Consider the following 51,629-nt stretch of genomic DNA (forward strand, 5'->3'; position numbering starts at 1 on the left):
TGGGTTGGTTGCGCAGATATCGGCGACAGTTAAACAGACTAGATATTCTAGGTACTCTTCATCGCGAACTTGTTTGGCAAACTCGGTGATCACTTCAGGGTCGTAGATATCGCGACGCTGAGCTGTGACTGACATTAGAAGGTGATTGCGCACCAACCAAGCGACGAGTTTGGCTTCTGGTTTAGATAAGCCATGTTCGATACAGAAGTTATACGCTTCACCTTCACCAATCACAGAGTGATCACCACCGCGGCCTTTACCAATATCATGGAAAATAGCCGCTATGATCAACAGCTCTTTCTTTTGAATTCTCGGATAAACTTCGCAGCAGATTGGATGCTTATCGTGGTTTTTAGCGTAACTAAAGGTGTTGATATGTTTAAGTAAGCGAACGCTGTGCTCATCGACCGTGTAAACATGGAAAAGGTCAAATTGCATCTGGCCAACTATCTGGCTCCACTGCGGTAAATACGCTGCCAATACGCCAAGCTTATGCATTAGGCTAAACGCTTTGTGCAGTGCATTTGGGTGGCGACAGAGCTCTAAAAACTTCTCTCTAGCTTCAGGGATCGTGTGAAGGAATTTGTTCAATCGACGCCTTGCAGTACGAAGTTGACGCATGGTTGGCGGAGCTACGCCTTCGATACTGGAATCGTTGGCAATGTGCAGAAACATATCCAAAATGGTTTCTGGACGTGCTTGGAATAGGGCGGGTTTGCGCGCTTCAATGAGATGACCACGGCGCTGGAAATCTTCACTCAAGATCTCTGGCTCTGCTTCAACCCCATTTTCTAATATCGCTTGATCAAACAGTTTGAGTAGCATTTTGTTGAGTTCAGCGACACGGCGTAGGGTTCGGTAGAACTCTTTCATCATCATTTCTACGCCGCGGTTACCTTCACCAGAGAAGCCAAGGCTTTCTGCTACCTGCGCTTGATGAGCAAAGGTAAGGCGGTTGTCGTAGCGCTTTAATTCAATGTGGAGGGCAAAACGAACTCGCCACAAAAAGTCTTGGCATTCGACCAGTTCACGGTACTCTGCATCGGTAAGAAAACCGTAACGGCTCATTTCTAGCAGTGAAGTAGCGCCAAAATGGCGACGAGCAATCCAGCTTAGGGTGTGAATATCACGCAGGCCACCCGGTGTCGATTTGATATCCGGTTCTAAGTTGTAAGTCGTGTCGTGGTAGCGCGCATGGCGAGCACGTTGTTCTTGAATTTTTGCTTTGTAGAAGATTTCACTTGGCCAGAATGATTCTGAATGAATGACCATCTTTAACTGGTGGAAAGTATCTTCGCAGCCGCAAAGTAGGCGAGATTCTTGAAGATTTGTGGCAACCGTTAAATCTTCCCTTCCAATCGTCGCACACTCTTCAACGCTACGAACGGCATGACCAACCTCTAAACGCAAATCCCAGAGTAGGGTGATAAATTCACTTACTTTGCTAGCGAGTGACTCAGGCAATGTTTTGCGCGAGATTACCAAAATATCGATATCGGAAAGAGGGTGAAGCTCACCACGGCCATAACCGCCAACGGCGACCAGGCTAATGTTTGGTAGGTTAGAAAAGCCAAAATGTTGCCACAGTCGATTGAGCAGCAAATCAATATACTCCGCGCGACCGAGTACTAAGTCAGTCACTGGATGATGATTGAGAAATTCACTTTTCTGATACTGAGCGAACTTTTCTAACTGTTGTTTTAGTTCACTTATCGAGATTTGCTGATCTTCAAACGTCAGCGGGGATTGAAAGGGCATACAGCGAGTCCATGCAAAGTTGTCCTGAGGACCAATCTATCAGACTTAAGGGGATAAAAAAATATCCCCGAAAATCGGGGATATTTGAAGTGATTGTATTGATTATGCGTTGTTCATCATTCGAGGAATGGTGTCATCGCTGCGAAGAGTGAGAACCTCACAGCCTGTGCTGGTTACCAAAATCGTGTGCTCATATTGAGCCGATTTCTTCGCATCACCGGTGTACACCGTCCAATCGTCTTCTGCATCAACCGTTACACCGAATTTACCTGCGTTAATCATTGGTTCGATGGTAAAACACATGCCTTCTTTGAGTACGCGTCGGTCACTGTTTTTGTAGTGAACGATTTGTGGCTCTTCATGGAACTCGTTACCGATACCGTGACCACAGAAATCTTTTACAATTGAGAACTTGTTACGTGGGTTCTTTTTATTGTTTTCTTTGATGTATTTCTCGATAGCTGTACCGATATCACCAACTGTTGCACCTGGCTTCACTTTACGCATGCCAACATACAGAGCTTCTTGTGTCACCATGCATAGACGCTTATCCGCTGGTGATACATCGCCGACAAAGAACATTTTCGACGTGTCACCGTGGTAGCCGTCTGGGCGAACGCTTAGGTCGACCCCCTCTTCGTTTGGAATGATGACGGTAATATCTACGTTGATGATATCGCCATTTTTCAATACAGCAGGCTTCAGTTGGCCATTGCTGCCGACTTCATCTACGCTTGCCGGAATGCCGTGACAAACAATGTGATTAATCGAGGTACAAATTGATTTAGGGAAACCGTGGTAATCAAGTGGAGCTGAGTAAGCACCTTTCTCAATCCCATAATCGTGACAGATCTGGTTCAGTTGATCTGTGGTAACACCCTCTTTAATGTGGGGTTCGATCATCTCCAGGATTTCAGCGGCCAACGCGCCCGCTATGCGCATACGTTCGATTTCTTCAGCTGTTTTGATCTTGATTGACATCGGCTTTCTCTTACTTACTTCGGTAGCACCCTCTGGTGCGAATGGGCGCATTCTAACAGGAAGATGTCAGAATGTGTAATGGTGCCAAATCCCTATTACATATAGGGTTGTATGATTTAGACGCTGTTCGAGGATTTTTTCTCCTATTGCAAAACAGTTTTTTTACTAGCCATATAGGGCAAAAATATGGTATAAAGCGCGCCGGAAATGTGGTCAGTTCTCTTCGTTTCTCAATGATGAAGCGGCGAAGCTGGTCAGTTCCACATAAACTTTTATCTTTAAATCACACACATTCCGACACATATTCCGGGGTGCTGGGCAGAAGCCTAGTCGGAGTTATGGGGAATGTGGAGGCCTAACCCCATAGAGGATTATAAAATGGCAACTGTATCAATGCGCGATATGCTTAAAGCTGGTGTTCACTTCGGTCACCAAACTCGTTACTGGAACCCAAAAATGAAGCCATTCATCTTTGGTGCTCGTAACAAAGTACATATCATCAACCTAGAAAAAACTGTACCAATGTTCAACGAAGCTCTAGCTGAACTAGCTAAAGTTGGCGAGAAGAAAGGTAAAGTACTTTTCGTAGGTACTAAGCGCGCTGCATCTGAAGCTGTTAAAGAAGCTGCAATCGCAAGCAACCAGTACTACGTAAACAACCGCTGGTTAGGCGGCATGCTTACTAACTACAAAACTGTTCGTCAGTCAATCAAACGTCTAAAAGAGCTAGAAGCTCAATCTCAAGACGGTACTTTTGACAAACTAACTAAGAAAGAAGCTCTAATGCGTACTCGTGAAATGGAGAAGCTAGAGAAGTCTCTTGGTGGTATCAAGAACATGGGCGGCCTACCAGACGCTCTATTCGTAATCGATGCTGATCACGAACACATTGCGATTAAAGAAGCAAACAACCTAGGTATTCCAGTTTACGCTGTGGTAGATACTAACTCTAACCCAGACGGCGTTGACTACATCATCCCAGGTAACGACGATGCGATCCGTGCGGTACAGCTTTACCTAAACGCTGCTGCAACTTCAGTAACTGAAGGTCGTAACAAAGACGTAGCTGTTGCTGCTGAAAAAGATGGTTTCGTAGAAGCTGAATAATAGCGGCTCCGAGTCACACTTAGTCTATGTGCAACTTAGTTGTCGCATAAACTGAGTTATAGTTATCAGCAGGGGCCGAAAATGTAGGCCCCTGTTTTTTACCTTATTTCGAATCAACCGAGGAATAGAGAATGGCAACTGTAACTGCTGCTCTAGTTAAAGAACTTCGCGAGCGCACTGGCGCTGGCATGATGGAATGTAAGAAAGCGCTTGTAGAAGCAAACGCTGATATCGAACTAGCAATTGAAAACATGCGTAAATCTGGCGCAGCGAAAGCAGCTAAAAAAGCTGGTAACGTTGCTGCTGAAGGCGCGATCATCATCAAAGAAGAAAACGGCGTAGCTGTTCTTCTTGAAGTTAACTGCCAAACTGACTTCGTTGCTAAAGACGGTAACTTCACTGCATTCGCAGAAAAAGTAGCGCTTGACGCTCTAGCTTCTAAAGCTACTGCTGAAGAGCTAGTTGCTAAGTTCGAAGAAGAGCGTGTTGCTCTAGTTGCTAAGATCGGCGAAAACATCAACATCCGTCGCGTTGCTTACGTTGAAGGCGCAGCAATCGCTTCTTACCGTCACGGTGAGAAAATCGGTGTAGTTGTTGCTGGTGAAGGCGACGCAGAAACTCTTAAGCACGTTGCTATGCACGTTGCTGCTTCTAAGCCTGAGTTCGTTAACCCAGAAGACGTACCAGCTGACGTAGTTGCTAAAGAGAAAGAAGTTCAAGTTGAAATCGCTATGAACGAAGGCAAGCCTCAAGAAATCGCTGAGAAAATGGTTATCGGCCGCATGAAGAAATTCACGGGCGAAATCTCTCTAACAGGTCAAGCGTTCATCATGGAACCTAAGAAATCTGTTGGCGAAATTCTTAAAGAGCGTGGCGCTTCTGTTTCTACTTTCGTTCGCCTAGAAGTTGGTGAAGGTATCGAGAAAGCTCAAGAAATGAGCTTCGCTGAAGAAGTAGCAGCTGCTCAAAAAGGTTAATCCTTAGAGACGCGTACAAAGTTTAGACCGTAGCCAAGGCTGCGGTCTTTTTATGACTACCAGTTAAACGTTTAACCGTGATGAATGAAGATTGAATAGTCTTTATTCATGACTGTTAATCAATAACTCTCTTTTGGAAGGTAAACTCCATGACAACGAACCCTAAACCAGCGTATCAACGTATTCTGTTAAAACTGAGTGGTGAAGCACTTCAAGGCGAAGATGGTTTCGGCATTGACCCAGCGGTTCTTGACCGTATGGCGCAAGAAGTAAAAGAGCTGGTTGAACTTGGCGTTCAAGTTGGTGTGGTTATCGGTGGTGGTAACCTTTTCCGTGGTGCTGGCCTTGCAGAAGCAGGTATGAACCGCGTTGTTGGTGACCACATGGGTATGCTAGCAACAGTAATGAATGGCCTTGCAATGCGTGATGCACTTCACCGCGCTTACGTAAACGCTCGCGTAATGTCTGCAATTCCACTGAAAGGTGTGTGTGACGATTACAATTGGGCCGATGCAATCCGCGAACTTCGTCAAGGTCGCGTTGTTATCTTCTCAGCAGGTACAGGTAACCCATTCTTCACAACAGATTCTGCTGCATGTCTACGTGGTATCGAGATCGAAGCTGACGTAGTTCTAAAAGCAACAAAAGTAGACGGTGTATTTACGGCTGACCCAGTAGCAAACCCAGACGCAGAGCTGTATGATAAGCTTTCATTCAACTCAGTTCTTGAAAAAGAGCTGAAAGTGATGGATTTGGCAGCATTTACATTGGCTCGTGACCACAAAATGCCAATTCGCGTATTCAACATGAATAAGCCAGGAGCACTTCGTCGCGTGGTAATGGGTGAAGCAGAAGGCACGCTAATCAGCGACGCAGAGTAACTCCAATCACCGTAGTGTAATGGAAAATTATGCTACGGTATTGCCTTTTGAAGACTCCAACTTAGGCTTTCTTCGAGAAAGATTTACACATTAAGGTGATATTGTGATTAACGAAATCAAACAAGACGCTCAAGAGCGCATGGAAAAAAGCGTAGAAGCGCTAAAAAACAACCTTTCTAAAGTTCGTACAGGTCGTGCGCACCCAAGCCTACTATCTGGTATTTCTGTTGAGTACTACGGTGCACCAACACCTCTAAACCAGGTAGCGAACGTTGTGGCTGAAGATGCTCGTACACTAGCAATCACAGTATTTGATAAAGAGCTGACTCAGAAAGTTGAAAAAGCGATCATGATGTCTGACCTAGGCCTAAACCCTATGTCTGCAGGTACAATCATTCGCGTTCCACTTCCTCCGCTAACGGAAGAGCGTCGTAAAGACCTAGTGAAAATTGTACGTGGTGAAGCTGAAGGTGCTCGTGTTGCTGTACGTAACATCCGTCGTGACGCAAATGGCGATCTAAAAGGTTTGCTAAAAGACAAAGAAATTTCTGAAGATGAAGACCACAAAGGTCAAGATGAAATTCAAAAGCTAACTGACGCGGCTGTTAAACAGATCGACGAAGTGTTAGCAGCGAAAGAAAAAGAGTTGATGGAAGTCTAATTCTCCAGAATCTCTAATCTTAAAGAGCGCTGTGCTCGCAGCACAGCGTTTTTTTATGCTACTCTCTGTCCTTTGCTGTTTACCTATCAATTTCTTATATGCAAAACTCACATCTCTCTCCAGAAGTTCTTCCTCAACATATCGCAATTATCATGGATGGCAATGGCCGTTGGGCGAAAGCACAGGGTAAGCCTCGTGTATTTGGCCATAAAAATGGTGTTGCAGCGGTTCGTAAAACGATTTCTACTTCTGCGAAACTTGGTATTAAAGCGATTACCCTGTTTGCGTTTAGCAGTGAAAACTGGCGTCGACCTGAAGAAGAGGTGGGTGTGTTGATGGAGCTATTTATTACCGTTCTATCGACGGAAATTAAAAAGTTGCACAAAAATAACCTACGATTACGAGTTATTGGCGATACTTCGCGATTCAATAGTCGGTTACGTAAGAAGATTGCTCAAGCTGAAGAGTTAACAGCAGGTAATACCGGTACAGTGGTTAACATTGCGGCCAATTACGGTGGTAAGTGGGACATTACTGAGGCGACGAAAGCGATCGCTTCAAAAGTAGCAGCAGGTGAATTAAACGCTGAAGAGATTGACGAAGCGTTGATCACTCAGCATTTGACTATGTCAGATCTACCTGAAGTAGATCTTATGATTCGAACTAGTGGAGAGTGTCGAATCAGTAACTTCATGCTTTGGCAAATGGCGTACGCAGAGATGTACTTTACGCCAATTTTCTGGCCAGAGTTTGATGAAAATAGCTTAATTGAAGCAGTGACTTGGTTTGTTAACCGCGAAAGAAGGTTTGGTTGTACCGGTGAACAAATCAAGGCATTGATGGAAAGCGAATAAAGGATTCAAGTTTGAAACAAAGAATAATAACAGCGCTCATCCTTGCTCCATTGGTGATCTTGGGTATTTTTGAGCTATCTTTGCCATTATTCTCTCTTGCTATCGGCGCAGTGATGCTGATTGGCTTTTGGGAGTGGACTCAATTTGTTGAGGCTAAATCTCGCTATGTCGCTCTTATCCCAGCTTTGGTTGTCAGTGCGCTCAGTCTTATGGTTATCCCTTTTGATGCAGACAGCCTAAATCAAGTCACACAGCCGCATTACCTCATGTTAGCGGCAGGCTGTATTTGGTGGATAGTATCCAGCTTGTTGGCGATTACATACCCTAAATCGGCCAGCTTATGGCAAAACTCGGCTCTTCTACGCCACGCTTTTGGTATTTTAACTTTGTTACCTTTCTTCTGGAGTGTGTTACTTCTGCGTGCCGAAGGGATCGAAACAGACGCATACCATGGTTCAAAACTCGTGCTTTATGTGTGCTTTATTGTCTGGGCGGCAGACAGTGGTGCTTACTTTACAGGTAAAAGCATGGGTAAACGCAAAATGGCGCCTCATGTGAGCCCAAACAAGACCATCGAAGGTTTGATTGGTGGGATTGTTACAGCAATTCTTGTTGGATGGGGTACGGCGACTTGGTTCGATATTGAATTTACCAGCCCATTAGTGATGATTTCGATTACACTGATTACAGTTGTTATCTCAGTTTTGGGTGATCTGGTAGAAAGCATGTTTAAGCGTGTTTCGGGTATCAAAGACAGCAGTAATATTATCCCAGGTCACGGCGGTGTTCTTGATCGTATTGATAGTTTGACTGCTGCATTCCCTGTTTTTGCATTTCTTTACTTCATTTTCTAGGCAAGCTTCGGCTTGCCTAAGTCACAACTCGGTTTCTTGCTATGCGTAAGCTAACAATATTAGGTGCAACTGGCTCTATCGGTGCAAGCACGTTTAAAGTCATCGAACAAAACCCTGAACAGTTTTCTGTTGTTGCACTAGCAGCGGGCGGTAACGTAGAGAAAATGCGTGACCTGTGCGTGAAATGGCAACCTAAGTACGCAGTGATGGCGTCAGATTCAGCCGCAATACAGCTGAAGAAGCAACTTGCTGAACTTAAGGTGGCAACGGAAGTGCTCGCGGGTATTGATGCTATGTGTCAGGTTTCGTCAACAGATGAAGTCGATACCGTCATGGCTGCGATTGTTGGAGCGGCAGGCTTGCTGCCAACGATGGCTGCGGTGAAAGCCGGTAAGCGAGTGCTACTTGCGAATAAAGAAGCGTTAGTGATGTCTGGTCAGCTGTTTATCGATGCAGTCAAAGAGTCTGGCGCAGAGCTCATGCCTGTAGATAGCGAACACAACGCAATCTTCCAATGTTTGCCAAGCGATATTCAAACTAACCTTGGCCGTTGTGATTTAAATCAGCACGGAATTTCGAATATCCTGTTGACTGGGTCTGGCGGTCCATTCCGCTACAGCGACATCGATTCGCTAAGTTCAGTAACACCAGAGCAAGCGATCGCTCACCCAAACTGGTCGATGGGCCCTAAAATCTCCGTTGACTCTGCGACCATGATGAATAAAGGTCTGGAGTATATCGAGGCAAAATGGCTTTTCAATACTCAACGCGATCAGCTTAAAGTGTTGATTCATCCTCAATCGGTGATTCACTCTATGGTCCAATACAAAGATGGCTCTGTCTTGGCACAAATGGGTGAACCTGACATGGCTACTCCGATTGCACTAACACTTTCTTATCCTGAGCGAGTTTCTGCTGGTGTTGCTCCATTGGACTTCACTAAAGTGGGTGAGTTGACTTTCCTTAAGCCAGATTACAATCGCTACCCATGTCTTAAATTGGCCATTGATGCTTGTTATGAAGGCCAGCACGCCACAACGGCATTAAATGCGGCTAACGAGATTGCTGTGGCGGCTTTTCTGAATCGTCAGCTGTCATTCACCGATATTGCGGTGATTAATCAATCAGTTCTGACGAAAGTGTGTGCTGATACCTCTCAGTCGCACTGTAGCGACTTGGAAAGCCTTCTCGAGCTAGATAGAATGGCTAGAGATTTAGCAACGAAATGGGTTAGTGAGCGTAAGTTATGACGGGTATTTTGTGGAACTTTGCGTCTTTTATCATTGCGCTAGGCATTTTGGTTGCAGTTCATGAGTTTGGTCACTTCTGGGTTGCACGTCGTTGTGGCGTAAGAGTCGAGAAGTTTTCCATTGGCTTTGGTAAGTCAATTTGGAGCAAAGTAGGGAAAGATGGTACTGAGTACAGCATCTCAGTTATTCCTCTAGGTGGCTACGTTAAAATGCTCGATGGGCGAGTTGATGATGTGTCTGAAGCCGACCAAGAATTCGCGTTTGATAAAAAGCCGCTTTGGAAACGCAGTGCAATTGTCGCTGCAGGTCCTGTATTTAACTTTCTATTTGCGATAGTCGCGTATTGGCTTGTCTTCATGATCGGTGTTCCTGCTGTCAAACCTGTGGTTGGCCAAGTTACGCCTTACTCAATTGCTGCAGAAGCGGGTCTCGAATCGGGAATGGAACTTAAATCTGTTTCTGGCGTCAAAACCGCAGATTGGGAATCGGTGAATATGGGGCTCATTTCCCACATCGGTGATGAACGTCTTACAATGACGGTTGCTCCTGCTGATGGTGTAGGTATTGAGCAAACAATCACGTTTGACCTAACCAAATGGAACTTTGACCCTGAACAGCAGTCTGCTATGTCAGCGTTAGGTTTTGTTCCATTTACGCCAGAAATCTCAACGACATTAATCAATATTACAGAGGGCAGTGCAGGTGAGCGTGCTGGCCTAAAAGAGGGTGATACATTAGTTACTATCGACAACAAACCCATTGAGGTTTGGCAACAAGTAGTCGATGCAATTCAGAAGCACCCTAACGCACCGTTAGCTCTAGAAGTGCTACGAGATGGTGAAAAGATAACGTTGACGATTGTGCCAGATAGCCGAGAAATGAAAGGCAAAGGTGAAGTCGGATTTGCGGGAATCGCTCCAGAGGTCGCAGAATGGCCGCAAAGTTATCGCTTCGACTTACAATTTGGTGTAATTGATTCTGTCGGGAAGGCCGTCGAGAAGACTGGACAAGTGATTGACCTAACAATCAGCATGTTGAAAAAACTGATTGTTGGTGATGTAGGACTTAACAACCTAAGTGGCCCAATTTCGATTGCAAAAGGGGCAGGGACAACCGCTGATTACGGTCTAGTCTACTTTTTGGGCTTCTTAGCTCTAATTAGTGTCAACTTAGGGATAATTAACCTTGTGCCGTTACCTATGTTAGATGGCGGACATCTATTGTTTTTTGCTATTGAGGCTGTAATAAGACGCCCAGTCCCTGAGAAAATTCAGGAAATGGGATACCGCGTTGGCGGTGCAATTATCTTCTCTCTTATGGCAGTGGCAATTTTCAATGATTTTGCTCGTCTATAACTGGGCAAAGGTTGTAGTAAGGAATAACTAAAACAAATATGGCGATGAAAAAGATTCTGCTTGCCACGCTGCTTGCAACAAGCGTAAGTGCACATGGTGCTGAGAACTTTGTTGTTCAAGATATTCAAGTTGATGGCTTACAGCGTGTGACACTCGGTGCTGCGCTATTGAAAATGCCCGTTCGTATCGGCGATACCGTCGATAATCAGGATATCTCCCAAATCATTCGTGCTTTGTATGCGTCAGGCAACTTCGAAGACATTAAGGTGTTACGTCAAGACAATGTACTAGTAGTGCAAGTTAAAGAACGTCCAACTGTGTCGAGTATCTCCTTCTCTGGCAACAAAGCGATCAAGGAAGAGCAGTTACAGCAAAACCTTGAGGCGTCAGGTGTTCGTGTCGGTGAAGCGCTTGATCGCACTACATTGGCAAACATCGAGAAAGGCCTTGAAGATTTTTACTACAGCGTTGGTAAATACAATGCGAACGTAAAAGCTGTAGTAACTCCGCTACCACGAAACCGTGCAGACCTGAAGTTTGTCTTCTCGGAAGGTGTTTCGGCGAAAATTCAGCAAATTAACTTTATCGGTAACGAAGTTTTCACTGACGAAGATCTTTTAGGCCGCTTCGAGTTAAACGTGGATGTGGCATGGTGGAACTTCTTATCTGATGATAAGTACCAGAAGCAAGTTCTTGCCGGTGATATCGAAGCGTTAAAATCGTATTACTTAGACCGTGGTTACTTGAAATTTAAAGTAGATTCTACACAGGTCTCAATTTCTCCTGACAAAAAGGGCGTATACATTACCCTTGGTTTAGAAGAAGGTAAGCCATATAGCGTTAAGGATGTGAAATTCCGAGGCGACTTAGTGGTAGGTGAAGATGAGCTCGATGATCTCGTTTCATTCGAAATGGGTGAACTGTATAACGGTTCTGCTGTCACAAGCCTAGAAGAAAACGTAAAACGTCTATTGGGTGAAGCGGGTTACGCTTATCCACAGGTCCGTACGATTTCTGAGTTTGATGATGAGACTCAAGAAGTGTCATTGGTTGTGAATATCGAAGCAGGTAAACGAATCTATGTTCGTGACATTCGTTTCGTTGGTAACAACTCAACTAAAGATGAAGTTCTGCGTCGTGAAATGCGTCAGATGGAAGGCAGTTGGTTAAACTCGAAGTCTATTGATACCGGTAAAAACCGTTTGAACCGTCTTGGTTTCTTCGAAACCGTTGATGTACAGACTGTTCGTGTTCCTGGTAGCGAAGACCAAGTGGACTTGGTCTACAGCGTCAAAGAAGCAAACTCAGGCAGCGTTAACTTTGGTATCGGCTACGGTACAGAATCTGGCGTGAGCTTCCAAGTTGGTCTTCAGCAAGACAACTTCTTAGGTTCGGGTAACCGTGTTGGTATCAGCGCGATGATGAACGACTACCAGAAAAACGTAAGTCTGGATTATCGTGACCCATACTGGAACTTAGATGGTGTGAGCCTAGGCGGTAAGATCTTCTACAATCAGTTCGAAGCATCTGAAGCAGGTATTGTTGACTATACCAACGAAAGTTATGGCACAAGCTTAACGTGGGGTTTCCCATTTGATGAGTTGAACCGCTTTGAATTTGGTGTTGGTTATACCCACAACAAGATCGGTAATGTACCAACGTATGATCAAGCTCAGTTATTTGCTCAAAGTATCAACCAGGCTGATGGTGACATCATTACCAATGACTTTGACGTGAATGCTTCTTGGACACGCAATAACTTGAACCGTGGTTACTTCCCAACGGCAGGTAACTACCAGCGCGCATTTGCCAAAGCAACAGTGCCAAGCTCAGATGCTCAGTATTTTAAGCTTCAGTATGATGTGCGTCAGTACATTCCGTTAACGAAAAAGCATGAATTCACGCTATTGATGCGCGGTCGTCTTGGTTACGGTAACGGCTATGGTCAAACGGATGGTAACGATAACTTGTTCCCATTCTATGAAAACTACTATGCTGGTGGCTTTACAACGTTACGTGGCTTCCGTTCAAATACTGCGGGTCCAAAAGCGGTTTACACGGTGAACAGTAATCCATCAATTTGTAGCAGTTCATCATGTGTGAATGCGACAGACGACTCTGTAGGTGGTAACGCAGTGGCATTGGCAAGCTTAGAGCTGATTGTTCCAACTCCATTTGCTTCTGATGAAGCGCGTAGCCAAATTCGAACCAGTATGTTCTTAGATGCAGCAAGTGTTTGGGATACTGAATTCGTTTACAACGAAAGTGCGTCTTCAGATCGCTACTACATGGATTACTCAGATCCAACTAATTACCGTGCATCTTACGGTGTTGCATTGCAATGGATGTCGCCAATGGGACCTTTGGTCTTCTCGGTAGCGAAACCAATTGAAATTTACGAGGGTGATGACGAAGAATTCTTCACTTTCACTATCGGCAGAACCTTCTAATTCAAAGGAAATATAAAGTGAATAAAACGATTAAAGCGGCTGGTCTTGGCCTTCTAGTAATGACATCTTCTCTATTTGCACAGGCGGCTGAAGCGGCGCAAAAAGTGGGGTATGTAAATACTGCTCAAGTCTTCCAGTCTCTTCCTCAACGTGAAGTTGTGCTGCAAAAGATGCAAGAAGAGTTCAAAGACAAGGCGGATGAACTTAAGTCTATTCAGGCTCAAGCTAAGACAAAAATTGAAAAGCTTAAGCGTGACGGCGAGCTACTAGGTCAAGAAGAAATCGAAAAGCTTCGCATTGAAATTGGCCAGCTAGACAGCAAGTACAAAATCAAAGCACAAGCGCTAGAGCAAGCATCTGCACGACGTGAAGCTCAAGAGAAGCAAAAACTATTCAAAGTTATTCAAGACGCTGTGAAGAAAGTCGCTGAAAAAGAAGGCTACGATATCATTGTTGATATTCAAACAATGCAGTACGGCAAGCCTGAATTCAATATTTCAGAAAAAGTAATCAAACAACTAAAATAATCGTTTATGACAGCAATCTCTTTAGCCGAATTGGCAACTATTACTGGGGGGGAGCTACACGGTGACGCAAATGCAATGGTCACTATGGTAGCGCCAATGGATAAAGCTCAGGAAGGTCATGTGACGTTCCTGTCTAATCCTAAATACGCGAAACACCTGGCAAACTGTCAAGCGACAGTTGTCATGGTGAAAGAAGCGCAACGAGAAGCTTGTACTGGCAATGCCTTGGTTGTTGCTGACCCATACGTTGCGTTTGCGAAAGTTGCGCAAGCTTTAGATACCACACCAGCACCAGCAACGCTAATTGCACCGTCAGCGGTGGTTGCAGATGATGCCATGGTTGGTGAAAACGTTTCAATTGGCGCGAATGCGGTGATTGAGTCGGGAGTTGTGCTAGGAGATAACGCTGTCATTGGCGCAGGTTGTTTTATTGGCAAGAACGCAAAAATTGGTGCGTACACGAAACTATGGTCAAATGTCAGCATTTACCATGAAGTAGTCTTGGGCGAGCACTGTTTAGTTCAAGCCAATACGGTAATCGGTTCAGATGGTTTTGGCTACGCGAACGAAAAAGGTGAGTGGATTAAGATCCCTCAACTTGGCACCGTTGTCATCGGCAACCGAGTCGAAATCGGTTCATGTACTACGATTGACCGTGGCGCGCTGGAAGACACGATTATTGAAGATAACGTGATTCTAGACAACCAATTGCAGATCGCCCACAACGTACAGATCGGATATGGTACAGCCATGGCCGGTGGTACGATTGTTGCTGGCAGTACCAAAATTGGTAAATACTGTATTATCGGTGGTGGTACCGTAATCAATGGTCATATTGAGATCGTTGATGGCGTGACAATCACAGGTATGGGTATGGTTATGCGTGGTATTTCAGATAAGGGTATGTACTCATCTGGTATCCCATTACAGCCAAATAAAGAGTGGCGTAAAACAGCAACTCGAGTTCATCGAATTGATGACATGAACAAGCGCTTGAAAGCGGTTGAGAAGCTGTTAGAACAGAACGAAGAATCTTGATTCCAATTCTGATCAAAAAGGCTCGCGAATTGCGGGTCTTTTTCGTCTATAATGCCAGCCAGAAAACATATTTAGCATTCGATATAGGAATATGACTTTGACTACTGAAAAGAAAACGATGGACATCACTGAAATTCAGGAACTGTTACCACATCGCTACCCATTCTTACTGATTGATCGCGTGACAGACTACCAAGAAGAGAAGTACCTGACCGCGCTTAAAAACGTTTCAGTGAATGAACCTCAGTTTACAGGTCATTTCCCTCAACTACCTGTATTCCCAGGTGTACTGATTCTTGAAGCAATGGCTCAGGCAACTGGCTTACTTGCGTTTAAATCATTTGGTGCGCCTTCTGAAAATGAGTTGTACTACTTTGCAAGCGTAGATAAAGCAAAATTCCGCAAGCCAGTAGTACCGGGTGATCAGCTGATCATTGAAGTAGAATTTGTAAAAGAACGTCGTGGCATTGCTGCATTTAACGGTGTGGCGAAAGTAGACGGCGAAGTTGTGTGTTCAGCTGAACTGAAATGTGCTCGTCGAGAGTTTTAATATGATTCATGAAACGGCTCAAATACACCCTTCGGTAGTTATTGAAGGTGATGTGACAATTGCAGCGAACGTGACCGTTGGCCCGTTTACTTATATCTCAGGTAAGATTGAGATTGGTGAAGGTACAGAAGTCATGTCACACGTTGTTATCAAAGGTCATACAACTATTGGTAAGGACAACCGTATTTTCCCTCATGCTGTTATTGGTGAAGAAAACCAAGATAAGAAGTATGGCGGCGAAGAGACGACAGTGGTGATTGGTGACCGAAACGTGATTCGCGAAGCGGTACAAATCCACCGTGGTACGACACAAGATAAAGCAACAACAGTGATCGGCGACGATAACTTACTATGTGTAAATGCGCACATTGCACATGATGTTATTGTCGGTAACCACACTCATGTTGGTAACAATGCTATTCTTGGCGGTCACGTAACGGTAGAAGATTACGCTGGTGTGATGGCGTTATCAGCGATTCACCCGTTTTGTAAAGTGGGGGCTTACAGCTACATCGGCGGTTGTTCTGCTGTTGTTAAAGATGTGCCTCCTTACGTACTTGCGCAGGGTAACCACGCAACACCATTTGGCTTAAACCTTGTGGGTTTGCAACGTAATGGCTTTGAAAAAGCTGAGCTACGTGCGTTGCGTAATGCTTATAAAGAGTTCTACCGTTCAGGTAAAACTCAAGTTGAAGCGAAAGAAGTACTGGTGGAGATGGCAAAAGACTGGCCGTCAATTAAGCATTTCTTAGACTTTGTGGAAACTTCTGAGCGTGGCGTTATTCGCTAAGCTTGTTGGGTAATGGATTAAAAAAGATCGCAGCCTTTGGTTGCGGTCTTTTTGTGTTTATATAGTGACTGATTATGGAAAGACCTTTAAGAGTCGGTATCGTTGTTGGTGAGTTGTCAGGTGATACGCTAGGCGAAGGCTTTATTAAAGCCATTCAACAACAATACCCGGATGCAGAGTTTGTCGGTATTGGTGGCCCGAAAATGATGGCGCTGGGTTGTCAGTCGCTATTTGATATGGAAGAGCTGGCCGTGATGGGGCTGGTCGAAGTATTAGGTCGATTACCGAGATTACTCAAAGTGAAAGCTGAGCTCGTAAAGTATTTCACTCAGAACCCGCCGGATGTGTTTGTTGGTATTGATGCGCCAGATTTCAATTTGAGGCTCGAGCTGGATCTGAAAAAATCGGGAATCAAAACGGTTCATTACGTGAGTCCATCAGTGTGGGCTTGGCGACCTAAGCGTATTTTTAAAATCGACAAAGCGACAGATCTTGTTCTTGCCTTCTTACCTTTTGAAAAAGCGTTTTATGACAAGTATCAGGTGGCGTGTGAGTTTGTTGGTCATACCTTGGCGGATGCAATTCCTCTTGTGCCTGATCAGCAAGCGGCAAGAGATCTACTCCAACTTGAACAAGATAAGCGATGGCTAGCGGTGCTGCCCGGTAGCCGTGGTGGTGAAGTGGGCTTAATTGCTCAGCCGTTTATTGAAACCTGCCGCCAAATAAAGCAGAAGTTTCCGGACATCGGTTTTGTTGTCGCTGCAGTAAACGATAAACGTAAACAGCAGTTTGAAGAAATTTGGCAGCAAACAGCTCCGGAGCTCGATTTTGTCATTGTACAAGACACCGCTCGTAACGTGATTACTGCGGCTGATGCTGTTTTGTTGGCTTCTGGCACAGTGGCACTGGAATGCATGCTGCTTAAAAGACCTATGGTGGTGGGCTATAAAGTGAATCGCTTCACTGGTTGGTTAGTACAGAAGCTAGCGATTACTGAGTATGTTTCTTTGCCTAATATCTTGGCTGGAGAAGAGTTAGTTAAAGAGTACATCTTGGATGAATGTGATCCGCAATTTCTTGTTCCGGCAGTTGAAGATATGTTAAGTCGTAATAACGATGAGCTGATAGCACGCTTTACCGATATGCATCACTTGATCCGCAAAGATGCAGATGTCCAGGCAGCTAAAGCCGTTCTCACTCTAATTGGTAAAGAATAATGGCAAAAGAGAAACAAGAATTTCCTCCGTTTGAGTATCCACAAGGCTATCAATTAGTTGCCGGCGTAGATGAAGTTGGGCGAGGGCCTTTAGTTGGCGATGTGGTTACAGCAGCAGTGATTTTGGATCCGAATAACCCAATAGAAGGGCTCAATGACTCTAAAAAACTCTCTGAGAATAAGCGTTTAGCCTTACTACCAGAGATCAAAGAGAAAGCACTGGCTTGGTCTGTTGGCCGCTGTTCTCCAGAAGAAATTGATCAGCTCAATATTCTTCAGGCGACTATGGTAGCAATGCAACGTGCCATTGAAGGTCTGCCTGTACAGCCAGATTTAGCTTTAATAGATGGTAATCGTTGCCCAGCGTTGCCGATGGACTCTCAGGCAGTGGTTAAGGGCGACTTACGTGTTGCTGAGATCAGTGCCGCTTCCATTATTGCAAAAGTGGTTCGCGACCAAGAGATGGAAGAGCTCGACAAACTTCACCCAGAATTTGGTTTTGCCAAACACAAAGGCTACCCAACCAAGGCGCATTTTGAAGCAATTGAACAACACGGTGTCATAGCGCAACACCGTAAAAGCTTTAAACCGGTAAAAAAAGCACTTGGTTTAGATTAGCAACTCGATATGGGGTGTATCTACGATCTAGTATCACGTAAAATACCCCCATTCCCTTTCCGATTAAGCACTATTTGCGGAACTATTCATGTCAGATCCTAAGTTTGTCCACCTTCGAGTACATAGCGACTTTTCCATGGTCGATGGCCTTTCTAAAGTGCCACCTTTGGTTAAGAAAGTGGCCGAAATGGGAATGCCAGCGGTAGCGCTTACGGATTTCACCAACTTATGCGGGTTGGTGAAGTTCTATGGTACGGCTCACGGTTGTGGTATTAAGCCGATCATCGGCGCCGATTTTGCTATGCAGTCGGACGTATTTGGTGATGAGCTTACTAAGCTGACCGTATTAGCAGCTGACAATGCTGGGTATAAAAACCTGACACTATTGATCTCTAAAGCGTACCTACGTGGCCATGTACAACATCAGCCTGTTATCGACCGAGAATGGTTAATTGAGCTTGCTGAAGGCTTGATTATATTGTCAGGTGGTAAAAGTGGTGAGATTGGTAAAGCACTGCTTAAAGGTAATCATAAGGTCGCAGAAGGATGCGCTGAGTTTTATCAAACTCACTTCCCGGATCGCTTCTATCTTGAGCTTACTCGTACAGGTCGAGCGGATGAAGAAAGTTATCTTCATTTTGCGCTTGAGTTTGCTGATAAGATGGAATTGCCTGTTGTTGCAACTAATGATGTGGTCTTTCTTGATGATAGCTTGTTTGATGCGCATGAAATCCGAGTTGCGATCCATGATGGTTATACATTAGAAGATCCTCGTCGTCCTAAAAACTACAGCCCTCAGCAATATCTGCGCAGTGAAGAAGAGATGTGTGAGCTTTTCGCCGACATCCCTGAAGCACTAGAAAACAGTGTTGAGATTGCTAAGCGTTGTAATGTGACGGTATTGCTAGGTGAGTACTTCCTACCAGCCTTCCCTACAGAAGGGATGGAAGAGACCGAGTTCTTAGTTAAAAAGTCAGAAGAAGGGCTTGAAGACCGACTCGAGTTCCTATTCCCAGACCCTAAGGTTCGTGAAGAACGACGCCCGGAATACGATGATCGCTTGAAAGTTGAACTTGAAGTAATCAATAACATGGGATTCCCTGGCTACTTTTTGATCGTTATGGAGTTTATCCAGTGGTCAAAAGATAACGATATTCCTGTTGGCCCAGGCCGAGGCTCTGGTGCCGGCTCCTTGGTGGCTTATGCCTTGAAGATCACCGATCTTGATCCACTGGAATATGATCTGCTGTTCGAACGTTTCTTGAACCCAGAACGTGTTTCCATGCCCGATTTCGACGTCGACTTCTGTATGGATAAACGTGACCAAGTGATCGACCACGTAGCAGAAATGTATGGTCGCGATGCGGTATCTCAGATCATCACTTTTGGTACCATGGCGGCGAAAGCGGTAATCCGAGATGTTGGTCGTGTATTGGGGCATCCGTTTGGTTTTGTTGATCGCATCTCAAAGCTGGTTCCACCTGACCCTGGTATGACGCTCGAAAAAGCATTTAAAGCAGAGCCAGCTCTACCGGAGCTGTATGCGGCAGATGAAGAGGTCAAAGAGCTGATCGACATGTGTCGTATTCTGGAAGGGTGTACACGAAATGCCGGTAAGCATGCGGGTGGTGTTGTTATCTCGCCAACGACGATTACTGACTTTGCGCCTATCTATGCCGATGCGGAAGGTCACTTCCCGGTAACCCAGTTTGATAAGAATGACGTAGAAACCGCTGGTCTGGTTAAGTTCGACTTCTTAGGCCTACGAACACTAACCATCATTGATTGGGCACTAGGATTGATTAACCCTCGACTTGAAAAAGAGGGTAAAGCTCCTGTTCGCATTGAGTCGATCTCACTCGAAGATGAGGCTTCATTCCGTTTACTGCAAAATTCAGAAACCACCGCTGTGTTCCAGCTCGAATCGCGTGGTATGAAGGATCTAATTAAACGTCTTCAGCCAGACTGTTTTGAAGATATCATTGCACTGGTAGCACTATTCCGTCCGGGTCCACTTCAATCGGGTATGGTAGATAACTTTATCGACCGTAAGCATGGTCGAGAAGCGGTTTCTTATCCGGATGAAACTTGGCAGCACGAGTCACTGAAAGAGACTCTGGATCCGACCTACGGCATCATCCTTTACCAAGAACAGGTAATGCAGATCGCTCAGATCCTAGCGGGTTATACGCTGGGTGGCGCAGACATGCTACGTCGTGCGATGGGTAAGAAAAAACCAGAAGAGATGGCCAAACAACGCGGTACCTTTAAAGAAGGTGCAGAAAATAACGGCGTTGACGGCGAACTGGCAATGAAGATCTTCGACTTGGTAGAGAAGTTCGCAGGTTATGGCTTCAACAAATCGCACTCAGCCGCTTATGCTTTGGTTTCGTATCAAACACTGTGGTTAAAAACGCATTATCCTGCGGAGTTTATGGCTGCGGTAATGACAGCGGATATGGATAACACTGAAAAGGTCGTTGGCCTAGTTGATGAGTGTATCCGTATGAAACTTAAAGTGTTACCGCCTGATATCAACGCAGGTTTATACCGATTCAACGTCGACGAAGATGGCGCAATTGTTTATGGTATCGGTGCGATTAAAGGTGTGGGTGAAGGCCCGATCGAAGCGATTTTAGAGTCGCGTAATCGAGATGGTCACTTTAAAGATCTATTTGATTTCTGCGCTCGTATTGATCTGAAAAAGGTCAACAAGCGAGTGATTGAAAAACTGATTTACGCTGGAGCTCTAGACCGTTTAGGTCCGCACCGTGCGGCAATGATGGCATCGTTAAATGATGCTGTGAAGGCAGCTAGCCAACATCACCAAGCGGAAGCTTTTGGACAGAGTGACTTATTCGGTGTATTAACTGAAGCACCGGAAGAAGTTGAACACAAATATACCAAAGTTCCGCCGTGGCCAGAGAAGGTTTGGTTAGAAGGTGAGCGTACAACGCTTGGACTTTATTTGACCGGGCACCCAATTAACGCCTATCTAAAGGAACTTGGTAAGTACACCAGTTGTCGATTAAAAGACGCAACACCAACAAGACGAGATCAAAGCTTAACGGTTTCTGGCCTTGTGATTGCCGCTAGAGTGATGACGACCAAGCGCGGTACGCGAATAGGTTTGATGACACTCGATGATCGCAGTGGTCGCATGGAAGTGATGTTGTTCTCAGATGCGCTTGATAAATACGCTGAAATGCTCGAACAAGACAAAATTTTAGTCGTTTCGGGACAGGTCAGCTTTGATGATTTCAATGGTGGTCTTAAAATGTCCGCGCGCGAGGTTATGGATCTCGGCGCAGCTCGCGAAAAATACGCGCGTGGATTATCCGTTTCGATTGAGGAATCTCAAATCGATGGACAGTTTTTTGAGCGCTTTAGTCAAATACTAGAGCCTCATCGGGCGGGAACCGTTCCTGTCCATGTATACTACCAACGCTGCGATGCCCGTGCGCGTCTAACGTTAGGTACCGAATGGCGAGTTACGCCAAGCGATGCATTAATAGATGATTTAAAACAACTGCTTGGCAACGGCCAGGTAGAACTCGAATTTAACTAAATTTGGCACGAAGCCGAATCAGAAAGGATCGATAGATGAGCCTGAACTTTTTAGAATTTGAAAAGCCTATCGCAGAACTAGAAGCTAAGATTGAAGCACTGCGCGATGTTTCTCGCCACGGTGGTGAATCTGGTGTGGATCTAGATAAAGAGATCGAACAGCTAGAGAAAAAAAGCCTAGAGCTTAAGAAAAAAACCTTTAGCGATCTTGGTGCATGGGAAACAGCTCAACTTGCTCGTCACCCTCAGCGTCCTTACACGCTTGATTACATTCAGCACGTATTTACAGAATTTGAAGAGCTAGCGGGCGACCGCGCTTTTGCTGACGATAAAGCGATCGTTGGCGGTATGGCTCGCCTTGATGGCCGCCCGGTGATGATCATCGGTCACCAAAAAGGCCGCGAGACAAAAGAAAAAGTAAAACGTAACTTTGGTATGCCTAAGCCAGAAGGTTACCGTAAAGCACTGCGTCTTATGGAAATGGCTGAGCGTTTCAACATGCCAATCATTACCTTCATTGACACGGCTGGTGCGTACCCTGGCGTTGGTGCAGAAGAACGTGGTCAATCTGAAGCTATTGCGAAAAACTTGAAAGTGATGGCGGGTCTAAAAGTGCCTGTTATCTGTAACGTTGTTGGTGAAGGCGGTTCAGGTGGTGCACTAGCAATTGGTGTCGGTGACTACGTAAACATGCTTCAGTACTCAACGTATTCTGTTATCTCTCCTGAAGGTTGTGCTTCAATCCTATGGCGCGATTCAGACAAAGCACCACAAGCGGCAGATGCTATGGGCCTAACAGCTCCTCGTCTAAAAGAGCTTGAGCTTATCGATGAAATCATTGAAGAGCCTCTAGGTGGCGCGCACCGTGACCACGTACAAATGGCTGAGAACATGAAAGCGAACCTGCTTAAGCAGCTAGATGAACTGGCACAATTTGATAACGATTCATTGCTTGAGCGTCGTTACCAACGTCTGATGAGCTACGGTTACTGTTAATCGTAAGATAATTTGATGAGAAAGGCTGAACTTAGGTTCGGCCTTTTTTATTGCTCAATGTTAGACTAATGCTAACGTAAAATTCCCTATTGTTTTCAGGTTATGAATTTATATCTCCAGTTTTCTTCTGTCATTCAACGCTATATAAAGCCGCACTCGCGATTGGTGCTGGCGTTTAGTGGTGGAGTTGACTCACGTGTGATGTTGGAGTTATTGGCTGAATATCAGAGGCAATACAATGTCTCGTGTCTTGCGGTACATGTTCATCATGGTCTTAGTGAGAATGCAGATACATGGGCTCAGCAATGTAAAGCGTGGGCCGAGCAGCTTAATGTCGACTTTCGACTAGAAAAGGTTTCTCTTGAGCTTGAGCGGCGAAGCCTAGAAGAGTGCGCTCGTGAGGCGAGATATCTAGCTCTTTCTGCTCACTTACAAGTCGATGATTTGCTGTTAACTGGGCAACATGGTGATGATCAACTGGAAACCTTTTTGCTGGCACTTAAGCGTGGTAGCGGCCCCAAAGGGTTGTCTGCCATGGCGGAAGCTAAAGCATTTGGCACAGGGAGATTGGTGAGACCGTTACTGGCGATTAAACGGAGCGAAATTGAAGAGTATGCTCAGCAGCATGGGCTAGATTGGCTGGAAGATGAAAGCAATCAGGATACTCGCTTCGATCGAAACTTCATTCGTCATCAAGTTTCTCCTGTTTTAGCCGAGCGTTGGCCTCACTTCTCACAGGCTGTTCAACGTAGCACGCAGTTATGCGCTGAGCAAGAAGCGCTGTTAGATGAACTGATGAGTGATAAATTTAAGAGTTTGTGCAATGGCGATGGAAGTTTATCAATTGACGGTATGATCGCCGTGAGCGTTTTAATGCGTTCTCGACTGATTCGTATGTGGTTGGCAACTCATCACGCGCGAATGCCAAGTCGTGAGCACGTAGAGAAAATTTGGCTGGAAGTGGCGATGGCGCGTCAAGATGCGAACCCACTTTTAAATTTAGCTGATGGGCAAATCCGCCGATATGAACAGAAATTATATTGGCTTGAGAGTTCGCTCGATATTACCGAGTGGCAGCAAGCGATTTGTGTGGATGGGGAGGTGAACTTACCTGACTCATTAGGCTCACTTAGCCTTAAGAGTAGTAGCCAAGGCCAACTCTCTTTATCTGCGCTACAAACGGGTCAGTTAAGAGTGATATTCAACCCAGAAGGGTTAACTGCTCATCCTGTTGAACGTGGGCACAGCCGGAAGTTAAAAAAACTGTTTCAAGAGTATAAGATCCCCAGTTGGCAGCGAAGACGAATGCCCATTTTGATGTGCGGCGATCAAGTGGTCGCTATTGCAAATTTATTTATTGATCATCGATTTATAGGTCAAGATTGTGAACTTATCTGGGACAAGTAAACTATCTTTGTGTCAGAATCGTATAGATAAAACACACAGAAGAAGTGGACTTATAAGGAAGAGCAATGAAAAAATTCGCTATTGGATTGGTAATCGGAATGGGCCTAATGAGTGGTCAAGTTATGGCGGCTGGTGATGTGGCTGCAGGACAAGCAAAAGCCGCAATTTGTGCTGCTTGTCATGGCGCTGATGGTATCGCGATGATTCCTGGTTACCCTAATCTTAAAGGCCAGAATGAGCAATACATTATTACTTCGATCAATGCATACAAAAACAAAGAACGTAATGGCGGTCTAGCGGCAGTAATGCAAGCTCAAGCGGCAATGCTGAGTGATGCTGATATCGCAAACCTTGCAGCATACTATGCAAGTTTGAAATAAGCACATTTTAAGTAGTATATTAGCCTGAGCTCAGATAGCTCGGGCTTTTTATTGCCCAGGGAACGTGGGATAATGGATTAATTCACTGAAGTTTAAGGGATGAACATGAAAAAAATTGAAGCCATCATCAAACCATTTAAGTTAGATGATGTTCGTGAAGCATTGGCTGAAGTCGGAATTACCGGTATGACGGTTTCTGAAGTTAAAGGTTTTGGCCGTCAAAAAGGGCACACTGAACTTTACCGTGGTGCTGAGTACATGGTGGATTTCTTGCCAAAAGTGAAGTTAGAAATCGTCGTGACGGATGATGTTGCTGAGCAATGCGTTGATACGATTGTTGAAACAGCACAAACCGGCAAGATCGGTGATGGCAAAATCTTCATTACAGATGTAGAGCGTGTTGTACGTATCCGTACTGGTGAAGAAGACGAAGACGCGATTTAAGCTCAATCGACGCATATTAAGATTCAAATCGTATCTGTTTATTATTCAAGGAAGAGCCGCTAGGCTCTTTTTTATTTTGTGAGAAGTGAATACATGAAAAAGAAGTGGTTGCTTGCGATACCTTTTGCTGTTGTGGCTGTTGCTATCACCAGCTATCAAACTGTGTTTACTCTACCGAGTGAGTCTCAGCTATCTTCTATTTCTGGCGATAAGGTTGAACTTTCTTTGCAATGTTATCGGAATCAGCAGGCGAAGATACTGGATGTTAACGGGCGCATTGACTTGTTGGTATGGAATATTTACAAGCAAAATCGCGACAATTGGCAAACCGTTTTAACGCAGCTCTCACAGAATAAACAGTTGGTCTTACTTCAAGAAGCGAGTATGACTTCTTCGCTTCAAAGCTGGATTAAGCAACAGCAGTGGTTTGGTAGCCAAGTGGATGCATTCAAAGCGTTTGATACAACTGCAGGTGTACTTAATCTGACGGTCGATACTCCCAATTTAGCGTGTGCATTCACAGAGCTGGAACCTTGGCTTAGGTTACCTAAGTCAGCGTTGTATGCGACTTATCCTTTGTCTAGTGGTGAATCTTTGGCTGTGGTCAACATCCATGCGGTGAACTTCACCTATGGAACACAGGAGTATCAGCGTCAGTTAGCGACTTTAGTTAAGGAACTAACTGAGCATAATGGGCCGATTATTGTCGCGGGAGATTTCAATAGTTGGAGCGACGCTCGCCTGCGCGTGATGAGAAGTGCATTGAATCGAGTCGGTTTACAAGAAGCGAGTTATCAACCAGATAATCGGACCCAGTTTATTACTGGTTTACCCCTCGACCATATTTTTTATCGAGGCCTAACGCTAGAAACAGCAAAGGCGCCAATTTCTGACGCCTCTGATCATAATCCTATTGTGGCGAGCTTTACCTTAAAAGATAAGGATGTAGAGCGCCCAAATTAGGTAGTAGCCGACCCAAGGTAGGGTAGCAATAGCAAGCGCTTGGCCGCGTTCAAATTCAGTCCAAGTACCAACCGCTGCATACCCTAGGGCAATATACCAAGGCAGTAGTAGCGGGAATGAACTCGCAAACTGAGACCATTCGTTGGTTAGCGGTAGTTTCAATAGGCCGTTAAGGCTGTTGAGATCTGCCGCATATACCATTACCTGGCCATGCTTTAATAACACGCTAACGTAACTTGCAAGATCACCGATAAGTGCCGGGAAAGTAATCACAGCACTTGCTGCAAACCACTTCCAAAACCCGTGTTGATGTTGGCTTGGTTTCGCCGCTAGGTTAAACCAGAAAGCAAGCATCAGAATGGTTAAGGTACGACCTACCACATCACTGATGATTTCACTCGCCATTAAGGTGTTCGGGTCGAGCATCTCGAGTTGTTTTGGGTTGGTTACAGCAAGTTGAGCTGCCAAACCTTCTCTTAGCCACTCGAAGTTAACTAAATCGAAGTAAGCACCCCAAAATAGAAACGGCGACAGAATCAAGAAAATATAAGGTTGCCAGCCCCATGCACCACGTTGATACAGGGCAAGAAAGCAAGCGCTTGGAGAGCGGAAAATGTCCACAAGCATGATAAGCGGGTTACTTGACGGGGTCATACACTCACCTTAGTTACATCAACATACAGTTTTAGCTTCTGACCTGGTTTTAGGTACTTCTGCTTATTCAAATCGTTCCATTTCACGATATCGCGTGATTTCACCTTAAACTTAGAGGCAATGCCACTGATGGTGTCACCTGAGCGTACATTATAGAAAACAGTGCGGATAACAGCGCCTTCTGAGCTCTCTTTCCAAATCACCAGTTTCTGGCCAACACGCAAGGTATCTTTAGGTCCCATGCCATTCCATTTCGCTAGCGATTGATGTGAAATCTTGTTCGCTCGAGCAATGCTCCACAAGCTATCACCTGAACGCACTGTGTGAGTCTGTTTATATTTACCACGGCTTTTCGCTTGAGTTTTTTCCAAGCGATTGGCTGCAGTTAGCTCATAGGCTGTTTCATCTTGCGCTGATGCCGGGATTAACAAATATTGACCGACACGAATGTTGTAATTGTTCATGCCATTCGCGCGTTGAATCACTTTGGTGGTTGTGTTGTAGCGGTTTGCTAGCACACTGATGGAGTCACCAGATTTCACTTTGTAGCGAACCAGTTTCATCCCTTTACCACGGTTTTTTTCCACCTGGTACTTGAAGCTATCTACCGATTGAGTAGGGATTAACAACTGGTGAGGGCCTTCAGGTGCGGTTGACCATTGATTGTAAGCTGGGTTTAGACCCTGAAGCTCTTTCACTGAGATACCCGCATACTTTGCTGCAATTGCAAGATCGAGCTGCTCGTTTGGATCGACAAGTGTCACGACTGGCTTATTAGCGATAGCTGGAATATCGATGCCATATTTATCTTGGTTGGCGATAATATCGGCAAGTGCAAGCAGTTTAGGTACGTAGCCACTGGTCTCTTTTGGCAAATCTAACGAGAAGAAGTCGATCGGCTTACCCAGTTTTTTGTTCTTACGAATAGCGCTTGATACTCGACCACCGCCACTATTGTATGCGGCGATTGCATGGGTCCACTCTCCATCGAAACGTTTGTTAAGGTAAGTAAGGTAGTCTAACGCGGCTTCTGTCGCGGCTGGCACATCACGGCGGCCGTCATACCAGAAGTTCTGCTCTAGGCCATACATTTTTCCTGTGGCTGGTACGAATTGCCATAGGCCAGCTGCGCTACCATGAGAGTAGGCAAAGGCATCAAATGAGCTCTCTACGACCGGCAGCAACGCGAGTTCAAGCGGTAATCCACGTTGCTCAATTCTTTCTGTAATCAGGTATAGGAAAGGCTCAGCGCGCTTTGATACAGTTCTTAGGTGACTTGGATGTTTGAGATACCAAGTGCGGTAGTAATCCACCGTTTGGTGATCGGGAATTGGCATCTCAAGTTGCATCGCAATACGTTGCCATACATCTTGTTGAGACTGTGGGGTGACAACCGGCAGCGGCTTAGTGACAGGTTTCGTCGGCTGAACGCTTGGCTCAGTTTTAACGACTGCTGGTGGATTATTGGTGTCTGGAGAAGAAGATTCACCAGTATCTGTTGGCTGGGTAAGCTGACATCCTGCAAGGAAGAGTGCTAATACCCAGCTGTGTGTTACTCGCATTGCACAGCCCTTTTATTTCTTGGCTGCTGATAATACTTGTCACTCAGTGATAGTGACAAGCATCAAATCGTTAAAATTCGTTCTTCCACTCACGTAAAGCGGTAAAAATGGCGAGTGGATCGGCTTGCTGAGTTCGGTTTGCAACTGAGCGAATAACCGTTTGTTGATCGGTTCGCAAGAATGGATTTATCCACTTTTCACGACGAATTGTGGTCGGAAGGGTTGGTTTATTTTGGGCGCGTAGTCGATTCACTTCATCACGATACTGCTGCAGTTTGTCGTTATCTGGTTCAACAGCCAGTGCAAAAGCTACATTACTCGCCGTATATTCGTGGGCGCTGTATACCTCGGTCTCTTCAGGTAATGCGACAAGCTTGCTAAGAGAGGTATGCATCTGTTCCATTGTGCCTTCAAACACGCGGCCGCAACCAGCAGAGAAAAGCACATCACCGCAAAAGAGCTTGCCGTCTCCAACGTAGCCAATGTGACCAAGAGTATGGCCTTCTAACCCAAGTACAAAAAAGACTTCGCCAAACAGTTCAATCTGATCGCCACCTTCAACTGGATGAGTCAAAGTCGGTACGGGTTCGTTGGCTGGGCCGACTACATCAATGCCCGGATATTGTCTGACTAATTCAGCGATTCCACCAATGTGGTCATTGTGGTGGTGGGTAATAAGGATTGCATCTAAGCTTAGTTCGTGTTGCTGTAAGTACTCCAGCACTGGTTTAGCATCACCGGGATCGACGACGGCACAACGCTGATCGCTATTTTGAATCAGCCAGATGTAATTATCATTAAATGCGGGTATGCTTTTGATATCTAACATAGTTATTTTCCCAGTTTCTAGGGTCTACCGGCCCTTGAGTGAAGCAGGTTATGTATGAAACCAGCACGTAGCAATAAGAAGCTAGCAAAGCCTCATTCATGGTCTCAGCTTAAAAATGGTCAATGGGTCAGTGAGTCTATTCAAACCCGAATGGATGAATGGTGCCCAAAACTATTTGGTTACCATATGCTTAAGCTCGGTGGCCTCAGCTGCGAGTTAACCAGTTTTGATTGCAATATTCAACACCAAGTCCATCTTGATATAAAAAACCCTTTGCATAACGTCATCGCTGACGGATATGACCTGCCTTTTTTTGAAAAGAGCTTTGATGCCGTGGTGATGGCGCACCAGCTTGATTACTGCAACGATCCTCATAGGATGCTGCGTGAGGTCGATAGAGTGATGATAGATGATGGCTATATCATCATTACCGGATTTAACCCGATTAGTTTTACTGGGCTTGCGAGTTTGTTGCCGTGGCGCAAAAACAATCTACCTTGGAGCGGGCGAATGTTTACTCCGAACCGGATTAAAGATTGGTTGAGTGTCTTAAACTATCAAGTGATTGAGTGCGACAGTTACGCGTTATTTCCGATGCAAAAGTATCGAACTATGTGGACTTGGCTTGAAAGCAGTATGGGAAGTTGGGCATCGCCATTGGGAAGTTTGTACTTTATTGTGGCAAGAAAGCGGACGTATCCACTCAAGCCAATCAAACCGCACTGGAAGTTAAAACGAAAATTGACGCCAGTTAGCGTCAATTACAAAGTGTCGAATAAGCAAAATAGCGCTAATTAGGGATATAGCCTGTATCTTCTTCGGTTGGGTTTTCTGCCGCTGTACGGGCTAATTCGTCACACATCTCATTTTCACGGTGACCTGCGTGGCCTTTAACCCAGCGCCAATCAATCGAGTGACGTTCACTTTCTAGATCGAGCGCCTTCCATAGATCGGCATTCTTAACTGGTTTTTTGTCTGCTGTTTTCCAGCCACGTTTCTTCCAGTTGTGAATCCACTGGGTAATACCTTGACGAACATATTGGCTATCAGTAGTCAGAATGACGTTACATGGCTCTTTCAAGGTTTGCAGCGCAACGATGGTTGCGAGCATTTCCATACGGTTGTTGGTGGTGAGCGTATAGCCTTTTGCCAGTGTTTTTTCGGTTTGTTTGTAACGCAGAACGATTCCGTAACCACCTGGTCCTGGGTTACCTAAACAAGAACCATCTGTGAAAATTTCCACCTGTTTCGTCATGATTTGATACTATTGGGTTAAGCACATTATTCGCATAGTCTGACACACATATTGTTATGAATACCAGCAACAATTCTAAACACAATCGTATCGTGGTACTCGATACTGAAACCACGGGTATGAACCTAGAGGGTGGCCCTCACTATATGGGGCACCGCATCATTGAAATTGGTGCCGTAGAGATCATTAACCGTAAGCTAACGGGACGACATTTCCACGTTTACATTAAGCCTGATCGTGAAATTCAGCCAGATGCGGTGATGGTTCACGGTATTACGGATGAGTTCTTGGTTGATAAGCCAGAGTATCAAGATGTTCACCGTGAGTTTCTTGAATTCATTAAAGATGCTGAGTTGGTTGCACACAACGCGCCCTTCGATACCGGCTTCATGGATTACGAGTTTGAAAAGCTGGATCCAAGTATTGGTAAGACGGATGACTATTGTAAGGTTACCGATACCTTGGCGATGGCGAAGAAAATCTTCCCAGGTAAGCGAAACAACCTCGATGTGCTATGTGAACGATACGGTATAGATAACTCACACCGTACTCTCCACGGCGCTTTGCTCGATGCGGAGATTCTCGCTGACGTTTACTTATTAATGACCGGTGGGCAAACCTCATTACAATTCAATGCTGGTAGTTCCGATGGCAGTGATGTGGGAGGTGAGTCAATAAAACGGGTAGCTGGTGGGCGAAAAGCGCTAAAGGTTATTCGTGCTACTGCCGATGAACTAGATGCACATCAAAATAGATTAGATATCGTCGAGAAGAACGGAAGTTGTCTCTGGCGCCAGTAGGAGAAGGGATGTTAAGGATTTGGTTGGTTGTGTTCAGCTTGCTGCTGAGCTCAGCGAGTTTTGCTGCACAAGAGTCTTCAATGACCTTACTCGATAACCGTTTTCGAGTCGATCCTACGATTAAGCAAATTACCTTCGTTATTTACAGAGCTGAAAATTCGCAACCTGTCGTGTTGGTGCGGCCAGATGGTAAAAAGTATTATGCTTGGCGCAGCCCAGATAATGTCCGTTGGTATCAAGAATCTTCAATGGACATCATTTCAATTGATAAACCCATGCCCGGTCCATGGCAGGCGGTTGGCAAGGTCACGCCTAAAAATAAGATTAAGCTCATTTCTCACTTAGAGCTATCAACTGATGTGTTACCGAATCGCCTTTATCAAGGTGAATCTCTCAAGTTTACGGCAAGACTAACCTCAGACAAGAAGCCTTTGATCCTCAGAGACTTTTTAGATCGAGTGAAGCTTAAGGTTACTTTTACCAAATTTGTTGAGAACGAAGAGAGCTTGATTAAAGAAGCTCGCCCAATTCCGGAAGTGATCGGCGAGTTCGCGGATGATGGGATGGAGCTGGATGAAATCTCTGGTGATGGTGTCTTTACGGTTTCATTACCAGTGACCAGTGCGCCAGGAAAGTATCGAGTCCGGATTACTTCGGGCAATGGCATCTTCTTACGTGCTCAAGAGCAAGAGGTATTGGTTTACCCATCACCAATTGAAGTAACCTTTATTCAGTCTCGAAGTGAAGCCGAATCGCACAAGGTGGTCTTTTCCGGTGAGCAGGGAATGATTGAGCCTGGTACTATAGCTGCAGCAATAGAGCATCATGATCCTGAAGGTCACCAAGTGGACGTTCAAGGCAGTGCTGCAAAAGAGAGTAACAAACTTGAGCTGACGATTCCTTACACTGAAGCAATTGGTAATTACTCTTGGAGTGGTGATTTGTTCGCAACTGAAATGGGCTCTGGGCGTAGCTTAGTTTTCCCTCTTAACGAATACACTTATAGCTTAGTGGAAGAAGTCGATATTGCTGAAACACGCCGCTTGCAGGAAGAAGAACGTCTCAAGCAACAAAAAATCATGGAAGAGTTGCGACTCTTAGAAATGCGTGAAGAGAAGAAAACGCAAGGTATGATCATGATTGCCATCGGTAATGTTGTCGTGATCTTGATTGCGCTTGTTGCTTGGTTTGTTATTGGTAAGTTAAGAGCGCGCAAACAAGCGGTTCCTGAAATGCAATTAGAGATGCCGAAGAAGTAACTCAAAGTTTAATCCGCGATCTAAAAAGGGCTGCATGCGCAGCCCTTTGTTGTTTTTGTAGAACTCAATTAAAGAAAGGTTAAGCCACTTCATCCATGGTTGGTAGTGGCTTATCTAGAGGCTTTGCGGCGAGTTCCTCTGGAGCAAAGTCGTCAACGTTGATGACGTATAGGCGGTGCTCTTCGGCATCGCGCAGCAAGTTCGCCTCTGTTACGTCAATTAAACCTTTCTCTAGACCGATTTCAGCCACTAGATCTAGGCGCAAGAATGGACGACGTTGACCAAGCGCTTTACAAACTTTGTCGAATACAGGCTCTGCAGCAAGAATGATTTCAAGTGCTTGCTCAATTTTACCAACAGGGTTGTTATCACTCGCTGTTAGGTATTGGTTACGACCAAGACGAGAGCGCGTTGCTGATGGTGTTTGTAAAATTCGTGCAACTTGGCTGTCTAGCTTATCGTTTGGTGCCTTACGGACGCGACCAAATGGTAAAATGACAACGCGAAGCGCTTTTCCTAACCACTTGTTTGGGAAGTTTGCTAGGAATTCATCAATTGCATGTTCAGTTTGTTTCAAGCTATCTTGTAAACCCCAGTGAACCAGCGGTAAATCATCAGCGATGCGGCCGTCACTCTCAAAACGCTTGAGTGTTGCTGAGCTTAAATATAGTTGGCTCAGAATATCGCCAAGACGAGCAGATAGGCGCTCTTTACGTTTTAAAGAACCACCCAATACCGCCATTGAGATATCAGATAAGAAAGCAATATTTGCACTGTAGCGGTTAAGCTGCTGGTAGTAGCGCGTTGTTGCATCTTTGACAGGCGCATTCGAAAAACGACCATCGGTTAAACCAAGCCAGAAGCTGCGAATCAAATTACTCATGCTAAAGCTAACGTGGCCGGCAAGCGCACTGTCGAATTTGCTCAGAGCATCTGAAGAATCAGAGTAAGCGGCATTCATCTCTTCAAGCACATAAGGGTGACAGCGAATCGCACCTTGACCATAGATGATCATTGAGCGCGTTAGAATGTTGGCACCTTCAACTGTGATAGCAATTGGAGAACCTTGATAACCACGTGCAAGGAAGTTCGATGGGCCGAGACAGATCCCTTTACCACCTACAATATCCATCGCATCGATGATGCTTCTTTGGCCTCGGTGCGTACAGTGGTATTTTACAATCGCAGAAATAACCGATGGCTTCTCACCTAAATCAATGCCAGCTACAGTTAAATTACTTGCTGCATCCATAACATAAGCATTACCACCAAGGCGTGCTAACGGCTCTTCTACGCCTTCCATATGACCAATAGGTTGCTTGAACTGACGACGAATACGAGAATAAGCACCGGTTGCCAATGCCGCAGATTTAATACCACCTGTCGAGTTAGACGGTAGGGTAATACCACGACCAACGGATAGACATTCGACCAACATACGCCACCCTTGACCAGCCATTTTAGGGCCACCAATGATGAAATCGAGTGGAACGAAAAGGTCATTCGCTTGAGTTGGACCATTTTGGAATGGCACGTTTAGAGGGAAGTGACGATTGCCTATCTCTACCCCTTTTAGTTCTGTTGGGATAAGCGCACAAGTAATACCTAAGTCTTCTTGTTCGCCGAGTAAACCCTCTGGATCGCGCAGTTTAAAGGCAAGACCAAGTACTGTCGCTACAGGCGCTAACGTGATGTAGCGTTTGTTCCATGTTAGGCGCATACCTAATACTTCTTTGCCTTCCCATTGGCCTTTACATACCACACCGAAGTCAGGGATAGAGCCTGCATCAGAGCCCGCTTCAGGGCTAGTTAATGCAAAACATGGGATCTCTTTACCTTCCGCTAGGCGAGGTAAGTAGTAGTCTTGTTGTTCTGTTGTTCCGTAATGCTGTAGCAGCTCGCCCGGGCCTAATGAGTTAGGGACACCGACGGTAGAAGACAGTACGCTAGAAACCCCCGTCAGTTTCTGTAGAACAAGAGATTGAGCATAGGCTGAAAACTCAAGACCGCCATATTTCTTTTTAATGATCATGGCGAAGAATTTATGATCTTTCAGATACTGCCAAACCTCTGGTGGTAGATCGGCGAGTTCGTGAGTGACTTGATAGTCATTGACCATAGTACAGACTTCATTCACTGGCCCATCTAGAAAAGCTTGCTCTTCTTGGCTCAGTGTTGGCGGCTTAATATCATGCAGTTTCTGCCAATCAGGTTTGCCTTTGAATAGCTCGGCTTCCCACCAGACCGTACCCGCATCCAGAGCTTCTTTCTCTGTTTGCGACATAGCGGGCAGAACTTTCTTAAATAAGCTCAGGGCTTTTTTACTGATGAGAGATTGCCTAATTGAAGGTATGCCAAAAACCACCACGGCAGCAATGTAGAGTAACCAACCTACAGAACCTGCTGTTCCTATGATGGAAAGGGTAACCATAGTCGCGGTCAAAGCTGCGATTGATGTGATCAGAGAGGTTCGATGGTAGAGGCAAGTCGCCATAACCAAAGAGAATCCAAGTATAGAGAGCAAGATGTCCATATGCGTTTTCCTTATGCGACGTTTTTTTAGCTGTTATACGTCGTGATTAAGTAAGAGGTCTTACCAGTTAAGTGTAATCAAAATATTAATAAAATGTAAAACCTGCGAGTGCTCAAAAAGTGATCTAAGTAGAGTGAAAGTTCTAAAAATGATTGGTGGTGCCGATTTTGTGAGCGTTGAATTGCAAGAAAGGTGCAATTGTTAACCGTGAGCTATCGACAGTGAGAATTGTTTGAGTAAACTCATCAAATAGAAGGGTGACGCGATTAGCGTCGCTATGAATGCACAATAATTAGAGATAGCCCTATGTACCAGGATTTGATTAAAAGCGAATTACTTGAAGCTGCTGATGTTCTGAATAAATTCTTAAGTGATGATAGCAACATCGCGCAGATTGAAGCGGCGGCAAAAATGATTGCAGATTCATTCAAACAAGGCGGTAAAGTGCTGTCTTGTGGTAACGGTGGTTCTCACTGTGACTCAATGCATTTTGCTGAAGAGCTAACAGGGCGCTACCGTGAAAATCGCCCTGGTTTACCTGGTATTGCTATCTCTGATCCAAGCCACCTATCTTGCGTGAGTAATGACTTCGGTTATGATCATGTTTTCTCTCGTTATGTTGAAGCCGTGGGTTCTAAAGGGGACGTACTGTTTGGTTTATCAACTTCTGGTAACTCAGGCAATATCCTGAAAGCGATTGAAGCGGCTCAGGCTAAAGGAATGAAAACCATCGCATTGACGGGTAAAGACGGCGGTAAAATGGCAGGGCTTGCGGATATTGAAATTCGTGTACCGCATTTTGGCTACGCAGACCGTATTCAAGAGATCCACATTAAGATCATTCACATTGTGATTCAGTTGATTGAAAAAGAGATGGAATCGCACGCGTAATCTTAGCAATCAGGTGAATTTAAGCACTGGTATACACTGGTGCTTTGTTTAACCTTATGTCATTCTATCTTTCACCTAGACAATGGCTTAAGCAGTATAAGGGAGTTTGTTAAAGCATGTGTGAATTGCTCGGAATGAGCGCTAACGTACCAACGGATATCTGTTTTAGTTTTACCGGTTTGATGCAACGTGGCGGAAATACAGGACCTCACCGAGATGGATGGGGTATTACCTTTTATGAAGGTAAAGGTTTTCGCAATTTCAAAGACCCAAATCCAAGCTGCAAATCCAAAATTGCAGAGCTAGTGCAAAACTACCCGATCAAAAGCCGTGCGGTTATTAGTCATATTAGGCAAGCCAATCGTGGTGGCGTCAACTTAGAAAATACCCACCCATTTACCCGCGAGCTGTGGGGACGTTATTGGACTTTTGCCCATAATGGTCAATTAACCGATTACCAAGATTTCACCACTGGGCGTCATCGACCTGTAGGCCAAACCGATAGTGAATTGTCTTTCTGTTGGCTACTAAAACAGATGGAAGACAGATACCCAGAGCCCCCCCAAGATATGGTGGGTGTATTCCGATTTATAGCTGAATGTTGTGACAAGCTCCGTGAGAAAGGTGTATTTAATATGCTTTTGTCTGATGGTGAGTACGTAGTGACATACTGTACTAACCATTTGTATTGGATTACCCGTCGAGCACCATTTGGCAAAGCGTCATTGATTGATGAAGATGTAGAGATCAACTTCCAAGAAGAAACCACACCGAATGATATTGTTTCAGTGATTGCGACTCAGCCATTAACGGATAATGAAACTTGGCATCGAATGAAGCCTGGGGAGTTTGGTATTTTCCATTTTGGTGATTTGATTGATGGTAATGCCGATGAACTTATTGATGTACCATTTGCACCGAAGAAAGTCGCGAGCCAAGCGCCTACAGAACCATTAGAGTAATAACCTTAATTTATTTGAGGTCATACGCAATCCTCTGATTACAAGTCGAAAGTTTATATTTAGCCCGTTGATATATTAATAGTATCAACGGGCTTTTTTAATTAATTTAGGTTGATAAGTTATGAGATGGATTGCGTTATTTTTCATAGTATTAAGCCCATTCGTTTTGGCCCAGCAGCCAGAAGCGTTGTCAAAGTTACTCGCCAGTTATAAATATGCTTCGGAAGAAGAACAACACTACATCATTGATGAGAGGATGAATTTTTGGCAAATACCGAGCGTCAGTGTTAGTACCTTTAAGCTGGGTAAGCCTGATTGGCAATTTGAACTTGGGGAGCGTAATGAAAGTGGAAGTAAAACAACTTCAGATACGCGCTATCAAGTTGCCTCGATAAGTAAACCGGTAACGACGTTAATCGTGTTGAGGGCAGTTGAGAAAGGCCTGGTAAAACTAGATGCAGATGTGCAGTCTCTGCTGGCACCAGAGTTTTCAACACTTGTGCGTTCTCCGGTAACTCTTAAGCAGCTTCTGTCTCATACCGCAGGTTTTAATCATGTTGGATATATAGGTGTTGAAAGTGACTTGCCTCTACCGACTTTATCTTCTTACACTCGAAAAGACTCCAAATATGGCGTATTAAAACAAGAGTTTCCGGTGGGCGAATTTCACTACTCAAATGGTGGATACATTATCGTTCAACATATTTTGGAGCATATTTACGGTATGCCTTTTGAGCAAATCGCGCAACAGGAAGTCTTCAAGCCACTAAACATGCTTCATTCTAGTTTTGTTCAACCTGACGCCAATAGTGTGGGGAATGAGTATTCTCATGCGCACCGTATGGGGAAATGGGAGCCTAAAAGTTGGCATAAGTATGCGGCGCAAAGTGCGGCTGGCCTGTGGACAACACCTAGTGACTTAACAAAACTATTGTTAGCCGTTCATGCCGCTTATATAGGAAAAGACGAGTCTTGGCTTACTCAAAACAGTGTCTACACCATTAACTACCCTGTGACTCTCTACTCTGGAGTCGGTTTCTTCCGCAGCTCCGGATTACAAACCGGATATGTCTTTCATGGTGGTGTGAACTATGGCTTTGAATCTCACTTTGTTCTCTACCCAACTCTAGGGACAGGTGCCGTTGTAGTCACGAATGGACAAAAAGGCGATCAACTTGCTTTAGAGATCCTTCGAGCGATTTCGGTTGAAGAGGAGTGGCCAGGTTACTTATTGAATCAAACGGAAGTTCTTAAGTCGGATTTGAAAGAACTGAAACCATTAGTAGGGCGCTATCAATATGATAAGCACTTTTATGCGGATATATTCCTTCGTGATGGGATGTTATATGTGCAAGGTTATCAGCAAGATGCGTATGTCCTACATAAAGTCGCCGACAATACATATCAACCACTTGAGTTTAAATCGACGTTTAAATTTGAGTTATCTAGCAAAGGGAAAGTGAAAGGGCTGACGCAGGATGCGCCGTTTTATAATGGCTTCGCTAAAAAAGTGAAATAAAAAAAGGGCTGACGAATTGTCAGCCCTTATCGATCTCAAGGCGGATTAGCTAAGCTGTGCTTTTACATGCTCAACAATATCGGCCATCGCGATTGCAGTCTTTTCGCCAGCACGACGGTTCTTATACTCGAAGTTACCTTCTTTCATTGAACGGTCACCGATAACGATGGTGTGCGGAATACCGATAAGCTCGATATCAGAGAACATCACACCTGGGCGCTCTTTACGGTCATCGAACAGAACTTCAATACCAGCAGCCGTTAATTCAGCGTATAGCTTCTCAGCGGCTTCCTTAACTTCTTCAGACTTGTGCATGTTCATTGGTACGATAGCCACTTGGAACGGTGCAATAGCGTCTGGCCAGATGATGCCGTATTTGTCGTGGTTCTGCTCGATGGCAGAAGCAACCACGCGAGAAACACCGATACCGTAACAACCCATCTCTAGGATAACGTTCTTACCATCAGGGCCAAGCACGCCACAGTTCATTGCTTCTGAGTATGCTTTACCCAGTTGGAAGATGTGACCCACTTCGATACCACGCTTAAGCATGAGTGTACCTTGACCACATGGGCTAGGATCACCCTCTACAACGTTACGTAGATCTTCAATTTGGCCTAGCTCAACGTCACGACCCCAGTTGATACCGAAGTAGTGCTTGTCATCCACGTTTGCACCTGCGCCAAAGTCGCTCATTACAGCGACTGTGCGGTCAACGATGAATGGTAGTTCAAGACCAACAGGGCCTAGTGAACCTGGACCTGCGCCCACAAGCGCACGAATTTCTTCTTCTGTCGCCATCTCTAGTGGAGAAGCAACTTGAGGAAGGTTTTCAGCTTTCACTTCGTTTAACTCGTGGTCACCACGGATGATAAGCGCAATGATGTCCGCATCGACTTCGTCAGATGCTTTAACGAAAAGAGTCTTAACTGTTTTCTCGATAGGCATGTCGAACTGTTCAACAAGCTCTGCGATCGTTTTCGCGTTTGGTGTATCAACCAGTGTCATCTCTTGAGTCGGCTCTGCACGCTCACCTGCAGGAGCAGCAGCTTCCGCTTTTTCGATGTTTGCCGCGTAGTCAGATTCAGTAGAGAATGCGATTAGGTCTTCACCGCTTTCAGCCAGTACGTGGAACTCTTGAGAGCCACTACCACCGATAGCGCCTGAGTCAGCCAGTACTGGACGGTACTCAAGACCCATACGATCAAATGCCTTACAGTACGCGTCGTGCATCGCTTGGTAAGATTTCTCTAGACCTTCTTTGTCGATGTCGAAGCTGTATGCATCCATCATGCAGAATTCACGTGCACGCATTACGCCGAAACGTGGGCGACGCTCATCACGGAATTTAGTTTGAATTTGGTACAGGTTTAGCGGCAGCTGTTTGTAAGAGCTCACTTCGTTGCGCACAAGGCTAGTGATTACTTCTTCAGCTGTTGGGCTAAGTACAAACGGACGTGTATGACGGTCAGTAAAGCGAAGTAGCTCAGGACCCATCTTCTCGCTGCGGCCTGTCTCTTCCCATAGTTCAAACGGCTGAACAACGGGCATCAAAGTTTCGACTGCACCTGCATTGTCGATCTCTTGACGAACGATGTTTTCGACTTTACGCAGAACACGTAGACCGGTAGGTAGCCAGGTATATAGACCTGAAGCCAGCTTACGGATCATACCTGCACGTAGCATGAGCTGGTGGCTCACTACTTCTGCGTCGTTTGGAGTCTCCTTCAGAGTAGAAAGAAGATAATTACTGGTACGCATTAAATTTATCCGTTTATCAAAGTTAGATACTCAAGCCGAGATAGGCTTGGCATTATGCTCCCACAATGGGAATTCAATTAAGCCGTTTATAATATCAGCCAAATGCGTTTGTCAAAAGCTCTCAATCGCAGTAACTGTTATTAAGTTGCCATTTGCGCTGAACTTGACGTTCAAATCGAACAAATTCACCGCGTATTCTTTCTCGTCGGGCTTATTCTTTTTATAAGCGGGGCGAGGATCTTGCGCCAGAACTTGGGATATCACGGTTTGAACTGTATCGAGATCTGGACGTTGCGCTATTGCTTTTAGTGCCGCTGGAGCGAATGACACTTCAGACTGTTCTGGCTCTGACTCTGCGTACCCACCAGTCGCGTTGGGAATTGAATCAGAGTAGGGAATGTATGGCTTAATATCGATGATGGGAGTGTTGTCCACTAAATCTACATTGCCCAGCTCTAGATAGATCTGCTCTCCCTGCTTGGTGATACCTTTTACTTCCACTGCAGACATACCAATGCCATTAGGGCGGAATGTTGAACGTGAAGCGAACACGCCGACTCGCTCATTACCGCCAAGCCTTGGTGGTCTGACTGTGGGTTTCCAACCGGCTTGCAAGTTTTGGTCGAACATAAATAGCAGCCATACATGGCTAAACGCGTCGAGATCTCGCACCGATTCTGGGCAGTTAGCTGCGCCGACTAAGCGTAGGCGAGAGGTCGCGGCGGGGACAAGCCTTGGTTGTCTTGGTACCGCAAACTTCTCTTTATAAGGGCTTTCTATATACCCAATAGGTTCGATGGTAAACATTCGTTTTCCATTCTTTATCAGAACAATGTCCTCAAATTACCACAAATTTTTTCAATAAAACCATTTGATAATAGTTATCATTTATGATGTTATAACATAACAATTTGTACATGAGATGATTATCAATGAGAAAAGATATCCACCCAGAATATAGAGACGTTGTTTTTCACGATACAAGTGTTGATGAATACTTCGTTATTGGCTCGACGTTAAAAACCGATCGGACTATTGAATGGAAAGATGGCAAGACCTATCCCTATTTCACCATCGAAGTGTCAGCGAAGTCACATCCGTTTTACACGGGTAAGCAACGCGTTATTCATAAAGAAGGCCGAGTGGCTAACTTTAAACGTCGTTTTGGCCAATTTTCTAAGGGAGAAGAGTAGATGAAAGTCGTTAAGTCACTAAAGAGTGCTAAAAGTCGCCATCCTGATTGTCAGATTGTTAAAAGAAGAGGACGGTTGTATGTGATTTGCAAAACAAACCCTCGTTTCAAAGCGGTACAGAAGTAGGTGTTGTGAGATAAACAGTATAAATGGTTTTATATGAATTATAAATCTAACTTTTGGTTTGTATTTAGTGTTATTTGCTAATTATTTGTTCATATTACGTTAAATAATTTGAATTGCCACACACTCTGTAACATTTTTGATTTTAAATCCCCTTTCTTGTCGAGTAACCTGCGCAGGCTTTGTTGACATATTTGTCACATTTGCGCAGGAATAACTACAAGGAGGGAACAGATGAGTTCATCTGCTTCAATAAGAAATAATGCACCAAAGAAACCTTTATTTACTCGTTTTCTCGATGGTGTTGAATATTTGGGGAACCTTTTACCCCATCCGATCACTCTTTTTGCAATCTTCTGTGTTGCGATCCTCGTTACTTCAGGCATAGCAGGTTACTTTGAAGTTTCTGTTATGGACCCTCGACCAGAGGGCGCTAAAGGTCGTGCTGCAGACGGCATGATCCATGTTGTGAGCTTACTAAACGCTGAAGGCTTACAGTTGATTGTCACTAACCTAGTGAAAAACTTTGTTGGTTTTGCTCCGTTAGGTACCGTGCTCGTTGCAATGCTAGGTGTTGCGATTGCTGAGCACTCTGGCCTTCTTTCGGCTGCAATGCGTGGTATGGTAATGGGCGCATCTAAGCGCATGGTTACTGTGACAGTTGTTTTTGCAGGTATTATCTCGAATACAGCATCAGAGTTAGGCTATGTGGTACTTATCCCACTAGCAGCGATGCTATTCCACTCATTAGGTCGTCACCCTCTTGCTGGTCTTGCAGCAGCCTTTGCTGGTGTATCTGGCGGCTACTCTGCAAACCTTCTAATCGGTACGGTTGATCCACTGCTTTCTGGTATTACAGAAACGGCAGCGCAAATGATTGACCCAACGTATTCAGTTGGTCCTGAATCAAACTGGTACTTCATGTTTGTTTCTACTTTCTTTATTGCGATTACTGGTGCATTCGTAACAGAGAAAATCGTTGAGCCAAAACTTGGCAAATACAACGATGAAGAAGCGTCTGAAGATCTATCAAATGATTCAATGGGTAAGCTTACTGACGTTGAGAAGAAAGGTCTAAAGTTAGCAGGCCTTGCCGTTCTTGTTGTATCAGCTTTGCTTGCATGGACAATTGTTCCTGAAGATGGTGTCCTACGCTCAGCGACGGGCACGGTTGCAGGTTCTCCGTTTTTGAAGAGTATTGTTGCGTTTATTTTCGTATTCTTCGCAGTCCCAGGTTTTGTTTACGGTAAAGTTACTGGCTCAATGAAAACAGACCGTGACGTGATTGACGCTATGGCGAAGTCAATGTCTTCAATGGGTATGTACATAGTACTTGTATTCTTTGCTGCTCAGTTCGTTGCTTTCTTTAAGTGGACTAACTTTGGCCAGGTATTCGCAGTAGCAGGCGCAAGCTTCCTACAGGATATTGGTCTTACGGGTCCAATGCTGTTCTTTGCATTCATTATCATGTGTGGTTTCATCAACCTAATGATCGGTTCTGCATCTGCTCAGTGGGCAGTAACTGCGCCTATCTTCGTTCCAATGCTAATGCTAGTAGGTTACGCGCCTGAGACGATTCAAGCTGCTTACCGTATCGGTGACTCAACAACGAACATTATTACACCAATGATGAGTTACTTCGGTCTTATCCTTGCGGTAGCGACGCGTTACATGAAGAACCTAGGTATCGGTACTCTGATTGCAACTATGCTTCCATACTCAATCGTATTCTTGGTTGGTTGGAGTGTGTTGTTCTACCTATGGGTGTTTGCATTCGGCCTACCAGTTGGCCCAGGTGCAGCAACCTTCTACACACCTTAAGTTGTAGCAGTTGATCTTACTAAAAAGCCGGAGTCTGACTCCGGCTTTTTTTGTTTTCATCTACGGTGTTTTTAGATAATAAAAAAGCCAGCATTGAGCTGGCTTCATTTTTTATTGGTGAGTGACTGGCTTAGTTGTTTGCCGTCTTCACGCGAATTTTGCTCTTAGCAACGGTGGCTAGGTTTAAACTAGCGATTGCCGCTTTGGCTTCATCTTCGTTTGCCATTTCTACAAACGCAAAGCCTTTAGACTTCCCAGTCTCTTGATCGAGAACTAGGGTACATTGACCAACAGTACCGTGAGCTGAGAATAGCACGCGAATCTCGTGCTCTGTCGTTGTACGTGCAAGGTTACGAACTAGTAGTTTCATAATATAGGTCTTATCGAGTGGTTAAGGGCGGATTGTCGCAGGTTCGTTGCGACAAACCAAGCAAAGAATAAAATAGCGAGGATCAAAAAAGGCTGACGCATTGCGCCAGCCTCAGAAGTTGTTTTTATTAAAGTGGAATTACCAGCCTCTAACAACGCCACCTTGGAAGATTTCTGATGCAGCTGCGTAAACTTCTTCAGTTTGGTACGCTTTTACGAAGTTAACTACGTTCTCAGCTTGCGCGTTGTCTTCACGTGATACGATTAGGTTTACGTATGGAGACTCTTTATCTTCAACAAATACGCCATCATTTTGTGGTGTTAGGTTGATAGAGCTTGCGTAAGTTGTGTTGATAACAGACAGTGCCACGTCATCTAGAGAACGAGGAAGCTGAGCAGCGTCTAGTTCAACGATGGTGATGTTTTTCGGGTTTTCAACGATGTCACGTACCGTTGCTAGTAGACCAGCGCCTTCACGTAGCTTAAGCAGGCCTTGTTGCTCTAGAAGTAGTAGAGAGCGACCTAGGTTAGTTGGATCGTTTGGTACCGCGATACGAGCACCGTCTTGAATCTCATCCACTGATTTTACTTGCTTAGAGTAACCTGCAATAGGGTAAACAAAAGTGTTACCCGCGATCGTTAGCTTGTAAGCGCGATCCGCAACTTGCTGATCTAGATATGGTTTGTGCTGGAATGCGTTGATGTCGATAGAGCCATCATCTAAGGCAGCGTTTGGTGTTACATAGTCAGTGAAAGTCACAAGCTCAACCTCTAGGCCAAACTTCTCTTTTGCTACTTTTGCTGCAACTTCAGCAACTTGTGCTTCTGCACCAGCCATTACGCCGACTTTTACTTTGCTTGTATCAACTTCTTTTTCACCACAACCTGATAGAACAAGTGCAGACGCTGCTGCTGCAATAGCCAAAAGACCTTTTAGACGGAATTTCATCACTCTCTCCTTATGAATATAATCTGTGAAATTTGTTGTTATCTCTAGCGGTGATCAACGCGACGAACAATCGCATCACCGATAGATTGAATAATTTGTACTAAGACAATCAGCATGACGACGGTTACTGCCATGATAGTCACGTCATAGCGGTGAAAGCCGTAACGAATAGCCACATCACCTAAGCCGCCACCGCCTACTGTCCCCGCCATTGCAGAGTAGCTAACAAGCGTTACTAGCGTGATGGTTACTGAGTTAACAATCGTAGGCATTGCTTCTGGTAGCAGTACTTTTGAGATGATTTGCATTGGTGTCGCGCCCATAGACTGAGCCGCTTCAACTAATCCAGTTGGAACTTCTAACAGCGCTCCTTCAATTAAACGCGCCACAAATGGAATCGCGCCAATGGTTAGCGGAACGATAGCTGCTGTTGTACCAATGAAGGTACCGACAAGTAGCTTAGTGACAGGAATGATAGCGACCATGAGAACCAAAAATGGAACCGAGCGACCGATGTTCACAATCGCACCTAAAATGCCATTGAGTTTGGTATTTTCGAGCAAGCCATCTTTTTTCGTTGTATGCAAAATAACGCCCAGAGGGATACCAACGGCAAAACCAACGATTCCGGCAACAGTAACCATGTAAAGGGTTTCCCATGTTGCACCGAGCAATAGATTGCTGTTTAGGCTTAGCCACTGTGAAATTTCATTAAAGGACATAACCTAGCACCTCTACTTTTACCTTGTGTTCGCGTAGAAACTCAATTGCCGCATTATCATCTTGTTCGTTACCAAAGAGTTCAGCGACCATCATGCCGAACTTCACGCCGCCAGCGTAATCAAGATCAGAACTTAAAATGCTGACATCGATATTAAATTTGCGCGCAATTTGCGTCATTAGTGGCGCATCGACTGTAGCGCCAGTGAACTCAAGACGAACAAGAGGGTAGCTGCCTTCGACGCGTGTTTCTTGTAGGCGTGCTTGATAGTCTTCTGGAATCGATAGATCCAGCGTAGAGCGGATAAATTGATGAGCTAGCTCTGTTTTAGGGTGAGCAAAAATATCGCCAACTGACCCTTTCTCAACTAACTCTCCGCCACCAATGATCGCTACTTCATGACAGATGCTTTTCACCACATCCATTTCATGGGTAATCAATAGCATGGTGATGTTAAGTGTGCGGTTGATCTCTTTTAGCAGCTCCAGAATCGACTGTGTAGTCGCAGGATCTAGGGCACTGGTTGCTTCATCACAAAGCAATACTTTGGGATCTGAGGCCAGCGCCCGAGCAATCGCCACACGTTGTTTTTGACCACCACTTAGGTTGGATGGGTAGCTCTCATGCTTATCATCTAGGCCAACCAGTCGAAGTAAATCAGTCACTTTCTGGTTGATCTTCGCTTTCTCTGTTCCTGCAAGTTCCAACGGCAGTGCAACATTATCAAACACAGTACGAGACGAAAGTAGGTTAAAGTGCTGGAAGATCATACCGATATTACGGCGTGTTTTGCTCAACTCAGATTTGGACAGCTGAGTTAGATCGACACCATCAACAATGATAGAGCCACTGGTTGGGGCTTCTAACATGTTAACGCAACGAATTAGCGTGCTTTTCCCTGCTCCAGAAGAGCCAATGACACCAAAAATCGTTCCTTGAGGAATATGAAGGTTAATATCCTTCAGGGCGTTAATTTCCTTTGTACCCTGGTAGAAAACCTTGTTGACTTGATTAATTTCAATCATCGAGAAACCCGCTAATCAGATTATCTTGGGAGCAGTAGATAATGTTGACCTACATCTCATTTGTTAGATGATGCTATGGTTTCGCGTGTTTACTGTCAATAGATATTTTTACGTCTAGACGTCTAAATGGTTATTTTGCTCAATCGATTGGTCATTAGATAGTGTAGAAAGAAATAAGGTGCCGGATTCTGAGGTGCATGGGTTGAAGATGGCATATTGAAACGACTCGGGTATAATCGTGGTTCTACATATAGCAGACAGAGAAGCAAATTTTGGCTAAACCAGCAGTCTTTTTGGATCGTGATGGCGTAATTAATGTTGACCACGGTTACGTGCACGATGAGCATGACTTTGAATTTATTGAGGGCGTGTTTGAAGCGACGAAGAAACTGAAAGAGATGGGTTACCAACTCGTTTTAGTAACGAATCAGTCTGGTATTGCACGTGGTAAATTCAGCGAAGACCGCTTCCTTGATTTAACCCAGTGGATGGACTGGAACTTTGTCGATAACGGTGTTGAGTTTGACGGCTTTTATTACTGCCCACATCACGCTGAGCACGGTATTGGTAAGTACAAAGAAGATTGTGATTGCCGAAAGCCTAAGCCAGGTATGTTCATCTCTGCACGTGACTTCCTTAAGATCGATATGGCTAATTCGGTAATGGTTGGTGACAAAGCAGAAGATATGATGGCAGCAGAAGCCGCTGGTGTCGGAACTAGAATTCTTGTTCGCACTGGTAAGCCTGTGACTGAAAAAGGTGAAGCTTTAGCATCAGTGGTGCTTGATAGCATTAAAGATGTACCTGAATATCTTGGCAAATAACCGCTAGATGAGGCTGCAATGCGGCCTCATGATTCCCAATTCTCAAATTGACCCCTTTATTCTATGAGCAAAAAGCTAACTATTCTTGATATTGCAAAACTGTCCGGTGTGGGTAAATCAACGGTTTCTCGTGTGTTAACTAATGATCCTAAGGTGAAGCCCGCGACTCGTGCGAAAGTAGAGCAAGTTATTCAAGAATCTGGTTACGTACCAAGCAAATCGGCTCAGAGTATGCGAGGGGGCAGCCAGAAGGTTGTGGGTGTCATTATCTCTCGTCTTGACTCCCCATCTGAAAACAAAGCGGTGGGCAGCATGCTTAATACCTTGTATAGCGCAGGGTATGATGTGGTAATCATGGAGAGTCAGTTTGATCGCATCAAAACCAACGAGCATCTCGACGTATTGAAAAAGCGCAATGTGGATGGGGTGATCGTGTTTGGCTTTAGTGATTTCGATATCAGTAAGCTAGAAAACTGGCACGATCGCAGTGTTGTGATTGCCATGGATACTGACAAGGCTTCTTCGATTAACTATGACAATAGCCTAGTCATCATTAAAGCTCTTGAGTTTTTGCAGCAAAAATCGCTTAACCATATTGGTTTTATTGGTGTGGATCCTAGTGATAAAACCACGGGTAAGCTTCGTCTGAATGCTTACCTTGATTGGTGTCGTCAGCACCAAATTGAGCCTCAATACCAAACGGGTCAGCTTAATCATGAAAGTGCGTACCTGCTGGTGGATAGTGTTCTTAATGAGCAGACTCAGGCAATTGTCTGTGCCAGTGATACATTAGCATTAGGTGTTATTAAACGTCTTCAAGAGCTCAATCGTGAAGAGGTCATTGTTACCGGTGTTGGTGGCAATGAGCTGCTTTCTTTTCTTTTCCCTAAAGTCTTTAGTATTGACCCAGGCTACTCATTAGCGGGTGAGCGAGCTGCTAAGTTATTGATCTCACATATAAATGGTGAGATCGAGCAAGTACACATTACTCAAGAACCCCTTTCTCTCTAAGCGATTCTTTTTAAACTGAATTAAAATTATACTGTGATCTCATTCAATTAATGGGACTGTTCCCATTTTTATCTTAAATAAGATCTGACAATATAATAATTACAAATGGGAACATTCCCAAAATAACAACAATCGATTGAGTCAGTTTGACCGTCAGTAGTTTGATTTAAGATGAATGAGATCCAATTAGGGTGGACATGGATATGAGTAAGATTGCGAAACAAGAGGTTGAGCGTCTAATAGAGTTAGTCGGTGGACGCGAAAATATTGCGAGTGTAAGTCACTGCCTAACGCGCCTTCGTTTTGTACTAAATGACACAGAAAAAGCCAGTGAGAAAGAGCTTGAGTCTCTGCCAATGGTTAAAGGTTGTTTCACAAATGCAGGACAATTTCAGGTCGTTATCGGCACCGAAGTCGACGATGTCTACAAGGTTTTGATTGAGCTCACTGGGCAAACAGCGGCGTCGAAAGATGAAGCTAAGCTGGCTGCTCGTCAGAATATGAACATTTTAGAGCGCGGTATTTCCCATTTAGCTGAAATTTTTGTACCACTGCTTCCTGCGATTATCACGGGGGGGTTGATTCTTGGCTTCCGTAACGTGATCGGCGACATCAAGATGTTTGATGGCCAGTCCTTGACTGAAATTAGCCAATTCTGGGCAACAGTACATAGCTTCCTATGGTTGATCGGTGAAGCGATATTCTTCTTCCTGCCGGTAGGTGTTTGTTGGTCGACGGTGAAGAAACTGGGCGGCACACCAATTCTGGGTATTACCTTGGGTGTAACTCTGGTATCACCACAGTTAATGAATGCGTATCTCATTGGTAAACAGGTGCCTGAGGTTTGGGATTTTGGTTTGTTTGTCATTGAGAAAGTCGGTTATCAAGCCCAAGTTATTCCAGCCATGTTAGCAGGTGTAGCACTAGCGTTTATTGAAACCAACTTAAAACGTATTGTCCCTTCATACTTGTACCTTGTTGTGGTGCCATTTGTTTCAATCATTGTTTCAGTAGTACTTGCGCACTCGCTAATCGGCCCATTTGGTCGTGTGTTAGGTGACGGTGTGGCATTTGCAGCTAAAGCGGCGATGACGGGTGATTTTGCTGTGATTGGTTCAATGGTGTTTGGTTTCCTATATGCACCACTTGTGATTACTGGTATTCACCACACAACAAACGCGGTTGACTTACAGTTAATGCAAGACCTTGGTGGTACGCCAATCTGGCCACTAATTGCTTTATCTAACATAGCTCAAGCGTCTGCGGTTGTCGGAATCATCATTATTAGTAAAAAGCATGGTGAGCGTGACATTTCGGTACCTGCGGCAATCTCGGCATACCTAGGTGTTACTGAGCCTGCGATGTACGGCATCAACTTAAAATACAAATTCCCTATGCTAAGCGCCATGATCGGTAGTGCGATTGCTGCAGCTATCTGTGGTAGTGCAGGTGTGATGGCGAATGGCATCGGTGTTGGTGGTTTGCCAGGTATTCTTTCTATTCAACCACAGTTCTGGGGCATTTACGCCGTGGCAATGTTGGTGGCGATAGCGGTACCTGCTGCTTTAACTCTCTTCTTCTACAAACGAGCGCAACTCAAGGGTGAGCTAGAGCCTGTTAGCGCATAAGTTTGCAACACAATTTAGGAGCGGCCCTTTGCCGCTCCACTCCTAAGATTATTTTTTTGGTAAGTGAGTTTAGAAATGACAACAATCACTAACGATACGAACTGGTGGAAAACCGCCTCGATTTATCAAATTTATCCAAAGAGTTTCTGCGATAGTGGCAGTAAAGGAACGGGGGATATTCAAGGTATTATTTCTAAGCTCGATTATCTAAAACTGCTGGGTGTTGATGCTATCTGGCTGACTCCTGTTTATCAGTCACCGATGATCGACAATGGCTATGACATTGCGGATTACTACTCAATAAATCCAGATTTCGGCACAATGGCTGATTTTGATGAGTTGTTAGCTCAAGCTCATCAGCGTGGTATTCGTCTGATTATGGATATCGTGGTCAACCACACTTCAACTGAGCACCATTGGTTTCAATCAGCATTAGGCGATAAGCAGAGCCCTTACCGTGATTACTATATATGGAAAGATCCTGTCGAAGGTAGTGTTCCAAATAACTGGCAATCTAAGTTTGGCGGAAGCGCTTGGGAGCTAGATGAGAACACCGGTCAATACTTCCTTCATCTGTTTGCGAAAGAGCAAGCGGATCTAAACTGGGAGAACCCTAAAGTTCGCGCGGAAGTGAAAGAAGTGATCAGCTTTTGGGCAGAGAAGGGTGTGGATGGATTTCGTTTAGACGTGATCAATTTGATTTCTAAGCAGCAAGATTTCCCTAGTGATCAGATTGGAGATGGTCGACGTTTCTATACGGATGGCCCTCGCGTGCATGAATATCTGCAAGAGATCAGCGAATCGGTATTTCAGAAATATGGCAGCGTGACGGTCGGTGAAATGTCCTCGACGACGCTTGAGCATTGTCAGCAGTATTCGTCCTTGGATAATAAAGAATTATCGATGGTGTTTAACTTCCACCACTTAAAAGTCGATTACCCAAATGGTGAGAAGTGGACCAAAGCGCCATTCGATTTTAATCAACTAAAGCAGATCTTTAATCATTGGCAAACGGGTCTAAATGGTAAAGGGTGGGGAGCGCTGTTTTGGTGTAACCACGATCAGCCACGAGTCGTTAGTCGTTTAGGTAACGATCAAGAGTATCGAGTGGAAGCGGCGAAGATGCTTGGTGCCTCTGTTCACATGATGCAAGGTACGCCATATGTTTACCAAGGTGAAGAGATTGGTATGACCAACCCAGGTTACACCTCTATCGAACAGTATCGTGATGTAGAGAGTACCAATATGTATGACATTATGGTCAATCAACAAGGTGTTTCTCATGATGACATGATGGCGATTTTAGCTCAGAAGTCGCGTGATAACTCTCGTACTCCGATGCAGTGGAACGGTGATGAATATGCTGGGTTCTCAAAAGGGCAGCCTTGGCTTGAAGTGGCTGGTAACTATCAAGATATCAATGCTGACAACGCCGTGGAAGATAGCGACTCTGTGTTCTATTTCTACCAAAAATTGATTCAACTCCGTAAAGAAGTTGAGGTGATTACGTCTGGCAACTACTTAGATTTATATCCCGGGCATCACTCAGTGTTTGGTTATCAGCGTCAATCAAATCACCAAACGTTGATTTGTTTAAATAACTATTATGGTCATGAGAGTGAGTGCGTCTTGCCGAAAGAGTTTGAATGTGAAAAGGCGAAGTATCTACTTGGTAATTATTCAGATTTGGATTGCGATGTGAGCCAGCATCAGGTGTTAAGACCTTACGAGACGCGCATTATTTTGTTAGAGCATTCAATTTAGTTAACTGACGCCCCCCTTTAGTGTTAGTTGATGCCCCGGCTTAGTCGGGGCTTTTTTCTATTCAGTGACAAGGGAGAGAATCAGGCGGTAACGGAATCACTAGGCTTGAAAAATAAAGAGTAGAAACGAAAAAAAGCCAACTCAATGAGTTGGCTTTCTTGAATATGGTGGAGGGGGACGGATTCGAACCATCGAAGGCAGTGCCAGCAGATTTACAGTCTGATCCCTTTGGCCACTCGGGAACCCCTCCAGGGTATTTTTATCCTTAATCAATGATTTCCCAACTCATTAATCAAGCTGCTCTCTTTTCAGAGAAAATATGGTGGAGGGGGACGGATTCGAACCATCGAAGGCAGTGCCAGCAGATTTACAGTCTGATCCCTTTGGCCACTCGGGAACCCCTCCAGGGTATTTTTATCCTTAATTAATGATTTCCCAACTCATTAATCAAGCTGCTCTCTTTTCAGAGAAAATATGGTGGAGGGGGACGGATTCGAACCATCGAAGGCAGTGCCAGCAGATTTACAGTCTGATCCCTTTGGCCACTCGGGA

At 44.8% G+C, this 51,629-nt stretch carries 47 protein-coding genes and 2 tRNA genes (1 of these 49 only partly in view); 34 read left to right on the forward strand and 15 right to left on the reverse strand.

The features are described from left to right. Both glnD and map read right to left on the reverse strand, forming a co-directional pair. Positions 1-1,758, reverse strand: partial view of a bifunctional uridylyltransferase/uridylyl-removing protein GlnD gene (gene glnD, locus GVO60_RS14405; RefSeq protein ID WP_159655222.1) — the 5' portion only. The gene continues 864 nt to the left of window position 1, outside the view; only the first 1,758 of its 2,622 coding nucleotides appear in the window; the start codon lies at positions 1,756-1,758; its stop codon lies off the left edge, out of view. A 102-nt stretch (positions 1,759-1,860) separates the two neighbouring features. Continuing rightward, positions 1,861-2,739, reverse strand: coding sequence for a type I methionyl aminopeptidase (gene map, locus GVO60_RS14410; protein ID WP_159655224.1), 879 nt, complete (start codon positions 2,737-2,739; stop codon positions 1,861-1,863). 378 nt (positions 2,740-3,117) lie between these two features. On the opposite strand from map, the gene rpsB reads away from it, so the two are divergent. The 21 genes from rpsB (at position 3,118) to GVO60_RS14515 (ending at position 25,624) form a co-directional block, all read left to right on the forward strand. Beyond that, the gene (gene rpsB / locus GVO60_RS14415; protein WP_159655226.1) at positions 3,118-3,846 is read left to right on the forward strand and encodes a 30S ribosomal protein S2; all 729 of its coding nucleotides are present in this window, start codon (positions 3,118-3,120) and stop codon (positions 3,844-3,846) included. A 131-nt stretch (positions 3,847-3,977) separates the two neighbouring features. Next, positions 3,978-4,823, forward strand: coding sequence for a translation elongation factor Ts (gene tsf / locus GVO60_RS14420; protein WP_159655228.1), 846 nt, complete (start codon positions 3,978-3,980; stop codon positions 4,821-4,823). A 149-nt stretch (positions 4,824-4,972) separates the two neighbouring features. Beyond that, complete coding sequence (gene pyrH / locus GVO60_RS14425) at positions 4,973-5,704, forward strand: UMP kinase (RefSeq protein WP_159655230.1); 732 nt, start codon at positions 4,973-4,975, stop codon at positions 5,702-5,704. 103 nt (positions 5,705-5,807) lie between these two features. Further along, a complete protein-coding gene (frr, locus tag GVO60_RS14430; RefSeq protein WP_159655232.1) occupies positions 5,808-6,365 on the forward strand; it encodes a ribosome recycling factor in 558 nt (185 codons plus the stop codon). A gap of 98 nt (positions 6,366-6,463) precedes the next feature. Further along, on the forward strand, positions 6,464-7,219 hold the full coding sequence (gene uppS, locus GVO60_RS14435) for an undecaprenyl pyrophosphate synthase (protein WP_159655234.1): 756 nt from the start codon (positions 6,464-6,466) through the stop codon (positions 7,217-7,219). A gap of 11 nt (positions 7,220-7,230) precedes the next feature. Continuing rightward, positions 7,231-8,073, forward strand: a complete 843-nt coding sequence (locus GVO60_RS14440; RefSeq protein WP_159655236.1) for a phosphatidate cytidylyltransferase — start codon at positions 7,231-7,233, stop codon at positions 8,071-8,073. A gap of 41 nt (positions 8,074-8,114) precedes the next feature. Next, a complete protein-coding gene (gene ispC, locus GVO60_RS14445; protein WP_159655238.1) occupies positions 8,115-9,323 on the forward strand; it encodes a 1-deoxy-D-xylulose-5-phosphate reductoisomerase in 1,209 nt (402 codons plus the stop codon). Beyond that, positions 9,320-10,678, forward strand: a complete 1,359-nt coding sequence (gene rseP, locus GVO60_RS14450; protein ID WP_159655240.1) for a sigma E protease regulator RseP — start codon at positions 9,320-9,322, stop codon at positions 10,676-10,678. The genes ispC and rseP overlap by 4 nt, the downstream gene beginning before the upstream one ends. Positions 10,679-10,716: 38 nt before the next feature. After that, positions 10,717-13,128: an outer membrane protein assembly factor BamA gene (gene bamA, locus GVO60_RS14455; protein ID WP_159655242.1), complete on the forward strand. Its 2,412-nt coding sequence runs from the start codon at positions 10,717-10,719 to the stop codon at positions 13,126-13,128. 17 nt (positions 13,129-13,145) lie between these two features. Continuing rightward, positions 13,146-13,655: an OmpH family outer membrane protein gene (locus GVO60_RS14460; RefSeq protein WP_159655244.1), complete on the forward strand. Its 510-nt coding sequence runs from the start codon at positions 13,146-13,148 to the stop codon at positions 13,653-13,655. A gap of 6 nt (positions 13,656-13,661) precedes the next feature. After that, positions 13,662-14,693, forward strand: a complete 1,032-nt coding sequence (gene lpxD / locus GVO60_RS14465; protein ID WP_159655246.1) for a UDP-3-O-(3-hydroxymyristoyl)glucosamine N-acyltransferase — start codon at positions 13,662-13,664, stop codon at positions 14,691-14,693. Between the two features lie 97 nt (positions 14,694-14,790). Next, the gene (gene fabZ / locus GVO60_RS14470) at positions 14,791-15,243 is read left to right on the forward strand and encodes a 3-hydroxyacyl-ACP dehydratase FabZ (RefSeq protein ID WP_162596548.1); all 453 of its coding nucleotides are present in this window, start codon (positions 14,791-14,793) and stop codon (positions 15,241-15,243) included. A 1-nt stretch (position 15,244) separates the two neighbouring features. After that, the gene (gene lpxA, locus GVO60_RS14475) at positions 15,245-16,033 is read left to right on the forward strand and encodes an acyl-ACP--UDP-N-acetylglucosamine O-acyltransferase (RefSeq protein ID WP_159655250.1); all 789 of its coding nucleotides are present in this window, start codon (positions 15,245-15,247) and stop codon (positions 16,031-16,033) included. A 74-nt stretch (positions 16,034-16,107) separates the two neighbouring features. After that, positions 16,108-17,250 (forward strand): lipid-A-disaccharide synthase, encoded by a 1,143-nt coding sequence (lpxB, locus tag GVO60_RS14480; RefSeq protein ID WP_159655252.1) that lies wholly within the window; start codon positions 16,108-16,110, stop codon positions 17,248-17,250. After that, complete coding sequence (rnhB, locus tag GVO60_RS14485) at positions 17,247-17,867, forward strand: ribonuclease HII (protein ID WP_174855892.1); 621 nt, start codon at positions 17,247-17,249, stop codon at positions 17,865-17,867. The genes lpxB and rnhB overlap by 4 nt, the downstream gene beginning before the upstream one ends. A gap of 88 nt (positions 17,868-17,955) precedes the next feature. Next, positions 17,956-21,435 (forward strand): DNA polymerase III subunit alpha, encoded by a 3,480-nt coding sequence (dnaE, locus tag GVO60_RS14490; RefSeq protein WP_159655256.1) that lies wholly within the window; start codon positions 17,956-17,958, stop codon positions 21,433-21,435. Positions 21,436-21,470: 35 nt separating this feature from the next. Then, positions 21,471-22,430 (forward strand): acetyl-CoA carboxylase carboxyl transferase subunit alpha, encoded by a 960-nt coding sequence (gene accA, locus GVO60_RS14495; protein ID WP_159655258.1) that lies wholly within the window; start codon positions 21,471-21,473, stop codon positions 22,428-22,430. Between the two features lie 102 nt (positions 22,431-22,532). Beyond that, a complete protein-coding gene (gene tilS, locus GVO60_RS14500; protein WP_159655260.1) occupies positions 22,533-23,837 on the forward strand; it encodes a tRNA lysidine(34) synthetase TilS in 1,305 nt (434 codons plus the stop codon). Positions 23,838-23,902: 65 nt separating this feature from the next. Next, positions 23,903-24,217, forward strand: a complete 315-nt coding sequence (locus GVO60_RS14505; RefSeq protein WP_159655262.1) for a c-type cytochrome — start codon at positions 23,903-23,905, stop codon at positions 24,215-24,217. Between the two features lie 105 nt (positions 24,218-24,322). Then, on the forward strand, positions 24,323-24,661 hold the full coding sequence (gene glnB, locus GVO60_RS14510) for a nitrogen regulatory protein P-II (RefSeq protein WP_053396781.1): 339 nt from the start codon (positions 24,323-24,325) through the stop codon (positions 24,659-24,661). A 93-nt stretch (positions 24,662-24,754) separates the two neighbouring features. After that, positions 24,755-25,624: an endonuclease/exonuclease/phosphatase family protein gene (locus GVO60_RS14515; protein ID WP_159655267.1), complete on the forward strand. Its 870-nt coding sequence runs from the start codon at positions 24,755-24,757 to the stop codon at positions 25,622-25,624. Here GVO60_RS14515 and GVO60_RS14520 read toward each other — a convergent pair. From GVO60_RS14520 to gloB, 3 genes are all read right to left on the reverse strand, one after another. Further along, a complete protein-coding gene (locus GVO60_RS14520; RefSeq protein ID WP_159655269.1) occupies positions 25,592-26,278 on the reverse strand; it encodes a YIP1 family protein in 687 nt (228 codons plus the stop codon). The two genes, GVO60_RS14515 and GVO60_RS14520, sit on opposite strands and share 33 nt — an antisense overlap. Then, entirely contained in the window at positions 26,275-27,840 is a 1,566-nt protein-coding gene (locus GVO60_RS14525; protein WP_159655271.1) for a lytic transglycosylase, read from the reverse strand. The genes GVO60_RS14520 and GVO60_RS14525 overlap by 4 nt, the downstream gene beginning before the upstream one ends. A gap of 70 nt (positions 27,841-27,910) precedes the next feature. Continuing rightward, positions 27,911-28,669 carry a hydroxyacylglutathione hydrolase gene (gene gloB / locus GVO60_RS14530; RefSeq protein ID WP_159655273.1) on the reverse strand — a complete coding sequence of 253 codons (759 nt, stop codon included), beginning with the start codon at positions 28,667-28,669 and terminating at the stop codon, positions 27,911-27,913. Positions 28,670-28,723: 54 nt separating this feature from the next. Here gloB and GVO60_RS14535 point away from each other — a divergent pair, with 54 nt between their 5' ends. Then, positions 28,724-29,467 (forward strand): class I SAM-dependent methyltransferase, encoded by a 744-nt coding sequence (locus GVO60_RS14535; protein ID WP_159655275.1) that lies wholly within the window; start codon positions 28,724-28,726, stop codon positions 29,465-29,467. Here the strand turns inward: GVO60_RS14535 and rnhA are convergent. After that, positions 29,460-29,924 (reverse strand): ribonuclease HI, encoded by a 465-nt coding sequence (gene rnhA / locus GVO60_RS14540; RefSeq protein WP_159655277.1) that lies wholly within the window; start codon positions 29,922-29,924, stop codon positions 29,460-29,462. The two genes, GVO60_RS14535 and rnhA, sit on opposite strands and share 8 nt — an antisense overlap. Positions 29,925-29,980: 56 nt before the next feature. Between rnhA and dnaQ the strand changes: the two genes are divergently transcribed. Further along, on the forward strand, positions 29,981-30,724 hold the full coding sequence (gene dnaQ, locus GVO60_RS14545; RefSeq protein ID WP_159655279.1) for a DNA polymerase III subunit epsilon: 744 nt from the start codon (positions 29,981-29,983) through the stop codon (positions 30,722-30,724). A gap of 8 nt (positions 30,725-30,732) precedes the next feature. Continuing rightward, the gene (locus GVO60_RS14550; protein ID WP_159655281.1) at positions 30,733-31,983 is read left to right on the forward strand and encodes a TIGR03503 family protein; all 1,251 of its coding nucleotides are present in this window, start codon (positions 30,733-30,735) and stop codon (positions 31,981-31,983) included. 79 nt (positions 31,984-32,062) lie between these two features. Here the strand turns inward: GVO60_RS14550 and fadE are convergent, their stop codons facing one another. Further along, positions 32,063-34,516, reverse strand: a complete 2,454-nt coding sequence (gene fadE, locus GVO60_RS14555; RefSeq protein WP_159655283.1) for an acyl-CoA dehydrogenase FadE — start codon at positions 34,514-34,516, stop codon at positions 32,063-32,065. A gap of 306 nt (positions 34,517-34,822) precedes the next feature. Here fadE and lpcA point away from each other — a divergent pair, with 306 nt between their 5' ends. The 3 genes from lpcA to GVO60_RS14570 all read left to right on the forward strand — a co-directional run bounded on the left by lpcA (position 34,823) and on the right by GVO60_RS14570 (position 37,888). Beyond that, positions 34,823-35,407, forward strand: a complete 585-nt coding sequence (gene lpcA, locus GVO60_RS14560) for a D-sedoheptulose 7-phosphate isomerase (RefSeq protein WP_159655285.1) — start codon at positions 34,823-34,825, stop codon at positions 35,405-35,407. Between the two features lie 116 nt (positions 35,408-35,523). After that, the gene (locus GVO60_RS14565; protein WP_159655287.1) at positions 35,524-36,369 is read left to right on the forward strand and encodes a class II glutamine amidotransferase; all 846 of its coding nucleotides are present in this window, start codon (positions 35,524-35,526) and stop codon (positions 36,367-36,369) included. Positions 36,370-36,490: 121 nt separating this feature from the next. Then, a complete protein-coding gene (locus tag GVO60_RS14570; RefSeq protein WP_159655289.1) occupies positions 36,491-37,888 on the forward strand; it encodes a serine hydrolase domain-containing protein in 1,398 nt (465 codons plus the stop codon). A 45-nt stretch (positions 37,889-37,933) separates the two neighbouring features. On the opposite strand, the gene GVO60_RS14575 is transcribed toward GVO60_RS14570, so the two are convergent. Together GVO60_RS14575 and tsaA are read right to left on the reverse strand one after the other, a co-directional pair. Beyond that, positions 37,934-39,649: a proline--tRNA ligase gene (locus GVO60_RS14575; protein ID WP_159655291.1), complete on the reverse strand. Its 1,716-nt coding sequence runs from the start codon at positions 39,647-39,649 to the stop codon at positions 37,934-37,936. Positions 39,650-39,760: 111 nt separating this feature from the next. Then, the gene (gene tsaA, locus GVO60_RS14580) at positions 39,761-40,456 is read right to left on the reverse strand and encodes a tRNA (N6-threonylcarbamoyladenosine(37)-N6)-methyltransferase TrmO (protein ID WP_159655293.1); all 696 of its coding nucleotides are present in this window, start codon (positions 40,454-40,456) and stop codon (positions 39,761-39,763) included. Positions 40,457-40,581: 125 nt separating this feature from the next. On the opposite strand from tsaA, the gene GVO60_RS14585 reads away from it, so the two are divergent. The 3 genes from GVO60_RS14585 to GVO60_RS14595 all read left to right on the forward strand — a co-directional run bounded on the left by GVO60_RS14585 (position 40,582) and on the right by GVO60_RS14595 (position 42,786). Then, positions 40,582-40,842 (forward strand): type B 50S ribosomal protein L31, encoded by a 261-nt coding sequence (locus GVO60_RS14585; protein WP_159655295.1) that lies wholly within the window; start codon positions 40,582-40,584, stop codon positions 40,840-40,842. Then, positions 40,843-40,968 (forward strand): type B 50S ribosomal protein L36, encoded by a 126-nt coding sequence (gene ykgO / locus GVO60_RS14590; RefSeq protein ID WP_005380299.1) that lies wholly within the window; start codon positions 40,843-40,845, stop codon positions 40,966-40,968. 231 nt (positions 40,969-41,199) lie between these two features. Further along, entirely contained in the window at positions 41,200-42,786 is a 1,587-nt protein-coding gene (locus GVO60_RS14595; protein ID WP_159655297.1) for an AbgT family transporter, read from the forward strand. A 130-nt stretch (positions 42,787-42,916) separates the two neighbouring features. Here the strand turns inward: GVO60_RS14595 and GVO60_RS14600 are convergent, their stop codons facing one another. The 4 genes from GVO60_RS14600 to metN all read right to left on the reverse strand — a co-directional run bounded on the left by GVO60_RS14600 (position 42,917) and on the right by metN (position 45,850). Next, entirely contained in the window at positions 42,917-43,156 is a 240-nt protein-coding gene (locus tag GVO60_RS14600; RefSeq protein WP_159655299.1) for an RNA recognition motif domain-containing protein, read from the reverse strand. 138 nt (positions 43,157-43,294) lie between these two features. Next, positions 43,295-44,104 (reverse strand): methionine ABC transporter substrate-binding lipoprotein MetQ, encoded by an 810-nt coding sequence (metQ, locus tag GVO60_RS14605; protein WP_159655301.1) that lies wholly within the window; start codon positions 44,102-44,104, stop codon positions 43,295-43,297. Between the two features lie 44 nt (positions 44,105-44,148). Further along, entirely contained in the window at positions 44,149-44,826 is a 678-nt protein-coding gene (locus GVO60_RS14610; protein WP_159655303.1) for a methionine ABC transporter permease, read from the reverse strand. Beyond that, positions 44,816-45,850, reverse strand: a complete 1,035-nt coding sequence (gene metN / locus GVO60_RS14615; RefSeq protein ID WP_159655305.1) for a methionine ABC transporter ATP-binding protein MetN — start codon at positions 45,848-45,850, stop codon at positions 44,816-44,818. Before metN ends, GVO60_RS14610 begins: the two co-directional genes overlap by 11 nt. Before the next feature lie 272 nt (positions 45,851-46,122). On the opposite strand from metN, the gene gmhB reads away from it, so the two are divergent. The 4 genes from gmhB (at position 46,123) to treC (ending at position 51,077) form a co-directional block, all read left to right on the forward strand. Further along, complete coding sequence (gene gmhB / locus GVO60_RS14620) at positions 46,123-46,674, forward strand: D-glycero-beta-D-manno-heptose 1,7-bisphosphate 7-phosphatase (RefSeq protein WP_159655307.1); 552 nt, start codon at positions 46,123-46,125, stop codon at positions 46,672-46,674. Positions 46,675-46,737: 63 nt separating this feature from the next. Further along, complete coding sequence (gene treR, locus GVO60_RS14625) at positions 46,738-47,685, forward strand: trehalose operon repressor TreR (RefSeq protein WP_159655309.1); 948 nt, start codon at positions 46,738-46,740, stop codon at positions 47,683-47,685. A gap of 203 nt (positions 47,686-47,888) precedes the next feature. After that, the gene (gene treB, locus GVO60_RS14630; RefSeq protein ID WP_159655311.1) at positions 47,889-49,313 is read left to right on the forward strand and encodes a PTS trehalose transporter subunit IIBC; all 1,425 of its coding nucleotides are present in this window, start codon (positions 47,889-47,891) and stop codon (positions 49,311-49,313) included. A gap of 75 nt (positions 49,314-49,388) precedes the next feature. Continuing rightward, positions 49,389-51,077, forward strand: coding sequence for an alpha,alpha-phosphotrehalase (gene treC, locus GVO60_RS14635; RefSeq protein ID WP_159655313.1), 1,689 nt, complete (start codon positions 49,389-49,391; stop codon positions 51,075-51,077). A 165-nt stretch (positions 51,078-51,242) separates the two neighbouring features. Here the strand turns inward: treC and GVO60_RS14640 are convergent. Then, a tRNA-Tyr gene (locus tag GVO60_RS14640) sits at positions 51,243-51,327 on the reverse strand. Between the two features lie 70 nt (positions 51,328-51,397). Continuing rightward, positions 51,398-51,482: transfer RNA gene (locus GVO60_RS14645), tRNA-Tyr, on the reverse strand. Positions 51,483-51,629 lie beyond the last annotated feature (147 nt).

The organism is Vibrio atypicus (genome assembly GCF_009811315.1).
Classification (GTDB): Bacteria; Pseudomonadota; Gammaproteobacteria; order Enterobacterales; family Vibrionaceae; genus Vibrio; species Vibrio atypicus.

Excerpts from the sequence above, each read along its gene's own strand:
- glnB (WP_053396781.1), top strand. The coding sequence starts at position 24,323 with ATGAAAAAAATTGAAGCCATCATCAAACCATTTAAGTTAGATGATGTT.
- GVO60_RS14565 (WP_159655287.1), top strand. The coding sequence starts at position 35,524 with ATGTGTGAATTGCTCGGAATGAGCGCTAACGTACCAACGGATATCTGT.
- rpsB (WP_159655226.1), top strand. The coding sequence starts at position 3,118 with ATGGCAACTGTATCAATGCGCGATATGCTTAAAGCTGGTGTTCACTTC.
- treC (WP_159655313.1), top strand. The coding sequence starts at position 49,389 with ATGACAACAATCACTAACGATACGAACTGGTGGAAAACCGCCTCGATT.
- dnaQ (WP_159655279.1), top strand. The coding sequence starts at position 29,981 with ATGAATACCAGCAACAATTCTAAACACAATCGTATCGTGGTACTCGAT.
- GVO60_RS14585 (WP_159655295.1), top strand. The coding sequence starts at position 40,582 with ATGAGAAAAGATATCCACCCAGAATATAGAGACGTTGTTTTTCACGAT.
- GVO60_RS14520 (WP_159655269.1), bottom strand. The coding sequence starts at position 26,278 with ATGACCCCGTCAAGTAACCCGCTTATCATGCTTGTGGACATTTTCCGC.
- tsf (WP_159655228.1), top strand. The coding sequence starts at position 3,978 with ATGGCAACTGTAACTGCTGCTCTAGTTAAAGAACTTCGCGAGCGCACT.
- bamA (WP_159655242.1), top strand. The coding sequence starts at position 10,717 with ATGGCGATGAAAAAGATTCTGCTTGCCACGCTGCTTGCAACAAGCGTA.
- metN (WP_159655305.1), bottom strand. The coding sequence starts at position 45,850 with ATGATTGAAATTAATCAAGTCAACAAGGTTTTCTACCAGGGTACAAAG.
- GVO60_RS14535 (WP_159655275.1), top strand. The coding sequence starts at position 28,724 with ATGAAACCAGCACGTAGCAATAAGAAGCTAGCAAAGCCTCATTCATGG.
- map (WP_159655224.1), bottom strand. The coding sequence starts at position 2,739 with ATGTCAATCAAGATCAAAACAGCTGAAGAAATCGAACGTATGCGCATA.
- lpxD (WP_159655246.1), top strand. The coding sequence starts at position 13,662 with ATGACAGCAATCTCTTTAGCCGAATTGGCAACTATTACTGGGGGGGAG.
- GVO60_RS14595 (WP_159655297.1), top strand. The coding sequence starts at position 41,200 with ATGAGTTCATCTGCTTCAATAAGAAATAATGCACCAAAGAAACCTTTA.
- accA (WP_159655258.1), top strand. The coding sequence starts at position 21,471 with ATGAGCCTGAACTTTTTAGAATTTGAAAAGCCTATCGCAGAACTAGAA.
- lpxB (WP_159655252.1), top strand. The coding sequence starts at position 16,108 with ATGGAAAGACCTTTAAGAGTCGGTATCGTTGTTGGTGAGTTGTCAGGT.
- rnhA (WP_159655277.1), bottom strand. The coding sequence starts at position 29,924 with ATGACGAAACAGGTGGAAATTTTCACAGATGGTTCTTGTTTAGGTAAC.
- tsaA (WP_159655293.1), bottom strand. The coding sequence starts at position 40,456 with ATGTTTACCATCGAACCTATTGGGTATATAGAAAGCCCTTATAAAGAG.
- fadE (WP_159655283.1), bottom strand. The coding sequence starts at position 34,516 with ATGGACATCTTGCTCTCTATACTTGGATTCTCTTTGGTTATGGCGACT.
- GVO60_RS14525 (WP_159655271.1), bottom strand. The coding sequence starts at position 27,840 with ATGCGAGTAACACACAGCTGGGTATTAGCACTCTTCCTTGCAGGATGT.
- GVO60_RS14600 (WP_159655299.1), bottom strand. The coding sequence starts at position 43,156 with ATGAAACTACTAGTTCGTAACCTTGCACGTACAACGACAGAGCACGAG.
- lpxA (WP_159655250.1), top strand. The coding sequence starts at position 15,245 with ATGATTCATGAAACGGCTCAAATACACCCTTCGGTAGTTATTGAAGGT.
- tilS (WP_159655260.1), top strand. The coding sequence starts at position 22,533 with ATGAATTTATATCTCCAGTTTTCTTCTGTCATTCAACGCTATATAAAG.
- dnaE (WP_159655256.1), top strand. The coding sequence starts at position 17,956 with ATGTCAGATCCTAAGTTTGTCCACCTTCGAGTACATAGCGACTTTTCC.
- uppS (WP_159655234.1), top strand. The coding sequence starts at position 6,464 with ATGCAAAACTCACATCTCTCTCCAGAAGTTCTTCCTCAACATATCGCA.
- treR (WP_159655309.1), top strand. The coding sequence starts at position 46,738 with ATGAGCAAAAAGCTAACTATTCTTGATATTGCAAAACTGTCCGGTGTG.
- treB (WP_159655311.1), top strand. The coding sequence starts at position 47,889 with ATGAGTAAGATTGCGAAACAAGAGGTTGAGCGTCTAATAGAGTTAGTC.
- GVO60_RS14515 (WP_159655267.1), top strand. The coding sequence starts at position 24,755 with ATGAAAAAGAAGTGGTTGCTTGCGATACCTTTTGCTGTTGTGGCTGTT.
- rseP (WP_159655240.1), top strand. The coding sequence starts at position 9,320 with ATGACGGGTATTTTGTGGAACTTTGCGTCTTTTATCATTGCGCTAGGC.
- GVO60_RS14610 (WP_159655303.1), bottom strand. The coding sequence starts at position 44,826 with ATGTCCTTTAATGAAATTTCACAGTGGCTAAGCCTAAACAGCAATCTA.
- pyrH (WP_159655230.1), top strand. The coding sequence starts at position 4,973 with ATGACAACGAACCCTAAACCAGCGTATCAACGTATTCTGTTAAAACTG.
- gloB (WP_159655273.1), bottom strand. The coding sequence starts at position 28,669 with ATGTTAGATATCAAAAGCATACCCGCATTTAATGATAATTACATCTGG.
- ispC (WP_159655238.1), top strand. The coding sequence starts at position 8,115 with ATGCGTAAGCTAACAATATTAGGTGCAACTGGCTCTATCGGTGCAAGC.
- lpcA (WP_159655285.1), top strand. The coding sequence starts at position 34,823 with ATGTACCAGGATTTGATTAAAAGCGAATTACTTGAAGCTGCTGATGTT.
- GVO60_RS14505 (WP_159655262.1), top strand. The coding sequence starts at position 23,903 with ATGAAAAAATTCGCTATTGGATTGGTAATCGGAATGGGCCTAATGAGT.
- metQ (WP_159655301.1), bottom strand. The coding sequence starts at position 44,104 with ATGAAATTCCGTCTAAAAGGTCTTTTGGCTATTGCAGCAGCAGCGTCT.
- GVO60_RS14575 (WP_159655291.1), bottom strand. The coding sequence starts at position 39,649 with ATGCGTACCAGTAATTATCTTCTTTCTACTCTGAAGGAGACTCCAAAC.
- ykgO (WP_005380299.1), top strand. The coding sequence starts at position 40,843 with ATGAAAGTCGTTAAGTCACTAAAGAGTGCTAAAAGTCGCCATCCTGAT.
- GVO60_RS14570 (WP_159655289.1), top strand. The coding sequence starts at position 36,491 with ATGAGATGGATTGCGTTATTTTTCATAGTATTAAGCCCATTCGTTTTG.
- GVO60_RS14550 (WP_159655281.1), top strand. The coding sequence starts at position 30,733 with ATGTTAAGGATTTGGTTGGTTGTGTTCAGCTTGCTGCTGAGCTCAGCG.